Annotated in this window: 48 protein-coding genes and 2 pseudogenes; 26 read left to right on the plus strand and 24 right to left on the minus strand. The window is 70.7% G+C overall.

Annotation, left to right across the window (positions count from 1 at the left end; genetic code table 11):
• The first annotated feature begins 391 nt into the window (after positions 1-391).
• Positions 392-2,668: a 1,4-alpha-glucan branching enzyme gene (glgB, locus tag ABZ070_RS06730; RefSeq protein ID WP_356630766.1), complete on the plus strand. Its 2,277-nt coding sequence runs from the start codon at positions 392-394 to the stop codon at positions 2,666-2,668.
• A gap of 62 nt (positions 2,669-2,730) precedes the next feature.
• Here the strand turns inward: glgB and ABZ070_RS06735 are convergent, their stop codons facing one another.
• Positions 2,731-4,953 (minus strand): UvrD-helicase domain-containing protein, encoded by a 2,223-nt coding sequence (locus ABZ070_RS06735; RefSeq protein WP_356630679.1) that lies wholly within the window; start codon positions 4,951-4,953, stop codon positions 2,731-2,733.
• A gap of 184 nt (positions 4,954-5,137) precedes the next feature.
• Here ABZ070_RS06735 and ABZ070_RS06740 point away from each other — a divergent pair, with 184 nt between their 5' ends.
• On the plus strand, positions 5,138-6,178 hold the full coding sequence (locus ABZ070_RS06740; RefSeq protein WP_356630681.1) for a DUF6817 domain-containing protein: 1,041 nt from the start codon (positions 5,138-5,140) through the stop codon (positions 6,176-6,178).
• A 101-nt stretch (positions 6,179-6,279) separates the two neighbouring features.
• Here the strand turns inward: ABZ070_RS06740 and ABZ070_RS06745 are convergent.
• A pseudogene (locus tag ABZ070_RS06745) lies at positions 6,280-6,479 on the minus strand (thioredoxin domain-containing protein); the annotation flags it as partial.
• An 86-nt stretch (positions 6,480-6,565) separates the two neighbouring features.
• The gene (locus ABZ070_RS06750; protein ID WP_356630683.1) at positions 6,566-7,948 is read right to left on the minus strand and encodes a cation:dicarboxylase symporter family transporter; all 1,383 of its coding nucleotides are present in this window, start codon (positions 7,946-7,948) and stop codon (positions 6,566-6,568) included.
• Between the two features lie 125 nt (positions 7,949-8,073).
• Between ABZ070_RS06750 and ABZ070_RS06755 the strand changes: the two genes are divergently transcribed.
• The 4 genes and pseudogenes from ABZ070_RS06755 to ABZ070_RS06770 all read left to right on the plus strand — a co-directional run bounded on the left by ABZ070_RS06755 (position 8,074) and on the right by ABZ070_RS06770 (position 11,438).
• Complete coding sequence (locus tag ABZ070_RS06755; RefSeq protein WP_356630685.1) at positions 8,074-9,780, plus strand: ATP-binding protein; 1,707 nt, start codon at positions 8,074-8,076, stop codon at positions 9,778-9,780.
• The gene (locus ABZ070_RS06760) at positions 9,777-10,457 is read left to right on the plus strand and encodes a response regulator (protein WP_356630687.1); all 681 of its coding nucleotides are present in this window, start codon (positions 9,777-9,779) and stop codon (positions 10,455-10,457) included. The genes ABZ070_RS06755 and ABZ070_RS06760 overlap by 4 nt, the downstream gene beginning before the upstream one ends.
• A gap of 41 nt (positions 10,458-10,498) precedes the next feature.
• Positions 10,499-10,633, plus strand: a pseudogene (locus ABZ070_RS06765) (carbohydrate ABC transporter permease); the annotation flags it as partial.
• A gap of 193 nt (positions 10,634-10,826) precedes the next feature.
• On the plus strand, positions 10,827-11,438 hold the full coding sequence (locus ABZ070_RS06770; RefSeq protein ID WP_356630768.1) for a helix-turn-helix transcriptional regulator: 612 nt from the start codon (positions 10,827-10,829) through the stop codon (positions 11,436-11,438).
• On the opposite strand, the gene ABZ070_RS06775 is transcribed toward ABZ070_RS06770, so the two are convergent.
• Positions 11,411-12,526: a hypothetical protein gene (locus ABZ070_RS06775; protein WP_356630689.1), complete on the minus strand. Its 1,116-nt coding sequence runs from the start codon at positions 12,524-12,526 to the stop codon at positions 11,411-11,413. The two genes, ABZ070_RS06770 and ABZ070_RS06775, sit on opposite strands and share 28 nt — an antisense overlap.
• A gap of 213 nt (positions 12,527-12,739) precedes the next feature.
• A complete protein-coding gene (locus ABZ070_RS06780; RefSeq protein WP_356630691.1) occupies positions 12,740-13,765 on the minus strand; it encodes an ATP-dependent 6-phosphofructokinase in 1,026 nt (341 codons plus the stop codon).
• 307 nt (positions 13,766-14,072) lie between these two features.
• Between ABZ070_RS06780 and pta the strand changes: the two genes are divergently transcribed.
• The 5 genes from pta to ABZ070_RS06805 all read left to right on the plus strand — a co-directional run bounded on the left by pta (position 14,073) and on the right by ABZ070_RS06805 (position 20,248).
• Positions 14,073-16,184, plus strand: a complete 2,112-nt coding sequence (gene pta, locus ABZ070_RS06785; RefSeq protein WP_356630692.1) for a phosphate acetyltransferase — start codon at positions 14,073-14,075, stop codon at positions 16,182-16,184.
• Positions 16,181-17,398 carry an acetate kinase gene (locus ABZ070_RS06790; RefSeq protein WP_356630694.1) on the plus strand — a complete coding sequence of 406 codons (1,218 nt, stop codon included), beginning with the start codon at positions 16,181-16,183 and terminating at the stop codon, positions 17,396-17,398. The genes pta and ABZ070_RS06790 overlap by 4 nt, the downstream gene beginning before the upstream one ends.
• A 90-nt stretch (positions 17,399-17,488) precedes the next feature.
• Positions 17,489-18,919 carry a pyruvate kinase gene (gene pyk / locus ABZ070_RS06795; RefSeq protein WP_356630696.1) on the plus strand — a complete coding sequence of 477 codons (1,431 nt, stop codon included), beginning with the start codon at positions 17,489-17,491 and terminating at the stop codon, positions 18,917-18,919.
• 184 nt (positions 18,920-19,103) lie between these two features.
• Positions 19,104-19,862: a hypothetical protein gene (locus tag ABZ070_RS06800; protein ID WP_356630698.1), complete on the plus strand. Its 759-nt coding sequence runs from the start codon at positions 19,104-19,106 to the stop codon at positions 19,860-19,862.
• Complete coding sequence (locus ABZ070_RS06805) at positions 19,859-20,248, plus strand: GntR family transcriptional regulator (protein WP_356630700.1); 390 nt, start codon at positions 19,859-19,861, stop codon at positions 20,246-20,248. Before ABZ070_RS06800 ends, ABZ070_RS06805 begins: the two co-directional genes overlap by 4 nt.
• A gap of 335 nt (positions 20,249-20,583) precedes the next feature.
• On the opposite strand, the gene ABZ070_RS06810 is transcribed toward ABZ070_RS06805, so the two are convergent.
• The 7 genes from ABZ070_RS06810 to ABZ070_RS06840 form a co-directional block, all read right to left on the minus strand.
• The gene (locus ABZ070_RS06810) at positions 20,584-20,814 is read right to left on the minus strand and encodes a hypothetical protein (protein WP_356630702.1); all 231 of its coding nucleotides are present in this window, start codon (positions 20,812-20,814) and stop codon (positions 20,584-20,586) included.
• A 4-nt stretch (positions 20,815-20,818) separates the two neighbouring features.
• Positions 20,819-24,670, minus strand: a complete 3,852-nt coding sequence (locus ABZ070_RS06815) for a hypothetical protein (RefSeq protein WP_356630704.1) — start codon at positions 24,668-24,670, stop codon at positions 20,819-20,821.
• Positions 24,671-24,706: 36 nt separating this feature from the next.
• Positions 24,707-25,606 (minus strand): VCBS repeat-containing protein, encoded by a 900-nt coding sequence (locus ABZ070_RS06820; protein ID WP_356630706.1) that lies wholly within the window; start codon positions 25,604-25,606, stop codon positions 24,707-24,709.
• 316 nt (positions 25,607-25,922) lie between these two features.
• A complete protein-coding gene (locus ABZ070_RS06825) occupies positions 25,923-27,200 on the minus strand; it encodes a hypothetical protein (RefSeq protein WP_356630708.1) in 1,278 nt (425 codons plus the stop codon).
• Between the two features lies 1 nt (position 27,201).
• Positions 27,202-27,768: a DUF6114 domain-containing protein gene (locus tag ABZ070_RS06830; RefSeq protein ID WP_356630710.1), complete on the minus strand. Its 567-nt coding sequence runs from the start codon at positions 27,766-27,768 to the stop codon at positions 27,202-27,204.
• Between the two features lie 97 nt (positions 27,769-27,865).
• The gene (locus ABZ070_RS06835; RefSeq protein WP_356630712.1) at positions 27,866-28,519 is read right to left on the minus strand and encodes a DUF6230 family protein; all 654 of its coding nucleotides are present in this window, start codon (positions 28,517-28,519) and stop codon (positions 27,866-27,868) included.
• 716 nt (positions 28,520-29,235) lie between these two features.
• Positions 29,236-30,207: a tetratricopeptide repeat protein gene (locus ABZ070_RS06840; RefSeq protein ID WP_356630714.1), complete on the minus strand. Its 972-nt coding sequence runs from the start codon at positions 30,205-30,207 to the stop codon at positions 29,236-29,238.
• Between the two features lie 192 nt (positions 30,208-30,399).
• On the opposite strand from ABZ070_RS06840, the gene ABZ070_RS06845 reads away from it, so the two are divergent.
• Complete coding sequence (locus ABZ070_RS06845; RefSeq protein ID WP_356630716.1) at positions 30,400-31,056, plus strand: TetR/AcrR family transcriptional regulator; 657 nt, start codon at positions 30,400-30,402, stop codon at positions 31,054-31,056.
• A gap of 29 nt (positions 31,057-31,085) precedes the next feature.
• Here ABZ070_RS06845 and ABZ070_RS06850 read toward each other — a convergent pair whose 3' ends face one another.
• The 5 genes from ABZ070_RS06850 to ABZ070_RS06870 form a co-directional block, all read right to left on the minus strand.
• A complete protein-coding gene (locus tag ABZ070_RS06850) occupies positions 31,086-32,786 on the minus strand; it encodes a methylmalonyl-CoA mutase family protein (protein WP_356630718.1) in 1,701 nt (566 codons plus the stop codon).
• 112 nt (positions 32,787-32,898) lie between these two features.
• Positions 32,899-33,228 carry a DUF3817 domain-containing protein gene (locus ABZ070_RS06855; protein WP_356630720.1) on the minus strand — a complete coding sequence of 110 codons (330 nt, stop codon included), beginning with the start codon at positions 33,226-33,228 and terminating at the stop codon, positions 32,899-32,901.
• Between the two features lie 52 nt (positions 33,229-33,280).
• Positions 33,281-33,790, minus strand: a complete 510-nt coding sequence (locus ABZ070_RS06860; protein ID WP_356630722.1) for a MarR family transcriptional regulator — start codon at positions 33,788-33,790, stop codon at positions 33,281-33,283.
• A gap of 342 nt (positions 33,791-34,132) precedes the next feature.
• The gene (locus ABZ070_RS06865; RefSeq protein ID WP_356630724.1) at positions 34,133-34,426 is read right to left on the minus strand and encodes an MTH1187 family thiamine-binding protein; all 294 of its coding nucleotides are present in this window, start codon (positions 34,424-34,426) and stop codon (positions 34,133-34,135) included.
• Positions 34,423-34,767, minus strand: a complete 345-nt coding sequence (locus ABZ070_RS06870) for a DUF3817 domain-containing protein (RefSeq protein WP_159687063.1) — start codon at positions 34,765-34,767, stop codon at positions 34,423-34,425. Before ABZ070_RS06870 ends, ABZ070_RS06865 begins: the two co-directional genes overlap by 4 nt.
• 171 nt (positions 34,768-34,938) lie before the next feature.
• Between ABZ070_RS06870 and ABZ070_RS06875 the strand changes: the two genes are divergently transcribed.
• The 4 genes from ABZ070_RS06875 (at position 34,939) to ABZ070_RS06890 (ending at position 37,600) form a co-directional block, all read left to right on the plus strand.
• Positions 34,939-35,571 (plus strand): AIM24 family protein, encoded by a 633-nt coding sequence (locus ABZ070_RS06875; protein WP_356630770.1) that lies wholly within the window; start codon positions 34,939-34,941, stop codon positions 35,569-35,571.
• Complete coding sequence (locus tag ABZ070_RS06880) at positions 35,571-36,221, plus strand: AIM24 family protein (RefSeq protein WP_356630726.1); 651 nt, start codon at positions 35,571-35,573, stop codon at positions 36,219-36,221. The genes ABZ070_RS06875 and ABZ070_RS06880 overlap by 1 nt, the downstream gene beginning before the upstream one ends.
• Positions 36,218-37,000 carry an AIM24 family protein gene (locus ABZ070_RS06885; RefSeq protein ID WP_356630728.1) on the plus strand — a complete coding sequence of 261 codons (783 nt, stop codon included), beginning with the start codon at positions 36,218-36,220 and terminating at the stop codon, positions 36,998-37,000. Before ABZ070_RS06880 ends, ABZ070_RS06885 begins: the two co-directional genes overlap by 4 nt.
• Before the next feature lie 123 nt (positions 37,001-37,123).
• A complete protein-coding gene (locus tag ABZ070_RS06890; protein ID WP_356630730.1) occupies positions 37,124-37,600 on the plus strand; it encodes a MarR family transcriptional regulator in 477 nt (158 codons plus the stop codon).
• Positions 37,601-37,681: 81 nt separating this feature from the next.
• Here the strand turns inward: ABZ070_RS06890 and ABZ070_RS06895 are convergent, their stop codons facing one another.
• Genes ABZ070_RS06895 through ABZ070_RS06905 form a run of 3 tightly spaced genes read right to left on the minus strand, consistent with a single transcriptional unit; the run spans position 37,682 to position 39,918 of the window.
• Entirely contained in the window at positions 37,682-37,804 is a 123-nt protein-coding gene (locus ABZ070_RS06895) for a hypothetical protein (RefSeq protein WP_356630732.1), read from the minus strand.
• A gap of 30 nt (positions 37,805-37,834) precedes the next feature.
• The gene (locus ABZ070_RS06900; protein ID WP_356630734.1) at positions 37,835-39,256 is read right to left on the minus strand and encodes a HAMP domain-containing sensor histidine kinase; all 1,422 of its coding nucleotides are present in this window, start codon (positions 39,254-39,256) and stop codon (positions 37,835-37,837) included.
• A complete protein-coding gene (locus ABZ070_RS06905; RefSeq protein WP_356630736.1) occupies positions 39,253-39,918 on the minus strand; it encodes a response regulator transcription factor in 666 nt (221 codons plus the stop codon). The genes ABZ070_RS06900 and ABZ070_RS06905 overlap by 4 nt, the downstream gene beginning before the upstream one ends.
• A gap of 119 nt (positions 39,919-40,037) precedes the next feature.
• Here ABZ070_RS06905 and ABZ070_RS06910 point away from each other — a divergent pair, with 119 nt between their 5' ends.
• Complete coding sequence (locus tag ABZ070_RS06910; RefSeq protein WP_356630738.1) at positions 40,038-40,655, plus strand: PepSY domain-containing protein; 618 nt, start codon at positions 40,038-40,040, stop codon at positions 40,653-40,655.
• Positions 40,656-40,991: 336 nt separating this feature from the next.
• On the opposite strand, the gene meaB is transcribed toward ABZ070_RS06910, so the two are convergent.
• Positions 40,992-41,948: a methylmalonyl Co-A mutase-associated GTPase MeaB gene (gene meaB / locus ABZ070_RS06915; protein ID WP_356630740.1), complete on the minus strand. Its 957-nt coding sequence runs from the start codon at positions 41,946-41,948 to the stop codon at positions 40,992-40,994.
• A 25-nt stretch (positions 41,949-41,973) separates the two neighbouring features.
• Positions 41,974-43,176, minus strand: a complete 1,203-nt coding sequence (locus ABZ070_RS06920) for an acetyl-CoA C-acetyltransferase (protein ID WP_356630742.1) — start codon at positions 43,174-43,176, stop codon at positions 41,974-41,976.
• Positions 43,177-43,319: 143 nt separating this feature from the next.
• Between ABZ070_RS06920 and mce the strand changes: the two genes are divergently transcribed.
• From mce to ABZ070_RS06955, 7 genes are all read left to right on the plus strand, one after another.
• Positions 43,320-43,748, plus strand: a complete 429-nt coding sequence (mce, locus tag ABZ070_RS06925; RefSeq protein ID WP_356630744.1) for a methylmalonyl-CoA epimerase — start codon at positions 43,320-43,322, stop codon at positions 43,746-43,748.
• Positions 43,749-43,913: 165 nt separating this feature from the next.
• Positions 43,914-47,921, plus strand: coding sequence for a polarized growth protein Scy (gene scy, locus ABZ070_RS06930; RefSeq protein ID WP_356630746.1), 4,008 nt, complete (start codon positions 43,914-43,916; stop codon positions 47,919-47,921).
• Positions 47,922-48,034: 113 nt separating this feature from the next.
• Positions 48,035-48,973: a cellulose-binding protein gene (locus ABZ070_RS06935; protein WP_356630748.1), complete on the plus strand. Its 939-nt coding sequence runs from the start codon at positions 48,035-48,037 to the stop codon at positions 48,971-48,973.
• A gap of 164 nt (positions 48,974-49,137) precedes the next feature.
• On the plus strand, positions 49,138-50,163 hold the full coding sequence (locus tag ABZ070_RS06940) for an ATP-binding cassette domain-containing protein (RefSeq protein ID WP_356630750.1): 1,026 nt from the start codon (positions 49,138-49,140) through the stop codon (positions 50,161-50,163).
• A gap of 3 nt (positions 50,164-50,166) precedes the next feature.
• Complete coding sequence (locus ABZ070_RS06945; protein ID WP_356630752.1) at positions 50,167-50,946, plus strand: ABC transporter permease; 780 nt, start codon at positions 50,167-50,169, stop codon at positions 50,944-50,946.
• Positions 50,947-51,071: 125 nt separating this feature from the next.
• Entirely contained in the window at positions 51,072-52,226 is a 1,155-nt protein-coding gene (locus ABZ070_RS06950; RefSeq protein ID WP_356630754.1) for an ABC transporter ATP-binding protein, read from the plus strand.
• Positions 52,223-53,053 (plus strand): ABC transporter permease, encoded by an 831-nt coding sequence (locus ABZ070_RS06955; RefSeq protein ID WP_356630756.1) that lies wholly within the window; start codon positions 52,223-52,225, stop codon positions 53,051-53,053. The genes ABZ070_RS06950 and ABZ070_RS06955 overlap by 4 nt, the downstream gene beginning before the upstream one ends.
• A gap of 8 nt (positions 53,054-53,061) precedes the next feature.
• Here the strand turns inward: ABZ070_RS06955 and ABZ070_RS06960 are convergent, their stop codons facing one another.
• Positions 53,062-53,391, minus strand: coding sequence for an ATP/GTP-binding protein (locus tag ABZ070_RS06960; protein WP_356630758.1), 330 nt, complete (start codon positions 53,389-53,391; stop codon positions 53,062-53,064).
• Between the two features lie 214 nt (positions 53,392-53,605).
• Between ABZ070_RS06960 and ABZ070_RS06965 the strand changes: the two genes are divergently transcribed.
• Positions 53,606-54,637: an LLM class flavin-dependent oxidoreductase gene (locus ABZ070_RS06965; RefSeq protein ID WP_356630760.1), complete on the plus strand. Its 1,032-nt coding sequence runs from the start codon at positions 53,606-53,608 to the stop codon at positions 54,635-54,637.
• Positions 54,638-54,712: 75 nt separating this feature from the next.
• Here the strand turns inward: ABZ070_RS06965 and ABZ070_RS06970 are convergent, their stop codons facing one another.
• Positions 54,713-55,105 (minus strand): SCO5389 family protein, encoded by a 393-nt coding sequence (locus ABZ070_RS06970; protein ID WP_356630762.1) that lies wholly within the window; start codon positions 55,103-55,105, stop codon positions 54,713-54,715.
• A 243-nt stretch (positions 55,106-55,348) separates the two neighbouring features.
• Between ABZ070_RS06970 and nucS the strand changes: the two genes are divergently transcribed.
• Entirely contained in the window at positions 55,349-56,011 is a 663-nt protein-coding gene (gene nucS, locus ABZ070_RS06975) for an endonuclease NucS (protein WP_356630764.1), read from the plus strand.
• Positions 56,012-56,611: the final 600 nt, after the last annotated feature.

Below are 56,611 nucleotides of genomic sequence, written 5' to 3' on the forward strand. Positions count from 1 at the left end.
GACCATCTCGCGGGCCTTCGGCCCGATCTCACGCGGACTGTGCGAGATCGTCGACAAGCTCTCGTACGCCGTCTACAAGGCGACGAGCGAACCGGCCGTCGCCGACACGGCCGCGGCCGCCACCCCCACCGGCAGCGGGAAGCCGGCCACGACCGCCGCCCCCGCCGAAACACCCGTCCCGGCCCTCGTCGGGTCCGCGACACCCCGGGCGGACCTCGGTGCGAGCCGGCCCGCCACGACACCCGCCACGGCCGAGACGGCGGCGGAGCAGAAGACCCGGCCGGCCCGGTCCAGGGCCGGCGCCACCACCGGGCGACGGACGGGCGGCGCGGCGCGCACGGGCGGGACCGGCGGCACACCGGGCGGGACCGGCGAACCTGTGGCACCCGCGGTGCCCGGGGCCGACCCCGCCGGCGGCGACGCCGGCCCCGGCAAGGCCCCCCGCGCCAAGAGGGCCGCGGCGCCGCGGCCCCGCGACGGGCGAGGAGTCCGCACGGCGAAGCCCCTGGGCGACGACGACCGGGGCCGCCTCCTCAGCGGCAGCCACCATGACCCGCACGCCCTGCTCGGCGCCCACTCGGTGCGCGGCGGCATCCAGATGCGGGTGCTGCGCCCGCACGCCCTGTCCGTCACCGTCGTCGCCAAGGGCCTGCGCGCGGAGCTGAACAGCGACGGCGACGGCCTCTTCTCCGGTGTGCTCCCCCTGCGCACGACCCCCGACTACCGGCTTCTCGTCACCTACGAGGGCCACGAGGACGGGTTCGAGGTCGAGGACCCGTACCGCCTCCTGCCCGCTCTCGGCGAGCTCGACCTGCATCTGATCGGCGAGGGCAGGCACGAGGAGCTGTGGAAGGCGCTGGGCGCGCACCCGATGACGCACCAGGGCGTCACCGGCACGCGGTTCACGCTCTGGGCGCCGAACGCGCGCGGCGTCCGGGTCGTCGGCGACTTCAACTACTGGGACGGCCAGGGCTTCCCGATGCGCTCGCTCGGCGCGACGGGCGTGTGGGAGCTGTTCCTGCCGGGCGTCGGCGAGGGTTCGCTCTACAAGTTCGAGATCACCCGCCCGGACGGTTCGCACACCCAGCGCGCGGACCCGATGGCCCGGCGCACCGAGGTGCCGCCCGCCAACGCCTCGGTCGTGACCGAGTCCCACCACGAGTGGGGCGACCAGGAGTGGATGACGCACCGCGGCGACCGCCCCCTGCACGAGTCGCCGCTGTCGGTCTACGAGGTCCACCTTCCTTCCTGGCGCCCCGGTCTGACCTACCGCCAGCTGGCCGTGCAGCTGCCGAAGTACGTGAAGGACCTCGGCTTCACCCATGTGGAGTTCATGCCGGTCGCCGAGCATCCCTTCGGCGGTTCCTGGGGCTACCAGGTGACCGGCTTCTACGCGCCGACGTCCCGCATGGGCACGCCGGACGACTTCCGCCACTTGGTGGACAGCCTGCACCGGGCGGGCATCGGCGTGCTCGTGGACTGGGTGCCCGCGCACTTCCCGCGGGACGACTGGGCGCTGGCCGAGTTCGACGGCCGCCCGCTGTACGAGCACAGTGACCCGGCGCGGGCGGCGCATCCGGACTGGGGCACGCTCGAGTTCGACTACGGCCGCAAGGAGGTGCGGAACTTCCTGGTGGCGAACGCGACCTACTGGTGCGAGGAGTTCCACATCGACGGGCTGCGGGTCGACGCGGTCGCCTCGATGCTCTACCTCGACTACTCCCGCGAGGACGGCCAGTGGTCGCCGAACGAGCACGGCGGCCGGGAGAACCTGGACGCGGTCGGCTTCCTGCAGGAGATGAACGCCACCGTCTACCGGCGTAACCCGGGGGTCGTCACGATCGCCGAGGAGTCCACGGCGTGGAACGGCGTGACCCGCGCGACACACCACGGCGGCCTCGGCTTCGGCCTGAAGTGGAACATGGGCTGGATGCACGACTCGCTCCAGTACGTGTCGAAGGAGCCGGTGCACCGCAAGTACCACCACAACGAGATGACGTTCTCGATGATGTACGCGTACAGCGAGAACTACGTCCTGCCCATCTCGCACGACGAGGTCGTGCACGGCAAGCGGGCGCTGGTGAGCAAGATGCCGGGCGACTGGTGGCAGCAGCGCGCCAACCACCGCGCCTACCTGGGCTTCATGTGGGCCCACCCCGGCAAACAACTGCTCTTCATGGGCCAGGAGTTCGCGCAGGGAGCCGAGTGGTCGGAAGGCCACGGCCCCGACTGGTGGCTGCTCGACCCGTCGTACGCGGCGGAGCCGGACCATCGCGGGGTGCGCGACCTGGTGCGCGAACTGAACACCGTCTACGGCGACGCCCCCGCCCTGTGGCAGCGGGACACCGAGCCGGAGGGCTTCGACTGGGTGGACGGCGGGGCCTGGGAGGACAACGTCTTCGCCTTCCTGCGCTACGACAGGGACGGCGTCCCGCTGCTGGCCGTGAGCAACTTCTCGCCGGTGGTGCGGCACGACTTCCGCCTGGGCGTGCCGGAGTCGGTCGCGGCGTGGACGGAGGTCCTCAACACCGACGAGGAGCGCTTCGGCGGCTCCGGCGTGCTCAACGCCGATCCGCTGAAGGCGGAGCAGGTGGAGTCGCACGGCCGCCGTACATCGATCGCCCCGACCCTGCCGCCGCTGGCGACGATCTGGTTCCGGCCGGTCTGATCCGGCTGTCGGGAGCGGGCCGGACGCGTCTGCGCCGGCCCGCTCCCCTGTTCAGGCAGACATCAGGTGCACACCACACCGAGACGCTGCGTCGCCCTGGTGTACGCCACATAGAGGTCGTTGACGCCGTTGGCCGAGCCGGACCGGATCAGCTCCGGCTCGACCACGATCACCGTGTCGAACTCGAGCCCCTTGGCGGCCCTCGGGTCGAGCAGCACGACCGGCCGGGTCAGGTCCGGCTCGCCCGTGGCGGAGACCTCCGGCAGCACGTCCGCGAGCGGGGCGTGCAGTGCGTCCGGTGCGATCACCGCGATCCGGCCCTCCCGCGGGGCGTCGGCCACCCGTGCGGCGACCGTGGAGGCCAGCTCCGCCGGATCCACGGTCACCTCCCACGGCTCGACACCCGTCGACCGCACCGAGCGCGGCGGCTGGAACGCCGGGTCCTCGCTGCGCCGCACCTCGGCGGCCAGCTCCATGATCTCGGCGGGCGTACGGTAGTTGACCGCGAGACGGGTGTGCTCGAAGCGGTCACCGACGTAGGGCTCGAGGATCTCCTGCCATGAGGCGCAGCCCGCCGCGTCCCCGGTCTGTGCCGGGTCGCCGACCAGGGTCATCGACCGGGTCGGGCAGCGCCGCATCAGCAGTCGCCAGGCCATCGCGGAGAGTTCCTGCGCCTCGTCGACGATGATGTGTCCGAAGGCCCAGGTCCGGTCGGCTGCGGCGCGTTCCGCGGCACTGCGGTGGTCGGCCTCCTCGTGGCGTTCGGCCATCCGCTCCGCGTCGATGATGTCGTGCGCGGCGAGAACCTCCGACTCCTCGTCGTGCTTGTCCTCGAACTCGTACGTCCGGGAGGCGTACGAGACCTCGAGCACGCCCTGCGCGTAGGCGATCTGCCGGGCGCGCTCGGCCTCGGCGGCGGCGAGTGCCGCGGAGTCGTCCTCGCCCAGGAGTTCGGCCACCTCGTCGAGGAGGGCGACATCGGCGGGCGTCCACGGGCCGGCGGGGCGTCGGACGAGACCGGCTTCCTCCTCCGTCAGATGCGTCGGCTCCGCCAGGTAGTTCGCGAGGAACTCCTGCGGGGTGAGCGGCGGCCACAGCTCGGCGATCGCAGCGTGCACATCGGCGCTGGCGGCGACGGCCTTGCCCAGCTGTGCGATGTCGTCGGGGCCCAGGAAGTTGGGGCCGCCGTACGGGTCGGCGCCGATCCGGTCGGCGAGCTGGGTGGTCAGATCGTCGATGATCCGGAACACGAAGTACGGCCGGGCGAGATTGTGCGGCAGCCCGGTCTCACGGGCCTTGTGCCGTGCCTCGACGGCCATGCCCCAGTCGATGACGAGGTCTCCGTCGTCGTGCGGGACGACGAGCGGCGCGTCCTTGTCGGGCACCTGCTGACGGTCCCGCACGGCCCTGGCCAGTACCTCGGCCATCTCGGCGCGCCCCTTGAGGGCCGCCGCGGCGGGGCTGTCGGTGCCGGTGGCGTGCACTCCGGGGAACAGCTCGCCGACCGTCGACAGCAGCACGCCGGTCTCGCCGAGCGAGGGCAGCACCTCGCCGATGTAGCCGAGGAAGGCGGGGTTGGGCCCGACGATGAGCACGGCGCGCTTGGCGAGCTGCTCCCTGTGCGCGTACAGCAGATACGCGGCCCGGTGCAGCGCGACCGCGGTCTTGCCCGTACCGGGCCCGCCCTCCACGACGAGCACACCGCGTTGCGGGGCACGGATGATCCGGTCCTGCTCGGCCTGGATCGTCGACACGATGTCGCCCATGCGGCCGGTGCGCGCACTGTTGAGGGCGGCGAGCAGCACCTCGTCGGCGTCGTGCGACTCGTAGCCGGTGCGGGTCGTGTCGGCAAGGTCCATGATCTCGTCGTGCAGCGCCGTGACGTTCCGGCCCTGCGTGGTGATGTGGCGCCGCCGGCGCAGCCCCATCGGCTCGTAGCCGGTGGCGAGATAGAACGGCCGCGCGACGGGAGCACGCCAGTCGATGAGCAGCGGGGTGCGCTCGGCGTCGTCCCGGCGGATTCCCGTACGCCCGATGTGATGGGTCACTCCGTCGCGCCGGTCGATGCGTCCGAAACAGAGCCCGGTGTCCGCGGCATTCAGTGCGGCAAGCGATGCGGAGTGCTCCATCACCCCCACGTCCCGCTCGACGCGCGCCTGCCGACCGGTCCCGACCTGCGCGATCGTGGCGTTCAGGGCGGCTTCGGCCTCCGCCCTGAGCTGATCGAGCCGCTCATGGACGAGGGAGACGAATTGCTGTTCCCGCCGCAATTCCTCGGTTGACAATTCAGCTCCTGACGCGATAGGGTGTGCTTATTGAACTTCTCCGTGCGTGACAAATCCACGAATACGGAAACCACCAATATACGCAGAGAATTACCCCGGCCGTCAATTCGGATCGGGGTATTTTGTTTGCCCCCGGGTGCCGCCGGGACGCCCGGCCGCACCCGGGGGCGACGGCAGGGGGGACATGACCGACACCGCACACCGCGCCCTGGATCTGCTCCTCGCCCACGGCGCGGACAAACTGCCGCATCCCGGCGGCACCCTGCTCGCCCACCTGGAGCGCGTACGTGAACGGCTCGCCGGCTGGGGAGCGCGCCCCGCACTGCAACTGGCAGGGCTGTGCCACGCGTTCTACGGAACGGACGGCTTCGCGACATCCCTCCTGCCGCTGACGCGTCGCGACGAACTCGCCGCCGTCATCGGCACCGAGGCCGAGGAGCTCGTGCACTTCTACGCGAGCTGCGACCGCGGCGCCTCGTACCGCTCCATGGCCCGGGACGACGCCGCCTTCCGTGACCGTTTCACGGGCAGGACCTTCACGCCGTCGCTCCGGCAGCGGCAGGATTTCGCGGAGCTGACGGCCGCCAACGAACTCGACCTGACCGTCGTCAACGACGGCATCCGGGCCGAGCACGGCGGAGCGCTGCTCCGGCTGTTCACCGCGTGGCGGAAGATGCTGAGCGAGCCCGCGTGGGCCGAGGCCCGCGAGCTGCTCACGCTGCGCGGCGACGAGCGGCGGGCCTTCCTGGGGGGACTCGAACGCGGCGACGTGGTGACCGGCGTGGTCTGTGTCATCGCTGACTTCGGCGTCACCTTCGTCGAACTCGGCGGCGTGGAAGCCATGATGAACATCCCCGAGGTGTCCTGGAGCCGTATCGACTTCCCGACCGACGTGATCCACGAGGGTCAGGAACTCGCCTTCACGGTCCTCGGCGTCGACATGCCGGACCGTGACGGCCGGGAGCGGGTCTCACTGTCGCTCAAGGACCTCCACCCGGACCCGTTGCGCGAGCTGGCGCGCACCCGCATCGGCGAGAGCCTGCGCGGCACGGTCACCGAGGAGGTGCCGTTCGGGGTGTTCGTCCGCGTCGCGGACGGCGTCGAGGGGCTCCTGCACCACGACGACCTCGCCGGCCGCACCCTGCGGACCGGCGAGGTCGTCGTGGTCCGTATCGCCGCCGTCAACGTCCACCAGCGCCGGCTCCGCCTGACGCTCGAGCCGTGAACCGGTCGAGCCCGGACGCGCTCGAGCCCTGGCAGGCTCGAGTTGTGCCGTGCTCGAGTTGTGCCGTGCTGGAGTGGTGACCTGCTCGAGTGGTGACGTGCTCAGGCGGCGGGCCGCGTCCGGGAACCGTTGGTCCCCACGTCCTCCAGCTCCTGCAGCAGCCTGCGCTTGGGACGGGCACCCACCATCGACTTCACCGGCTCGCCCCCTCGAACACCAGCAACGTCGGCATGGACAGCACCGCGTAGCGCGAGACGGTCTCCGGGTTGGTGTCGGCGTCGATCCGGACGACCTTCATCCGCCCGTTCTTGCAGCACAGCAGCGTGTGCCGGACCCGGGGAAGTGGGTCCGGCACACGCGGCTCGGAGGAAGGTCTGCCGGGTAGCGTCAGACCTTCACGGGCTCGCGCTCGTCGTCACGCGGCTGCGGGACGCCGGCATCTTCGCCGCCGGCACCGCCGTCGAGCGGTGCGTGGTCGTCCACCAGTGTCTTCTCGTCGAACGGAACCTTGCCGGCGAGCACCTGCGTGACCCGCTCCTTGTCGATCTCCTTGGTCCAGGTGCCGACCAGTACCGTCGCGACGGCGTTGCCCGCGAAGTTCGTCAGGGCGCGCGCCTCGCTCATGAAGCGGTCGATGCCGACGATCAGGCCGACGCCGTCGACCAGCTCGGGACGGTGCGACTGCAGGCCGCCCGCGAGCGTCGCCAGACCCGCTCCGGTGACGCCCGCCGCGCCCTTCGAAGCGATGATCATGAAGATCAGGAGCGAGATCTGCTCGCCGGCGCTCAGCGGTGCGCCCGTCGCGTTGGCGATGAACAGCGAGGCCATCGTCAGGTAGATCGCGGTGCCGTCCAGGTTGAAGGAATAGCCCGTGGGGACGGTGATGCCCACCACCGGCTTGCTCACGCCCATGTGCTCCATCTTCGCGATCAGCCGCGGCAGCGCGGACTCCGACGAAGAGGTGGACAGAATCAGCAGGAACTCACGGCCCAGGTACTTCAGCAGCGAGAAGAGGTTCACGCCGGCGATCAGGCGCAGCAGCAGGCCCAGCACGACGAAGACGAACAGGGCACAGGTGACGTAGAAGCCGATCATGATGACGGCGAGCGACTTCAGGGCGTCCAGACCGGTCTCGCCGACCACCGCCGCGATGGCGCCGAACGCGCCGACCGGTGCGGCCCACATGATCATGGCGAGGATACGGAAGACGAGGCGCTGGATGTGCCCGATACCACGCAGCACCGGTTCGCCGGACGAGCCCATGGCCTGCAGCGCGAAGCCGGCCAGCAGAGCGACCAGCAGCGTCTGCAGGACCTCACCGCCGGTGAAGGCGGAGACCAGTGTCGTCGGAATGATCCCGAGCAGGAAGTCCGCGGTGCTCTCACCGCCGCCGGACGCCTGCTCGGCACCGGCCTCACGCGCCGCGTCGGTGAGGTGGAGGCCGGAACCCGGCTCCAGCAGGTTGCCGACGAGCAGACCGATGGCGAGGGCGACGGTCGACATCACCAGGAAGTAGCCGAGCGCCAGTCCGCCGACGGCGCCGACCTTGGCGGCCTTGCGCACGGAGCCGATGCCCAGCACGATCGTGCAGAAGATCACCGGCGAGATCATCATCTTGATGAGGTTCACGAAGCCCGTACCGATGGGCTTGAGCTCGACGGCGACACCCGGGGCGGCGAAGCCGACGATGACACCGAGCACCACCGCGCCGATGACTGCCAGATACAGATAGTGGGTCCGGTCCCGCTTGCCTGCGGCTGTAGTGGCCACGGGTGCCTCCTCGTTCGAATGCCGTCCACGTCCCGATGGATCTCAGCGACTATCCACCGGCACGTGACGCCGGTCACCCTTGCGTTCCTTTCGTTCACACAAATCCGGCCAGGCAGACTGGGCGCATGCGCATTCCCCGCCCCCGCAGTCTCGCGGGCCAGCTTTTCGCCATGCAGGTCGTGCTGGTCGCCGCGATCGTGGCGGGGTGCGCACTCTTCGCGTACCTCACGGACCGGTCGCAGGCCGAGGAGAGCGCGCGCCTGCAGTCACGGGCCACAGCGGCGGCCGCCGCGCGCTCGCCGTCGGTCGTCGAGGCGGTGAACTCCGCCGATCCGTCGGCAGCGCTCCAGCCGTACGCCGAGTCGCTGCGCAGGGACGCCGGCATGGACTTCGTCGTGATCATGGACCCGCAGGGCCGGCGCTGGACGCATCCGGAGCCGGACCGGATCGGACGGACGTATCTCGGCCATATCGAGCCCGCTCTGCGCGGCCGGATATACAGCGAGCAGTACGTCGGGACGCTCGGGCTGTCCGTGCGCACGGTGGCGCCGGTGTACGACGGCGGAAAGGTCGTCGCGATCGTCAGCGCCGGCATCACCGTCGACGAGATCACCCAGCAGGTACGCGAGCAGGTCACCGCGCTGATCGTCATGGCCGGTGCGGCGCTGGCGCTCGGCGGCGTCGGCACGTACATCATCAACGCGCGGCTGCGTCGCCACACGCACGGGATGAACGCGGCCGAGCTGGGGCGGATGCACGACTACCACGAGGCCGCGCTGCACGCGGTGCGCGAAGGACTCGTGATGCTCGACGGCGGCCGCCGGATCGCGCTCGCCAACGACGGCGCGCGTGAGCTGCTGGGGCTCGACGAGGACGCCGTGGGCCGCCACGTCGCCGACCTCGGCCTGCCGCGCCCGCTGACGGGGGCACTCCTGGCGTCGGAGCCCCGGGTCGACGAGGTGCATCTGAGCGCGGACCGCGTCGTCGTCGTGAACACCCAGCCCGTCGTGGGCGGCGAGCAGCGCGGCACGGTGGTGACGCTGCGCGACCATACGGAGCTCCAGGCGCTCTCGGGAGAGCTGGACTCGGAGCGGGGCTTCACCCAGGCCCTGCGTTCCCAGGCGCACGAGGCCGCCAACCGGCTCCACACCGTCGTCTCGCTCATCGAGCTGGGCCGCGCGGACGAGGCCATCGTCTTCGCCACGGCCGAGCTGGAGCTGGCCCAGGCCCTGACCGACCGTGTCGTCGACGCGGTGGGCGAGCCGGTACTGGCGGCCCTGCTCCTCGGCAAGGCGGCCCAGGCGAACGAACGCGGAGTGGAACTGGTCCTCGCGGCGGACAGCCGCATCGACGACGGCGTGATCCCCCGCTCGCTCCCCTCCCGCGACCTGGTGACGATCCTGGGCAATCTGATCGACAACGCGGTCGACGCGGCGTCCGAGGCGGTGGCGGGCGCACCTGCCCCGACCGCCCCGGCGGCCGATACGCAGGCACAGGAGGACGGCGCTCAGCGCGGCGACGCCGCGGCACCTGCCCCCGCCGCGCCGCACACCCGCGGCGGTCGCGGGCGCGTGACGGTGACCGCGCGGGTCGAGAACGGCGAGCTGTTGCTGCGTGTCGCGGACAGCGGGGCCGGTGTCGGGGCCGCCGACGCCGAGCAGATGTTCCACCGCGGCTGGTCCACGCACGGCGCCGGCCGCGGGCTCGGGCTCGCGCTGGTGCGGCAGGCCGTGCACCGCGGGCGTGGCTCCATCCTGCTCGACCACGGCCCGGACGGCGGCGCGGAGTTCACCGTACGGCTGCCGCTGCACCCCGCGGAGGTTTCGGCATGACGATCAGGGTGCTCGTCGTCGAGGACGATCCCGTCGCCGCGGACGCCCACGCCCTCTACGTCGGACGTGTCACCGGTTTCGCGGTCGCGGGCATCGCGCACTCCCGCGCGGAGGCCGTACGCGCCCTGGAACGCACCGACGTTGATCTGCTGCTGCTCGACCTGTACCTGCCGGACGGTCACGGCCTGTCGCTCGTACGGTCCCTGCGCGCGGCCGGTCACTCCGCCGACGTCATCGCCGTCACCTCCGCCCGCGATCTCGCGATCGTCCGCGAGGGCGTGTCCCTCGGGGTGGTGCAGTACGTCCTCAAGCCGTTCACGTTCGCCACGCTGCGCGACCGGCTCACCCGTTACGCCGAGTTCCGCGCCACGGCCGGTGAGGCGAGCGGCCAGGACGAGGTCGACCGGGCCCTCGCTACGCTGCGCACCCCTCGCACCACCACCTCGCTCCCCAAGGGCCTCAGCGGCCCGACGCTCGAGGCGGTCACGCGGACCCTGCGCGAGTCCGCGGAAGGTCTCACCGCGACGGAGGCCGCCGCGGCCGTCGGCATCTCACGCATCACGGCGCGCCGTTACCTGGAGCACCTCGTCACCGCAGGCCGCGCGGCACGCTCTCCTCAGTACGGCCAGATCGGCCGGCCCGAGCTCCAGTACCGCTGGATCAGCACCCTCCGCTGAGGCAACGGCCGCATTCACTGAGGCGGCATGCGGGCGACAGCAACTACGGCTCAGTGATCTACGGACGGCTCGCGGCGTTCTCAATCCTTACTCGGTACCCGGGGCTGGTGCTCTACATGCTGATCGCCCGCCGGCTCGGCGGCGGCTTCGCCCTGGGCGGGGCGGTCAAGGGCTGATGCCCCGAACTGTCCGGTAACCGGCCGGACGGCAGAAATGCACGATCAACTCGGATGATTCAACGAACCGTGGCTTTGGTTGTACGCACCGTAGTCAGCCGCGGAGGTCCACCCCTACGTTGTGCGGGTGCAGCACAACCCCGCCCCTCCCTTCAACGCCCCCGCCGCTCGCCGACTGCGCGAGGCACTGGGGATGGCACCCGGCCATGTGGCGTACGGGCTGCAGGCCCAGTACGGGCTGCACATCACGCCGGACACGGTCGCAGCCTGGGAGCGTGGGCTCGCCGTCCCCGACGCACGTGAACTGACCGCCCTGGCAGGCGTGTTGTGGTGCTCACCCGGTGAGCTGCTGTCCGCCGCGACGAGCCTGCGCGAGCACCGCATCGCGCGTGGCCTCGCGGGCGACGAGCTCGCCCGCCGCGTGGGAGTCGACATCTCCGCCTATCAGCGGATGGAGGATTCCGGCCGATGGCGGGGGAACGAGCGACAGACCGCCGCCCTCGCCGAGGTCCTCGGCCTCTCGCCCCGTGAACTTCTCGCGGCGACGGGCCGCGACGAGGAACTGGCCGAGCTGCTGCGCGACGCCGTGACCTCACGCTGGCAGGCGTATGTGCGACCGGTGGGGAAGATGGTCCCCATGCCGCGCCACCACCTCCAGGACGTGCTTGAGCAACTGCACACCGACTACCAGTCCCGCATGGTCGCCACGCTCAGCTGGGCCGCCGCCTCGAAGGACACGGGTGGCGCGGGTCGCGACTTCCTGGAGCGCATCGTGGATCACTTCTGGGAGCTCGCCCGCGGCTGACCTGCACCCTCCGACGGCCGCCGGTCGAACGAGAACAGCTGTCCCGCGCCGTCCTCGCTGCACGCCAGCTGCCGTATCTCGGCGCCCTTCCGCGAGGCGGCATCCTCCACACCCGCGCACAGGTCGCTGTGGACGGGGCGCAGCAGGAAGCCTCGTACCGGCGTGCCGAGCGGTTCGAGGCGGAAGGCCTCCGCCGGCCCGCGTTTGCCGCACTCCTGGTCCTCCACCGGGGCGCCGATCTCCACGGACTTCTCCTGGACGCCGGTGCAGCCCCATCCGTAGGTGGCATGGAAGGTCTCGAGGCGCCAGTCGGACCCGAGCCGTTTCAGGGAGAACCTCGGGATGGAGCTCTTCGAGCAGGGCTGCTGGTACAGCTGGCCGTTCCGTCCGCCCTGCTCGGCGAGGCAGAGCCCGGAGTGCACGACCCGTATCTGCACCGGTCCCGGGGCGGGCGCGGTCACCGGGCGAGGCGGGGCGTCGTCCTCGTTGCCACCCCCCTCTGCGGTGAGGGCCGCGGCTGACGCCACCGCACCGAGCACGGCGCCCGCCGCGACCACCGCCAGGAGGCGTGGCCGGAGCCGTCGGCGGGACGGGGCGGGCTCGGGAGCCTCGCCGGCCAGGGGCCCGGCGCCGGCCTCGGGACCCTGCGCGAGCTGGGGCCCGGTGTCGTTGGGCCCTGTGTGCTCCGACCCCATGTGCTCCGGCCCTGCGTGCTCAAGCTCCTTGTACTCAATCTCCTTGTGGCCAAACTCCATGCGCTCCGGCTCCGACGTGCCGGCCGTCGTCCCGGCCGGCCGGTCGCGCCGCGTCAGTTCTTTGCGTACCCGCAGCCAGGCGTCCAGCTCGCCCGGCCCGCACCCGCAGGCCCGCACGAACGCGGCGACCAGTTCTTCACGCGGCACGGTGGTGCGGCCGAGCATGTTGGCGACGGTCGAGCGCGGCAGTACCTCGCCGACCGCCTCCGCGCGGGACGTCAACTCCCGGTAGGTCAGGCCCGACCAGTCCTTGAGCTCCTGCATCGCGGCGACGAACTCGGCCGAGTCACGCACCCGCTCCGGATTCGGGGCACCGCTCCCGGCGAGGTCCATCCGCTGCTCTCCTTTAGTACCCACTGACCTGCTGGGACAAGGTTGGGACACGTCCCGGACGGAGAACAGCCTTGCGAGCCGCGACCAGGAACTCAAGAGTGGTCTGCGCCAACCAACGGCGGGGAAGAGCCGAGTGGCCTTGATCGTCCACGGGGGGACGATCAAGGCCACTGGGCAGAGCTTCGGTGCCGGACCGCCGGCCGGCCACTCAGGTCAGAAGACGGACTCCGCCTCGAACATCCGGTTGTCCGGGACGGTCTTCAGCCGGGTGACCGCCCCGGCCAGCGGCACCATCTCCACCTTCGTCCCGTGCAGGGCGGTCATCATGCCGAACTCCCCCCGGTGCGCCGCCTCCACCGCGTGCCACCCGAAGCGCGTCGCGAGCACCCGGTCGTACGCGGTCGGCGTGCCACCGCGCTGCACATGGCCGAGGATGACCGGCTTGGCCTCCTTGCCGAGCCGGCGCTCCAGCTCGGCGGCGAGCCGGTTGCCGATGCCCTGGAAGCGCTCGTGACCGAACTGGTCGATCTCCCCCTTGGCGTACTCCATGGAGCCCTCTGCCGGGTGCGCTCCCTCCGCGACGCAGATGACCGCGAACTTCTTGCCGCGGGAGAAGCGCTCCTCGACCATCTTGACCAGGTCGCCCACCTCGAACGGCCGCTCGGGCAGGCAGATGCCGTGCGCGCCGCCCGCCATGCCGGACTCCAGGGCGATCCAGCCGGCGTGCCGGCCCATCACCTCGACGACCATGACCCGCTGGTGGGACTCCGCGGTGGTCTTGAGGCGGTCGATGGCCTCGGTGGCGACCATGACGGCGGTGTCGAAGCCGAAGGTGCGGTCGGTGGAGGAGATGTCGTTGTCGATGGTCTTGGGGACTCCGACAACGGGCATTCCGGCGTCGGCGAGCATCCGGGACGCGGTGAGCGTGCCCTCGCCGCCGATCGGGATGAGCGCGTCGAGGCCGTACTGCTTCGCCAACTCCGTGGCGTTCTCGGCCGCTTCGCGCAGCCGGCCGCGCTCCAGACGCGCCGAGCCGAGAATTGTGCCGCCCCGGGCGAGGATGCCGCTGACCGCGTTCAGGTCGAGCGGGCGGTAGTGGCCGTCGAGGAGGCCCTTGAACCCGTCCTCGAAACCGATGACTTCGTCGCCGTGACCTGTCATGGCACGGTGCACGACCGAGCGGATCACTGCGTTCAGACCCGGGCAGTCGCCGCCTGCGGTGAGAACTCCGATGCGCATCGTGCTGTGTCTCCTGCTCGTCAGCGGAACGGGTGAGCTCAGGTCCGATTGTCCCACGGGCCCGGGAGCCGCCGCGCTCCCTGCTACTCCGCGCCCTGCAGCCGCCCCTGTTGCACCCCTGTCCTGCCCGGCGGGCGCCTTATCCACACCCGGAGGTATTGTCAAGAGGGCAGTGCCGCCCACGAGCGGTTTTTCCGCACGCCCCAGGGCCGGGGAGGCCCGGGTCCGCCGTCCCGTGCGGCGGAGCACTCGGCAGAGCAGTGGTACGCCACGGCATGGACCTCATGGACATGGACGGAGAGCACGCGTGACGCGCAGCGTGTACGTGACCGGGATCGACCGCGGAGACGGACGGCAGGTGGTCGAGCTCGGGGTCATGGAGCTCCTGACCCGCCAGGTGGACCGGGTGGGCGTCTTCCGCCCCCTCGTCCACGACGGCCCCGACCGCCTCTTCGAACTGCTGCGTGCGCGCTACCGGCTCTCCCAGGACCCGGCGACGGTCTACGGCATGGACTACCGCGAGGCAGCCGCGCTCCAGGCGGAGAAGGGCACCGACGAGCTGGTCTCGCATCTGGTGGAGCGGTTCCTGGCGGTGGCCAGGGAGTACGAGGTCGTCCTGGTCCTCGGCACCGACTACGCCGCCACCCAGCTTCCCGACGAGCTGTCGCTCAACGCCCGGCTGGCCAATGAGTTCGGCGCCTCCGTGATCGCGGTGGTCGGCGGCAAGGGCCAGACCCCGGAGTCGGTACGGGCGGAGACGCGCAACGCGTTCCGCGCCTACGAGGGCCTGGGCTGCGACGTCCTCGCCATGGTCGCCAACCGGGTCGCCCCCGACGAGCGCGCGGGCATAGCCGAGCGGCTCGCGGCCCGGCTGCCGGTCCCCTGCTACGTGCTTCCCGACGAGCCCGCGCTCGCCGCGCCCACGGTCGCCCAGATCACGCACGCCCTCGGCGGCACGGTGCTCCTCGGCGACGACTCCGGCCTCGCGCGCGACGCCCTGGACTTCGTCTTCGGCGGCGCGATGCTGCCGAACCTGCTGAACGCCCTGACCCCCGGCTGCCTCGTGGTCACCCCGGGCGACCGTGCGGACCTGGTCGTGGGCGCCCTCGCCGCCCACTCGGCCGGCACCCCGCCCATCGCCGGACTGGTCCTGACGCTGAACGAGCGCCCGTCCGAGGAGGTGCTCACCCTCGCCGCCCGGCTCGCGCCCGGCACCGCGGTGGTCTCCGTTCCCGGCCTCAGCTTCCCCACGGCGGCGGAACTGTTCACCCTCGAGGGGAAGTTGAACGCCTCCACGCCGCGCAAGGCGGAGACCGCGCTCGGCGTCTTCGAGCGCCATGTGGACACCGCCGACCTGCTGGCCCGCCTCGCGGTGGCCCGCAGCGGGCGGGTCACCCCGATGATGTTCGAGCACGCGCTGCTGGAGCAGGCCCGCGCCGAACGCCGCCGCGTGGTGCTGCCCGAAGGCACGGAGGAGCGCGTGCTGCGTGCCGCGGACGTGCTGATCCGCCGGAACGTGTGCGACCTGACCCTCCTCGGTGACACCGAGGTGATCCGCAAGAAGGCCGCCGACCTCGGCATCGACCTGTCGGCCGCGCAGTTGATCGACCCGGCCACCTCGGAGCTGCGCCAGCGGTTCGCCGAGCGGTACGCGGGACTGCGCGCCCACAAGGGCGTCACGGTCGAGCTGGCGTACGACGTGGTGTCGGACGTGAACTACTTCGGCACCCTGATGGTCGGCGAGGGTCTGGCCGACGGCATGGTGTCGGGCTCGGTGCACTCCACCGCGGCCACCATCCGCCCCGCATTCGAGATCATCAAGACGAAGCCGGAAGCGGCGATCGTCTCGTCCGTGTTCTTCATGTGCCTGGCCGACAGGGTGCTCGTCTACGGCGACTGCGCGGTCAACCCGGACCCGAACGCCGAGCAGCTCGCCGACATCGCCGTCCAGTCGGCGGCGACGGCCGCCCGCTTCGGCGTGGAGCCCCGGATCGCGATGCTGTCGTACTCGACTGGCACGTCCGGGTCGGGCGCGGACGTGGACAAGGTGCGGGAGGCCACCAAGCTGGTCCGCGGTTCCCGTCCGGATCTGCACATCGAGGGCCCGATCCAGTACGACGCGGCCGTCGAGCCGTCGGTGGCGGCCACGAAGTTGCCGGACTCCGAGGTGGCGGGCCGCGCGTCGGTCCTGATCTTCCCGGACCTGAACACCGGCAACAACACGTACAAGGCTGTGCAGCGCTCGGCGGGCGCGGTGGCGGTCGGACCGGTGCTGCAGGGTCTGCGCAAGCCCGTCAACGACCTGTCGCGCGGCGCGCTGGTCAGCGACATCGTGAACACGGTCGCCATCACCGCGATCCAGTCCCAGGCCCGGTCCCAGGACCAGGCCCGGCCCCAGGGTGAGGAGCTCCCCGCATGACCGCCCGCGTCACCCCCACCCGTGTCCTCGTCCTCAACTCCGGCTCGTCGTCGGTGAAGTACCAGCTGCTCGACATGCGGGACGCCACGCGGCTCGCGGTCGGCCTGGTCGAGCGGATCGGCGAGGCCACGTCACGGCTGGTGCACACTCCGCTGGAGGGCGGCGGCGCGCAGCAGCGCGAACGCACCGGCCCGATCGCCGACCACGACGCGGCGCTGAAGGCGGTCTCCGAGGAGCTGGCGCAGGACGGGCTCGGGCTGGATTCGCCGGAGCTGGCCGCGATCGGCCACCGGGTGGTGCACGGCGGTCTGAAGTTCAGCGCCCCGACCGTGATCACCGAGGAGGTGCTGGCGGAGGTCGAGCGGCTCGTACCGGTCGCACCGCTGCACAATCCGGCGAACATCACCGGCATTCGTACGGCCCGGGCGCTGCGGCCGGACCTGCCGCAGGTCGCTGTCTTCGACACGGCCTTCCACACGACGATGCCGGAGGCCGCGGCCCGGTACGCCATCGACGTCGAGACCGCCGACGCGCACCGTATCCGCCGCTACGGCTTCCACGGCACCTCGCACGCCTACGTCTCGCGGGCCACGGCGGCCCTGCTCGGCAAGGACCCGTCGGAGGTGAACGTCATCGTGCTCCACCTCGGCAACGGCGCGTCCGCCTCCGCGGTGGCCGGCGGCCGGTGTGTGGAGACCTCGATGGGGCTGACGCCCTTGGAGGGCCTGGTGATGGGTACGCGTTCCGGTGACATCGACCCGGCGGTGACGTTCCACCTCGAGCGGGTCGCCGGAATGAGCACGGACGAGATCGACGCCCTGCTCAACAAGAAGAGCGGGCTGGTGGGCCTGTGCGGGGACAACGACATGCGGGAGATCCGCCGGCGGATCGACGAAGGCGACGAGCGGGCGCGGCTGGCCTTCGACATTTACGTACACCGGTTGAAGAAGTACATCGGCGCCTATTACGCGGTGCTCGGCCGGGTCGACGCGCTCGCGTTCACGGCGGGCGTGGGCGAGAACGCGGCACCGGTGCGGGAGGCCGCCGTCACCGGTCTGGAGGAGCTGGGCCTGGCGGTGGACGCGGAGCTCAACGCCGTGCGGTCGGGCGAGGCGCGGCTGATTTCACCGGAGTACGCGCGGGTGGCCGTGGCCGTGGTGCCGACGGACGAGGAGCTTGAGATCGCGCGACAGACCTTCGAGCTGGTGAAGTGAATTGATGAACGCCTGAGCGGGCCGGCGCCCATTTGTACATTCCACCAGACGGAATATTCCGCAGGGAAACAAACCGATAGGATCCGCCTTATGCGCCGTTCCAAAATCGTCTGCACACTGGGCCCCGCCGTCGACTCCTATGAGCAGCTGAAAGCGCTCATCGAGGCCGGTATGAACGTGGCCCGCTTCAACTTCAGCCACGGGACCCATGCCGACCACGAGGAGCGGTACCACCGCGTCCGCAAGGCATCGGAGGACACCGGACGCGCCGTGGGCGTGCTCGCCGACCTCCAGGGGCCCAAGATCCGCCTGGAGACCTTCGCCGAGGGTCCGGTCGAGCTCGTCCGCGGTGACGAGTTCACCATCACCACCGAAGACGTCCCCGGCGACAAGTCGATCTGCGGGACCACGTACAAGGGCCTGCCCGGCGACGTCTCCAAGGGCGACCAGATCCTGATCAACGACGGCAACGTCGAACTGCGCGTCGTCGAGGTCGACGGCCCGCGGGTCAAGACGATCGTCGTCGAGGGCGGCGTCATCTCCGACCACAAGGGCATCAACCTGCCCGGCGCGGCCGTCAACGTCCCCGCCCTGTCCGAGAAGGACGTCGAGGACCTGCGCTTCGCACTGCGCATGGGCTGCGACATGGTCGCGCTCTCGTTCGTCCGTGACGCGGCCGACGTCAAGGACGTCCACAAGGTGATGGACGAGGAGGGCCGCCGGGTCCCCGTCATCGCCAAGGTGGAGAAGCCGCAGGCCGTCGAGAACATGGCGGACGTCGTCGCGGCGTTCGACGCGGTCATGGTGGCGCGCGGCGACCTGGCCGTCGAGTACCCGCTCGAGAAGGTCCCGATGGTGCAGAAGCGCCTCATCGAGATGTGCCGCCGCAACGCCAAGCCGGTGATCGTGGCGACCCAGATGATGGAGTCGATGATCACCAACTCGCGTCCGACGCGCGCCGAGGCGTCCGATGTCGCCAACGCGATCCTCGACGGGGCGGACGCGGTCATGCTGTCGGCGGAGTCGTCGGTCGGCGCGTACCCGATCGAGACGGTCAAGACGATGTCGAAGATCGTCGCAGCGGCCGAGGAGGAGCTCCTGTCCAAGGGGCTCCAGCCGCTGGTCCCCGGCAAGAAGCCGCGCACCCAGGGCGGCTCGGTCGCCCGCGCGGCCGCCGAGATCGCGGACTTCCTGGGCGGCAAGACCCTGATCGCCTTCACCCAGTCCGGCGACACGGCCCGCCGCCTCTCCCGCTACCGCGCCGAGCAGCAGATCCTGGCCTTCACCACCGACCAGTCCACCCGCAACCAGTTGACGCTGAGCTGGGGCGTGGAGTCCTTCCTGGTGCCGTTCGTCGAGACGACGGACGCGATGGTCGACCTGGTGGACGCGGAGCTGCTGAAGCTGCAGCGCTACAACGCGGGCGACATCATGATCATCACGGCCGGTTCGCCTCCGGGCGTGCCCGGCACGACGAACATGGTGCGGGTGCACCACCTGGGCGGGGAGTCGCGGAGCTGACGGCCCGCCTCCCCTGCCGTCGGACGGCCCCCTGACCCCTCCCGGGTCGGGGGGCCGCCTCTTTCTCTTCCGTTCGAACCGGGGCGGGCGTATCAACTCCTTGACACACCTTGCCTGTTGCGCAATTGTCTCAACACGTTGATACACCTAACGAACGGTGAACGGACCACGAAAGGGGGCCGGCATGTCCGCAGCCTCGACGGCGAAAGGCACCTGGCGCACCTGGATCGACACCCCCGTCCGATGGGCGGGCGCGGCCGCAGGCATCGCGGTCGGCGCACTCGTCGACTTCAGCCCGGAGCCCGACGTCCAACTCCTGTACGCCTTCCCCGCGTTCGGCCTGTGCGTGATGGCCGGCGTGCTGGCGGCCGATCTGCTCGCACGCCCGCGGCACAGCGTGGTACGGGTGGCGGACGTGACGCCGCGCCGCGTCCGCGACCACGCCCCCCGCGCCCTGGCCGCGTTCCTCGCCGCACAGGCGGCGATCCTCACGGTGCTCGTCGTCATCGCCGCGGGTACGGCGTCCGCGGACTCCGAAGGCCGCTCCGGACGAGCCCTGGCCGTCCACTGCCCGGCCGGATCCCAGCTCCTCGGCCCCTGGCCCGGCCTCCACTACGGCTGGCCCGCGCTGGGCGGAGTCGCCCTCGGCACCGTCGCCTGCGCACTGCTGCTGCGCCGCATCACCCTGCGCTCCCAGGCCGACGGCCAGCGCCGGATCCAGGCTCGCGCGGCGGTCGGGGCGTGGGGCGTACTGGTGACGGCCCCGCTCTTCGCCGTCTCGCTCACGATGGCAGTCGTCGTACTGAGCCTGTCCTGCGGGGGCACGGCGAAGCTCCTGACCCTTGCCGCGCTCGCCCTCACCGCCTTCACCTCCGCGTTGAGCTGCTGCCACTGCCTGGGCGTCCTCCTGCTCCCGCAGGCCTACACGGAGGCGAGGCCATGACCGCGAACAGCGTCCGCATCATCGTGAACCACGCGACCCCGGTCCCTCCCTACGAGCAGGTCCGGGCCCAGCTCGCCGACCTGATCTCGGTCGGCCGCCTCCGCCAGGGCGACCGCCTCCCCTCCGTGCGCCAGCTCGCCTCCGACCTCGGCCTGGCCAACAACACGGTCGTCCGCGCCTACCGCGAACTGGAATCGGCGGGCCTCGTCAGAACCCGCCGCGGCTCCGGCACCCAGGTCGTCGCACCCGCCTCGATCGCCGACTCGCAGACGAAACTCGCGGAACAGGCCCGCGTGTTCGCGACGACGGCGAGGCAGCTGAACGCCACGGACGAGGAGGCTCTCGCGGCGATCCGGCACGCCTTGGCGTCGACGGAGAGCGCGTGAGGTTCACGTGGCACGAAGCGGGTCGACCTGGCCCCACTGCGCCGGGTATTCCCGGGGGCCACGCCTTGGAGTGGTCGAACTGTGAGTCCCGGTTCGTGACAGCCGAGTGCTCCGCCTCGCGCCGGCTCGACCGACCGCCGACGACAAAACTGCCGGTGCCTCGCTCAAGCATCCAGGTCCAGGGGCTTTCCGTTGGATCAGGCCGGATCAGTGAGCGGGGTCTGGTGCCGCGCACGCAAGGCGGAGGATGGAGCCCACGCGGAACGTGGGCGACCGACGACAACGCAGGGGCGGCCGCCCGGTGCGCGTGCACCGGGCGGCCGCCCCTGCCGTGATCAGGTGGTGACCTCGACGCCCTCGGCGTTCCAGGCACGGGCATAGCCGCTGCCGCGCGCCGTGACGGTCACCATGCCGGGCCCGTGATCAATGTCCCCCGCAATCTCCCCGGGGGCCACGGGCGGCCACTCGACGTCCATGAACTCTCCCGGAGACAGGTCGTACTCCATCCCTGACGGTTCGAACTGAACGGTGAGCGGCTCGTCCACAGCCGATACTCGGAATCTCATCTGCCTACCAGTTCTTGAGTATGTACTCCATAAGGTCGGCTCGCGGGCCCGCACTGGGGTTCTGCGGCGTCACCTTGCGCACCTTGTCGTAGTACTTGAACACGGTTTCGACCTGGCTCTTGGTGAACCCGGCCTGCTTCACCTTGGCGACGTGCGCGGCGTTCATGTAGTTCAGGTTGTCGAGCTTGTTCGCCCACAGGATGCCCTTGCCCAGCCCCGCGGCGTTGGCGTACCCATGAGCCCGGGCCACAGCGTTCACCGCCTCGAGTTCCGAGGCGACGGCGGCAGCGGTCGACGCGGTGCGAACCGCTCCGGTGGTGGCCTCGGCGGTCAGGCCGGCATCCCTCGCCACCGCGGCGGCCTCGGCCGTGCCGGAACCGGCCAGGGCGGCGGTGCGGATGCCCTTGATCAGTTTGGCCGCCACCCCGATCACCGCAGGCGCCACTATGGCTGCAGCCCACAGGCATCCGGAGACCTTGCCGTCCCAGCAGTCCGTGAAGTCCTTGACCATGCCGCGGGCGAAGCCCTCGAGCATGGACATGGTCAACTCGTAGCCGTCGATGTGGACCGTGCGGGTCTCGCGGATGTCGATCGGCGCGGAATCGACGTACTGCAACTCCAGATCGCCGATGCAGTCCGCGAGCGCCGTGTCCGGGAAGCCGCACAGGACGACGAAGTACAGCATCGTGCCTGTGACGTGGTAGTCGACCTCGTAGTCGCAACCGTTCGTCCCGGTGCAGAAACCGTCGGACTCAGCCGTCGCCGAGACGCCGTAGGGCACGGCAAGGACCTCGGCGGCACCGGCCATACCTGTCGTACTGGCCTGCTCGACCTGCTTCTCGTCACGCTTGTCCGCCTCCGTGCGGGCGGCCGCGTCCTGCGCCTCCTCCGCCGCTTCCTCAGCGCGTGCGGCCGCCGCCTCCGCGGTAGTGGCGTCGCGCTCCGCCTGGTCGGCGACACCACGCGCGGTGCTCGCGTCGGTCTCGGCCGCGGTGGCCGCGTTGCGCGCCGACTCGGCGTCGCGCTCGGCGTCCGTGGCCGCGGCATCCGCCTGGCTCGCGTACGTGCCGGCCGAGTCGGCCGCGTTCTGCGCCGCGTCGGCGTCCGCGATCGCCTGCCGGTTGTACTCGACCGTGTTGGCTTCGGCCTTCTGCGCCGCCTTGGCCGAGGCGTCCGCCGCCTTGGCCGAAGCCTGCGCCTCCGCCGCCGACTTCACGGCCTTCGCCGCCCAGTCCGCGGCGTTCGCCGCTGCCACGGCCGCTGCCTTCGCGTCGGCGCTCGCCTTGTCCGCCAGCGCCTTTGCCTCGATCGCGGCCTTTGCCGCCTGCTGGGCCTTGGCCTGTGCCACGGCTGCCTGCTGCTCGGCGACGGTCTTGGCGGCCTGCCCGGTCAGCACGGCCAAACCTGCAGAGGAGTCGGTCTCCTTGTAAGGCGATCCCAGCTCGATGGCGTCGTTGGCCGGCTTGACCACCTGCGCCGCCGAGTCACGGGCGGCCGTCGCGGCCTGCGCGGTGGCGTACGCGAAACCGGCCGTGCGGACGGCGTCGACACCGGCCGCGGCGGCCTCCGTCCTCGCAACAGCGGCGTCCACCTTGGCCTTGGCCGCGTTCTGCTTGGCGGTGTCTGCCATCGCCTTGGCAGTGATGGCGTTCCATTTGGCGGCGTCGGCGGCGTCAATGGCGTCCGCGGCGGCAGCGTGTGCCTTCTTCACGGCAGCCTCGGTGATCGCCACGTCCGCCTTGGCACCGTCGGCCGCCGCCTGGGCGCGCTTGGCCGCGCCGTCGGCACGGGTGGCCGCCGCGCGGGCGTTGGACGCTGCCGTGGTGGCCTCGTCGGCCGCTGCACGTGCCGACGACGCCGCGGCTGTCGCGTTGTTCGCCGCGGTGCGGGCCTGGGTTGCGGCCGCACGGGAGGCAGCTGCGGCATCGGTGCCCTCGTCGGCGGCGGCCTTGGCCTCCAACGCGGACGCCTTGGCGTTGAGGGCGTCGCGGTTCCGCTCCGCCTCAAGGGCGTTGTCGCGTGCCTTGACGGCCTTGCCCTCGGCCGCCAGCGCCGCATCCTTCTTCTCGGCGGCGGTCTTGCCGGCCGTCTGGGCGTTGGCCAGCTCCTCCGCGGCGGTCTGCCGCTCCGACTGCGCCTTCGCCTCCGCGGTCGCGGCCTTGGCACGCTCCGCGTCCGCAAGCTCCTTCTGGGACTTGGCGTAGTCGCGCTCGGCCTCCGCGGTCCTGCGCTTGGCCGCTGCGTCGGCGGCCGCCTTCTTGGCCGTGGCCTCGGCGGCTTCGGCCTTCTCCTGCGCCGTCTTGGCCTTGGCGGCGTTCTCCGCGGCCTTCTTGGCCTGCAGCGCCGCTCCTTCGGCGGACGCCTTGGCCTGGGCCTCGGCCTCCTCGGCGGCCTTGCGGCGGAACTCGGCCTTGGACGCGTGCGCCTGGGTCTCGGCCAGGGCCATGAGCGTCTTGCTGTCGGCGGCCGAGGCGCGGGTGGCGTTCGACGCCGTCTCGGTGGCCTTGAACACCGCCTGCGCGGCGGCGGCCGACGCCTTGGCGACCTGCGCCGCCTGCTGCCCGTACATCAGGCCGCGGCCGCGGGGCTGACCGGCGGCGTCGGCGATCGCGTACGCCTCCTGCTTCGCCGTCTCGACCTTGGCGGCTTGTTCCTGCGCGGCGAGCGCGGCCCGCCCGGCCACGAAGACCCTGCCCTGGGCACGGGAGCGGGCGTGCTCGATGTCCTTCTTGACCTTCGCGAACTCCGCAGCGGTCGGATAGAACATCGTGCTGCTCGGGGACTGCTTGAGCCAGTACGCCTGCCAGTCGGTGAGCCGGCTCGCGATGATCGACTGCCCCAGAGCCTCGCCGAGGGCCTGCGTGGCGATCGTCAGCTGACGTGACGCTTTGGCCTCTGCCTCCATGATCGTGGCCCGCTGCGTGCTCTGCGCCGCCAGCTCCGACTGCCACTCGATCGACGCGACGGCGACTTCGGCACCGAGCACGTTGTGCGGGTCCGGGGGGTTCTGGGTCGCGCAGGAAGCGAATCGCGCCTTGAGTGCCTCGACGTCGACCCGGAACTCCATGCTTCCCGGCTCGGGAGCTTCGGTGGGGAATCCGCCGTGCTGGAGGAAGATCCGGGCGTCGTCCGCGTACATCGGATGCATGAACGTCATCCGTTCATACGCCTGGATCGGCTCGTAGTCCTCGTGCCGGTCCTCGGAGTACCGCTCGGCGGCGATCCTGTTGACCGCGTCCACCGACTCCTGGCTGGCGAGGGGCGTCTGGTCCTGGTGGTAGAGGTCGTACTCGGACTTCCAGAACTCGCCGTTGAGCCACGTCAGCAAGCCGGTGGTGTTGAACGGGTTGACCTCGCTGTAGACCCATTCGAAACCGGCGACGGTGTAGCCGGGCGGCGTGGTCTGAGGTGGTATGGCCAGCGACTCCTCCCAGACCGCGTCGCGGCCCCAGAGCTCGTCACCCTTGGCGTCCGCCCACGCCTTGTCCTTGGCGAAGGCTTTGGCGAGGGGGGTCTCGCCGTCGTACCAGTAGTCGCTCTCCGCTGCCGCGTGCAGCTCCGCCTCGGTCCCGTTGAGACCGCCGCGGGCGACCGACTTCAGCTCCTGACCGCCCTTGCGGAGCATCAGGTTGAGCAAACACTGCTCGGCACGGGTCGTCGCCGCGGCTTCGAGGTCGAAGGCCGACGGTTCGTCGGACGCGGCAGCGGTGTCCAGCTGCGGGGCGGGGGCCGGGGCGGGAAGTTGGTTGCCCGTGAGGGTGACCGCGAGGGCGGTCGTCAGGGCGGTGGAAGTGATCAGTCTCGACCAGCGGCCCACGGAGCCGGGCCGTCTGCCGGGGGGTGAATCAGTACGCATGCGTGCGTCACCGTTCCAGTTCAAGGGGCAGGAGTATCAGAAGAGCGGGTCGAACGGTGCCCAGCCCGAGGTGCCGATCTGTACCCTGGGCGCGAATGGGGCGCTCGCGTTGCCGGTCCCCTTGAAGAGCCACAGCAGGCCGGCCGTGTCGTTGGCGATCAGATCGGTCTTCCCGTCCCCGTTGTTGTCGCCGGTGGAGACGATCGACTTGTACGCACCCCACCCGGTGCCGACGGTGATCCGGCTGCCGAGCGCGGCGTCCTGAGCCGCGTTGCCGGTGCCGGGGTAGATGTAGAGCGTCCCGGTCGTGCTGCGGGCGATCAGGTCGGCCTTGCCGTCCCCGGTGTAGTCGCCACGGCCGGCGAGGGCGTTCATCCCGTTCCAGCCCCCGCTGCCGATGCGGATACGAGCGGCCAAGGTGCCGTCGGCCTTGCCCTGGTAGAGCCAGAGCGTGCCGTCGGTGTGGCGGCCGACGATGTCCGGGTGGGTGGTGCCGCCCATGTTGCCGACGGAGACCAGCAGGCTGTAGATGTTCCAGCCGCCTCCGACGACCTTGGTGTCGATGCCCCGCTCGGCCGTGTAGTACAGCGTGCCGTCGGGCATGCGGTGGTAGATGTCGTTGCCCTTGCCGTCTTCCGACACATTGGCCTGGACGAGCGCAGTCGCGTCTCCCCAACCGCCGCCCAGGGTGACGGCCGGCTGCACGCCGCCCGTGCCCTTGGGCTCGTAGTCGTACAGCAAGCCGGACTTACGGGCGAAGAGAGGGAACATCACTGGGCCCGGAGCGGATTGTGTGGCCGCAGTGGCCGCCTCGTCCGTTCGCCCGTCCCAGAACGACGGTGCCGCCCTCGACACCAGGACGGTGACGCCCGCGACGGCGACGACCACCGCGTAGATCACCGCCCGGCGCACGGAGCGGCTGAGTTGTCTGAACATCAAGTTGACGGTCCTCACAGGTGATTTGCCTGTGCGGACGCACGGAGGATCGTCACTGAACGGCCGCCCCCCGACGCCCGCGCGCCGGGCCGAACGGCCACAGCACCGTCACACTAGAATCATAAGTTGCCGAAGAGTAGGGGAATTTGGCACAGGCATTCGCACCACGATCACAATTTCGACACGTACGGCCAGGGAAGGGGCGCCGGGTCACAAGCCGGCTGCTGTCCTCGTCGACGCCACGAAACGACTGTGGGCCGCACCCCCCTGAACGGGTGCGGCCCACAGCCCTTTTCGCGGCTCCCGGTGGTCCAGGTCAGGCGTTGCCGCCGGTGAAGTAGTTGTGCAGGCCGGGGACCGTCAGCGTCCCGCCGAACTGGCCGGCCTGGGTGACCTTCACGTTGGTGAACATCGCGACCGGGACGTTCAGCGGTGGCGGGGTCTCCGGGCTGAACGTGATCGGGATGATGCCGAAGAGGTTGCCCTTCAGCTCCTCCGTGTACATCGTCACGGTGCCGTTGGTGATCTCCGACGTGGAGCCCTTGCGCGCCTCGACATGCGCGGTCGTACCGTTCGGGCCGACCACGATCTGGTGCAAGTCCTTGATCTTCACGCCCGTCGCGGTGAACTTCAGGACCTTCTTGATCTTGCCGCTGCCGGTCTTCACCTCGACGATGCCGTGGTAGTCCAGCCCTGTCAGGTCGAGCCTCGTGCTCTCGAGGATCCACGGGTCGTCCGGCAGCAGCGGGATGCCCGGCTCGAGTTCGGCGGCGGCCAGCGCCTCCGGGTCCGCCGTCGGGCACGGGAAGTGCGGCTTGGCGCCGTCCGGGATGTCCTCGTCCTTCTTGGGGTCGAGTCCCTTGACGTCCTCGTCCAGCTCTTCGACCTTGGCGCCGGCCTTGTCCGCCGCGTCCTTGATCGCTTCCTTGGTCTTGTCGACGGTCTCGTCGACCGTCTCGGCGGGCTTCTCGGCCGGCTTCTCGGCCGGCTTGTCCGCAGGCGCCTCGGAAGGCTGCTCCGACGGCTCCTCGGCCGGCTTCGTCGCCGTCTCGCTCGGTGACGGCGTTTCGGACGCCTCTCCCGTGAGCGCGTCGCCGACTCCGTCGACGAAGTCCTTGACCTTCTCGCCCACGCCCAGCGGGTCCAGCGGGTTCTTCGTCTCGCTCGCCGACGGCTCCGGCGCGGGTGCCTTCGGCGCCTCACCCGCCGCGGAGGCGGACGGGCTCTCGGCCGGCTTCGGCTCCTGCGACTCGTCGCCGGATCCTGACGTGGCGCTCGGCGTCGGCTCCGGCTTGGCCGATTCGGACGGCTTCGCCGACTCCGACGCGGACGGCGACTCGGACTCGGACGGCTCGTCCGAGCGGGTCACACACGGGCCCGGCGCGAACGGGATCTCCTTGTCGTCGGCCAGGGCGAGCTTGGGGGTGAGACCCATACCGACGAACACGGCGGTGGGCATCGCGGCCAGGGCTATCGCCTTGCTCGCAGGCAGCTGCATCTTGGCCAGCAGGGACTTCCTCGGGGCGGCGTGACGCGGCCCTTTTCTCTCCCGCGAGCCGCCGCCGCCCGCGTCCGCGGTCAGCGGTGGTGTCACGTCACCCGGCACTGTTCCTCCCGCCGTTGCCTTCGATGGATGTCTCGTGCGTGTCCGTGCCGTGGCCGTCCCACTGCTCCGGTACGGCGTGGGCATCCACGTCGCCCGCAGGATCCAGGTGCTCCGTCCGCTCGGCCGTGGCCGCCACGGGCTCCGGGGCCTTCTTGACGGGGACCCACGACAGCGCCAGCGCGCCGCCGACGAGCGAGAGCAGGAAGCCGACGATGAAGCCGCCCAGGTTGGCGATGGGAATGGAGACCAGTGCCAGAAGGATCGCGGCGATGCCCGCGAAAACCCTGGCAACTGCCTGGAACCACATCGTGAGCCCCAGAGTGACCAGCAGTACGCCGATGATCAGAGAGCCGGCTCCGGCCGTCGTCGCCATGGACAACGTCATATGGCCGAGTTGCAACGACGCGTACGGGAAATAGGCGATGGGGATTCCGCCCAGGAGGGTGAACAGGCCCGCCCAGAAGGGCCGCTGCCCCCGCCAGCTGCGGAAGTTCCGCCGGAGGACGCGAATGCCGTGCTCGTCCCGTCCCTGGGACACTGCGGTCTCGGCGCTCATGGAAAACAGCTCCCTGGTACTGGCGTTGCTGTGTGAAGAGAGAGACGGGCGGGCGAAGCTGCCAGAGTTTCACCCGCCCGCCCGGACGGGATGACCGTCAGTAGCACTCGACCTTGGGGCCGTCGCCCTGGTGCAGTTCCATCTTCAGACCGCCCAGCGTGAAGGTGCCGGCGGTGGTCGCCCACGCCTTCTGCTTGACGCCCGTGAGGACAGCCTTCTCGGCCTGCTGAGCGAAACTGTTCGGCAGGATCTTGTCCTTGACGGCCGGACCCTTGCCCCCACGCCGGGGGTCGGTGTCCTTGGCCGCCACGCCGATGTCGATGTTCGTGAACGTGGCGTCGCCCTCGAGGTCGGCCACGTCCAGGTAGAGGTTCTTGGCCTTGACCTCGGAGGCGCCCTCGCCGGCCCTCAGCTTCATCGTGATCTTGCCGAAGCCCGGCACGTTCGTGACGACCGACTGACACATGTCGTTGATCGTGGCGCGGTCGAACGCCGAGATGGCGACCGGGCGCTTGACCATCTTGTCACTGGTGGGGCTCTCGTAGCCCTCGTTCAGGCCGCCGTACTGCGCGAACCCGTAACCCTCGAGGTGACCGGCCTTGACCTTGAACTCCTGGCCCGACACAGCGAAGGACGCAGCGAGCGCCCCCTGTGCCAGACCGACGCCTATCGCGGCCGTCGCGGCCACGCTCGGCACCATGACCAGGGCGAACCGCTTCCATCTGGTTCCACCGCGAGCCATAGACTCCATGACTTTCCTCCTTCTCGGACGTACATCTCCGGTCCGGACCCTCGGGCCCGTCCTGGGATGGGAGAAGTGCTACGTCCTCGGGAAGGAGAGCGCCTGTACTTTCAGGCGCGCTGTGCGTCCGAAAAACACCGGCGATCACCCCCGAGCGACAACCACTGGTCGCGCCTGACTCATCACGCACAACCTGCCGGACAGGCCCTGCCGTTCTGTGGCAGGAACCCCCCTGTCCGCGACCGGCGCCACTGCCGCCGGTCGGCCCGGTGGGGACCCGATGGACCGCGGCGCGGCTGGAAGCCGGGCTGGTGCGGTATCGGACCGAGCGTCGCCGATCGTTGTCCATTCCTGGCCGAGACACAAGGGGGTTCGTTACTGGCTAGTAACGGCCTGATAACCGGGCCACGACGGCGCGATGTCGGGCGAGCACGCAGGGTGCCGCCGATCGCGGCTCCAGAAGGGGAGATAGGCGCCAATAAGCGGACACAACCTGCGCCTTGTTGTACTCCGAGTAACCCTCGCCGCGTTTACCAAGTTTTGGCAAAGACAGTCGGCATTTTGTCACTGTGTCGCCAAAACGGCGGTGACGCCGCGTCAGCGCCACCGCCGTATTCCGTCAGAAGGAGACTTTCAGGACACCCTTGTCAGAACCGCTGTCAATGAGGCGTCCGCGAGGGGTTCATGAGGCGTCGTGGAGGGCTCGGTGAGGTGCCGTCAAGGACTCAGAAGAGCACTCGCGCCAGCGCCTGGCGCGCCGCCGTCACCCTCGGGTCGTCCAGGCCGACGACCTCGAAGAGCTCCAGCAGCCGCACCCGCGCGGCGTCCCGCTCGTCGCCCGCCGTGCGCCGCACGGTCTCGACGAGCCGGCCGAAAGCGTCCTCGACATGGCCGCCCACCAGATCCAGGTCGGCGGCGGCCGTCTGCGCGGTGACGTCGGCGGGGTTCTCGGCCGCCTGCCGGCGGACCTTCTGCTGATCCATGTCCTGCACACGGCGCAGCAGTTCGGCCTGCGCGAGGCCGAGCTTCGCCTCCGTGTTGCCCGGGTCGTCGGAGAGGACGTTCCGGTACGCCTGGACGGCGCCGCCGAAGTCGCCCGCGTCCAGGGCCTGGACGGCCGCTTCGAGCAGTGCGTCGTACGGGCCGGCCGGCACGGGCTGGGCCTCTGCGGTCTCACCCGACGCGTCCGGGTCGACCGCGATGCCGGTCAGTCCGAAGCGCTCCTCGGCCACCTGCACCAGCTGATCCAGCGTCTGGCGGATCTGCGCCTCCGGGGCCGCGCCCTGGAAGAGGGGCAGCGCCTGCCCGGCCACCACCGCGAAGACCGCGGGGATGCCTTGGATCCCGAACTGCTGCATCAGCATCTGGTTGGCGTCGACGTCGACCTTGGCGAGGACGAAACGGCCGTTGTACTCCGTGGCGAGGCGCTCCAGCAGGGGGCCGAGCTGCTTGCACGGCTCGCACCACTCGGCCCAGAAGTCGATGACGACGGGCACCTCGGTGGAGCGCTGCAGTACGTCGCGCTCGAATCCGGCTTCGTCCGTGTCGATCACCAGGCCGGCGGGGGACACCGCACCGCCGCCGCCCTGTCGGGCGGCTTCGGCCCGCGCCTGCTCCGCCTTCGCCTTGGCCTCGTTGGCCGCCTTCACCGCGGCGAGGTCGACGACGCCGCTCATGGACATGTTCCTAGGCTGCATGCGTACATCCTCCCCCTTCCGCGCGCCCATGTGAAAAAGTCGGCGCCGGGTCCCCACCTCGGCGCCTTGTGGCTGTCGCGACGAGCCGGTCATGGCTTTCGCTACAGGTCGTAGCGTATCTGCGCAGGGCCGGTGGTGTGAGGGATTTTCCGGTGAGCTGCCTCACAGCCGCTTTTCTACTTACTGGCGGGTATGGTCGCGTCCATGCCCAGCAGCACCCACCCCAAAGCTCAGCATTCGGGGCGTACCGGACGCACCGGGCGCCCCCGCAGCGTCGAGGCCGACGCAGCGATCCTGGAGGCGACCCGCGCCTCCCTCGTGGAGCTGGGCTGGTCGAAGCTGACGATGGGGGACGTGGCCACGCGCGCGGGCGTGGCCAAGACCACGCTGTACCGGCGCTGGGCGAGCAAGAACGAACTTGTCGTCGACGCCGTCGCCGTCCTCTTCGACGCACTGGAGCTCCCCGACCGAGGGAGTCTCGCCGCCGATGTGGAGGGCGTGGTCCTGCAGTTCGCCGAGCTGCTGCAGCTCCCGGAGACCAAGACCGCACTGATGGGCGTCGTCGCGGAGTCCACCCGGGACGAGGCGCTGCGGGACCGGATCCGCTCGGCCATCGTCGACCGGCAGAAGCGGCTGGTCGTCCAGGGCCGGGAACGCGCTCAGGCCCGTGGCGAGCTGCCGTACGAGGACGACCCCGACGCGGCAGCCCGCAACACGGACCTGATCTTCGATGTGGTCGCGGGCGCCGTGGTCCACCGTGCGCTGGTCAGCGCGGAGCCGGTGGACGCCGAGTGGGCGCGCCGCTTCACCGTCCTGCTGGTGTCGGGGCTCGGCTCCCTGTCCACCTGACGGGAGGGGCACTCGGCCCTGTCCGGGCGCTAGAAGCCGGGCGGCTCCGTGTAGATGCCCCACTCGTCGCGCAGTGCGTCGCAGATCTCGCCCAAGGTGGCCTCCGCCCGTACGGCGTCGAGCATCGGGCCGATCATGTTGGAGCCGTCGCGCGCGGCGGCGAGCATCTTGTCCAGCGAGGACCGTACGAGCGCGTCGTCACGGCCCGCCTTGCGGTCGGCCAGCACGCGCACCTGCTCGCGCTCGACCTCGTGGCTGACCCGTAGGATCTCCAGGTCGCCGGTGACCGAGCCGGTGGCGACGTTGACGCCGACGACCTTCTTGTCGCCCTTCTCCAGGGACTGCTGGTAGCGGAAGGCCGACTCGGCGATCTCGCCGGTGAACCAGCCGTCCTCGATGCCGCGCAGGATGCCGGAGGTGATGGGGCCGATGGGGTGCGTGCCGTCCGGGTGGGCGCGGCGGCCGCGTTCCTTGATCTGCTCGAAGATCTTCTCGGCGTCGGCCTCGATGCGGTCGGTGAGTTGCTCGACGTACCACGAACCGCCCAGCGGGTCGGCCACGTTGGCGACGCCGGTCTCCTCCATCAGCACCTGCTGCGTGCGCAGCGCGATCTCGGCGGCCTGCTCGCTCGGCAGGGCGAGGGTCTCGTCGAGGGCGTTGGTGTGCAGGGAGTTGGTGCCGCCGAGGACCGCGGACAGCGCCTCGACCGCTGTGCGCACGACGTTGTTGTACGGCTGCTGGGCGGTCAGCGAGACGCCGGCGGTCTGGGTGTGGAAGCGCAGCCACTGGGCCTTGTCGGTCTTCGCCCCGTACACCTCCTTCATCCAGCGGGCCCAGATCCGGCGCGCGGCGCGGAACTTGGCGATCTCCTCGAAGAAGTCGAGGTGCGCGTCGAAGAAGAAGGACAGCCCGGGCGCGAAGGTGTCGACGTCGAGGCCGCGTGACAGGCCCAGCTCGACGTAGCCGAAGCCGTCGGCGAGGGTGTACGCGAGCTCCTGCGCGGCCGTCGCGCCCGCCTCACGGATGTGGTAGCCGGAGACCGACAGCGGCTTGTACGCGGGGATGCCGGCGGCGCAGTGCTCCATCAGGTCGCCGATGAGGCGCAGATGGGGCTCGGGCTGGAAGAGCCACTCCTTCTGCGCGATGTACTCCTTGAAGATGTCGGTCTGCAGCGTGCCGTTGAGCACGGCCGGGTCGACGCCCTGGCGCTCGGCGGCGACCAGGTACATGCAGAAGACCGGCACGGCCGGGCCGGAGATCGTCATCGAGGTCGTCACGTCGCCGAGGGGGATGTCCTTGAACAGGACCTCCATGTCGGCGGCGGAGTCGATGGCGACACCGCAGTGGCCGACCTCTCCGAGCGAACGGGGGTCGTCGGAGTCGCGGCCCATGAGGGTCGGCATGTCGAAGGCCACGGAGAGCCCGCCGCCACCGGCGGCCAGGATCATCTTGTAGCGCTCGTTGGTCTGCTCGGCGTTGCCGAAGCCGGCGAACTGGCGGATGGTCCAGGTGCGCCCCCGGTAGCCCGTCGGGTGCAGCCCGCGGGTGAAGGGGTACTCACCGGGCCATCCGATGCGCTCGAAGCCCTCGTAGTGGTCCCCGGGCCGCGGGCCGTAGACCGGCTCGACGGGGTCGCCCGAGAGCGTGGTGAAGTCTGCGTCCCGCTTGCGGGCCTTGTCGTACCGGGCCTGCCAGCGTCGGCGGCCTTCCTCGATCGCGTCAGCGTCCATACACTCGAATTTACTAGGACGTCCTAGTAAATGTCGATGGCAAAGCGCCGCGAGCCGCACTCGCGACGCTTTCGTGTCCTGCGCGCTCCCGCGCCCCGCGCGCTTTCGCGTCCTACGCGTCGGCCGTCGCCGGGGTCGCGCTGTCCGTGATCAGCGCCCGCGCCTCGCACGTGACCTTCGGCTCGACGAAGAACGAGGCGAACGGGATGCAGCCGGCGGCCAGCACCCACAGCAGCCTGCCGAACGGCCACTTCGCCTTGGAGCCCAGATCGAAGGCGAAGACGACGTAGACGATGAAGAGCACACCGTGGATCTGCGAGATCAGCATGGTGTCGCCGGTGTCGAATCCGTACTTGGCGATGATCGCCGCCGTGAAGACGAGCAGCCAGACGGCGGTGACGTACGCCATCACCCGGTAACGGATGAGCACATTCGCTTTCATGGCATCGAGCGTAACCGGGCGCCAGGGGCGATCTTCCTGCGGGGCGCGTGTCCTACTTCTCCTTGAAATCCGCCGCCGCGACCCGCAGCGGGCGCAGCATCGCGAAGATCTCCGCGCACTCCTCCGCGTCGTACGCACCGAGGCCGAAGTCCATCGCCATCAGGTCGTGCGTGGCCGCCTCCACGACTTCCCGGCCCTTCTCCGTGATGGAGGCGAGCGTGCCGCGGCCGTCGTTCGGATTGGGGCGCTTGGCAACGAGACCGGACTTCACGAGTCGGTCCACGGTGTTCGTCACCGAGGTCGGGTGCACCATCAGCCGTTCGCCGATCTTGGACATCGGCAGCTCACCCGCCTTGGAGAAGGTGAGCAGGACCAGCGCCTCGTAGCGGGCGAAGGTCAGTCCGTACGGCTTGACGACGGCGTCGACCTCGGCGAGCAGAATCTGGTGCGCGCGCATGATCGAGGTGATCGCTGCCATCGAGGGCACGGGTCCCCATCGCTGCTGCCAGAGGTCATCGGCACGGGCGATGGGGTCGAAGGGGAGGCTGAGCGGCTTCGGCACGGCATCGACCTTACCGACTGGTCACATGCTGGTCAGCCCTGTCTCGCACTTCGGTCCTTCAACCGTTTCATCGGACAGTCCGGCCGCCGCACGTACCGTGCCGGGCTCTGCCGTCATGCCCATGCAACCGGTCTTCGGCCTTATGGATCCGGCCGCGGCCGCCGGCGCGTCCTGCGCCTGCGGTCGCGGCCTCTTCTCCAGCCTTCCGGCCGTACGTAGCGCCACTCCCGACCGGTACGCGGGGGGAAGGCAGAGCTCACGCTCCTTCAGGATCTGGCTGGGCCCTACAGCCTCAAGCGCACCGACCCGGGGTTCACGGGCGAGCCCGCCGGGCTCAGGCGCTCAGGCGCTCAGGTGACGTTCGACCGTGTCGACCTTGGAGGTCAGGCCGTCCATGACCCCGGGCCTGATGTCCGCCTTGAGGACGAGGGACACACGCGGGGCGCGGGCCTCCACGGCGGCGACGGCGCGCCTGACCACGTCCATCACTTCCTCCCACTCACCTTCGACCGAGGTGAACATCGCGTCGGTGCGGTTGGGGAGTCCGGACTCGCGTACGACACGGACGGCGTCGGCGACGTACTCGCCCACGTCCTCGCCGACCCCGAGGGGCGTGACGGAGAAGGCGACGATCACGCGTCCACCACGTTCTCGCGGCGGGCGCGGGAGGCGATGACGGCGTCGTCGGCCTCGCGCTTGAGCTTGCGCTCGGCGAAGAAGCCACCGAAGGGGAGGACCGAGAGGACGAAGTACAGGGCCGCGGTCTTCAGGTCCCACTTGGTGCGGTTCCAGGCGTCCAGCCAGAAGAGCACGTACAGGACGAAGAGCAGACCGTGGATCGCACCCATGACCGGGACCGCGTTGAAGTCCGTGGTGCGCTTGAGCACCGAGCAGACGAGCAGCAGGAGGAAGGAAACTGCCTCCGGCGCGGAGACGAGGCGCAGGCGGTGCAGGGAGGAGGCGGTCTTGATGTCCACGGGTCACCTTCGGTGGTGAGGGGATGGGCAGGGGGCATGGATCTTGTGAACACATGCACAAGCTCGCGGACCATTGTGGCAGGCCACTTTGCGAACTCTTTGTCAGGGTCCGGATCCTCCCCGAGAACGCTGTTCGGAGCCGGAATCACCGGATAACGTCGGCCCGTGGCAATGTTCCGGCTCCAGGGGAGCAAAGTGCTCGCGGTCGACATGACCGGCGACGCCGTCAAAGCGAAGAACGGGTCGATGGTCGCGTACGACGGCCAGATGGCCTTCAAGAAGATGACCGGCGGCGGTGAGGGCATCCGCGGGATGGTCACCCGCAGGCTCACCGGCGAGCAGATGACCATGATGGAGGTGAAGGGGCAGGGCACCTGCTACTTCGCCGACCGTGCGAGCGAGATCAGCCTCGTGCAACTGCACGGTGACAAGCTCTACGTCGAGTCGAGCAACCTGCTGTGCACCGACGGCGGGCTGCGCACCGGCACCACCTTCACCGGGCTGCGCGGGGGCGCGACGGGCAACGGTCTGTTCACGACCACCGTCGAGGGCACCGGCCAGGCGGCGATCATGTCGCACGGGACGGCGGTGGCGCTGCGGGTGACGCCCCAGTACCCGCTCTCCGTCGACCCCGGCGCGTACATCGCCCACCAGGGCAGCCTGCGTCAGGACTTCCAGTCCGGGGTGACGTTCCGCACCTTCCTGGGTGAGGGCGGCGGCGAGGCGTTCCAGATCCGCTTCGAGGGCGACGGGCTGGTCTACGTGCAGCCGAGTGAGCGCAACACCGTCGGAGGGGACGTCTGATGCCTTTCCGCGAGATCAACTCCAAAATGGTCGAGGCGACCGTGGTCCCCGGCCAGAAGATGTTCAGCCAGCGCGGCGCCATGCTCGCGTACAAGGGCGAGGTCAGCTTCACGCCCAGCATCACCGGAGGCCAGGGCGGGCTGGCGTCGATGATCGGCCGCCGCGTGGCGAACGAGGCGACGCCACTGATGACCGTCGAGGGCAACGGCACGGTGATGTTCGGCCACGGCGGCCACCACATCCAGGTGGTCCAGCTCACCGGCGACACCCTCTACGTGGAGGCCGACCGACTGCTGGCCTTCGACGGGACCTTGCAGCAGGGCACGATGTTCATGGGGTCCCAGGGCGGGGTCATGGGCATGGTGCGCGGTCAGGTGACGGGCCAGGGCCTGTTCACCACGACCCTCAAGGGACACGGCGCGGTCGCGGTGATGGCACACGGCGGAGTGATCGAGCTGCCGATCACCCCCTCGCGGCCGGTCCATGTGGACCCGCAGGCGTACGTCGCCCACCACGGTGACGTACGGAACAAGCTGTCCACGGCGCTCGGCTGGCGCGACATGGTGGGGCGCGGCTCCGGCGAGGCGTTCCAGCTGGAGCTCAGCGGCAGCGGTGCGGTGTACGTCCAGGCGTCGGAGGAGAAGCTGTGAGCACGCCCACGATTTTCGACCCGACGACGCTGCCCAGCGACGACAACGTCAACGCGTACACCTTCTGCGTGGAACTCAAGGGCTCCCAGTGGTTCCTGCAGAAGGGCAAGATGATCGCCTACTACGGGCGCATCGACTTCAACGGAATCGGCCACGGCCGTCTCGACCGGCTGCTGCGGACCTCGTTCCACTCACCGCTGCACGCGAGCGACTGGGTGGTGGCGGAGGGCAGCGGCAAGATGCTGCTCGCGGACCGGGCCTTCGACGTGAACTCGTTCGACCTCGATGACGGGAATCTCACGATCCGGGCCGGCAATCTGCTGGCGTACCAGCCCACGCTGGCGCTCAAGCAGTCGATCGTGCCGGGCTTTCTGACCCTCATCGGAACGGGCAAGTTCGTCGCCGCGTCCAACGGCCCCGTGGTCTTCATGGAGCCGCCGATCCGGGTGGATCCGCAGGCCCTGGTGGGCTGGGCGGACTGCCCCTCACCCTGCCACCACTACGACCACGGGTATATGACGGGCGTCATGGGCGGGGTGCGGGCGCTGACCGGGATCGGCGGGGCGTCGGGCGAGGAGCACCAGTTCGAGTTCGTCGGCGCCGGCACGGTACTGCTGCAGTCGACCGAGGTGCTCATGCCGGAACAGTCCACCGGACTGGTCGGTGCGGAGCCGGGCGTTCCGGGCGGGCACGGGCCCGCCGGAGGCGCCGGCCAGCACGGATCCTCACCGCGCCTTCCCGGCCAGCTCGGGGACCTCCAGCGTCGCTTCGGGCTGTGAGCGGTAGTCTGCGGAGTGTGACGTCGAACGTCTGCGCCCCTGTGCACCCCCTGGTGCGCGGGGTGCCAGGCGTCACACCCCCCGACTTCGTCCGCTTTTCAACTTCTTAGGTAGAATCCATATATGGAGACCGAGACGGCCACTCGCTGGCTTACCGATGACGAGCAGTGCACCTGGCGCACGCATCTGGAAGTCAACAAGCTGCTGATGCACCAGCTCGAGAAGGACCTCCAGCCGTTCGGCCTGACCAACAACGACTACGAGATCCTGGTCAACCTCTCCGAGTCCGCGGACCGGCGGATGCGGATGAGCGACCTCGCTGCTGCCACGCTGCAGTCCAAGAGCCGCCTCTCGCACCAGGTCACCCGTATGGAGAGCGCCGGGCTCGTCCGGCGGGAGAACTGCGAGTCCGACCGGCGCGGACTGTACGCCGTGCTGACGGACGAGGGCGTCGCCACCATGCAGAAGGTCGCCCCACACCACGTCGCCTCCGTGCGCAAGCACTTCATCGACCTGCTGACCCCGGAGGCGCTCGCCGATCTGCGGGAGTCGCTGACTCCGGTCGCCGAGCATCTGCGCGGCCGCCGCGGCAAGCTCTGAGTCCGCTCCCGAGCTGCCCTTCGGCCCCAGCCGCCCGGCCCGATGCCACCAGGCCCATGGGGCCGCGGGGTACGGCCCCCGTCACACCACGGTGACGGGGTGCCGCACGACCGCGTCGAACAGGTAGCCCTGGCTGTTGTCCGTGCTGAGCTCCACCGTCCGGACCAGCGCCGACCCCGACCAGGAGCGCCCGGTGAGCAGCACCGGCCGGTGGGCGCGGAGAACGGCTCCTAGCTAGGCCCCTTCCGGCGGCGCCTCGGGCAGAGTCAGCTCGAACAGCGCCCCGCCGGAGGCCGAGCGGGCCACCGTGAGAGTGCCGCCGTGGCGGCGCGCCACGTCGCGGGCGATCGCCAGGCCCAGGCCGGCACCGCCCTCGTCGCGACTGCGGGCGTCGTCGAGTCGTACGAACCGTTCGAAGATCCGCTCGCGTTCCTGCTCCGGCACGCCAGAACCGTCGTCGGCGACGGCCAGCACGATCCGGCCGGCTTCCGACCGTACGGAGGCGGTGACCGAAGTGGCCGCGTGCCGCTGCGCGTTGTCGAGCAGGTTGCCCACCACCCGGGCCAACTGATTGCGTGAACCGGTCACTTCGAGCCCGTCCGCCGCCGTCACCTCGACCGGGATCCGGTCGCCCGCGCGCTGGGCCACCTCCTCGCGGAGCAGGCCCGCCGGATCCACCGGGGTCGCACCCGGTCGCTCCCCCGCGTCCAGACGGGCCAGCAGCAGCAGGTCGGCGGCCAGCTGCTGCAGCCGCACGGTGTCCTCCACCGCCCCCGGCACGTCCAGCAGGTCGGGGTGGGCCGCACCCACTTCGAGCTGTGTGCGGAGCGAGGCGATGGGGCTGCGCAGCTCGTGCGAGGCGTCCGCGACGAACCGCCGCTGGCGCTCCACGGAGGCCTCCAGTGCGGCCAGCGTCTCGTTGGTCGTCCGTGCGAGCCGTGCCACTTCGTCCCGCGACGCGGGCTCCGGGACCCGGCGGGAGAGGTCCTCGGAGCGGGTGATGGCCGCCATTTCGCTGCGGATGCCCTCGACGGGCCGCAGCGCGCGACGGGTCACCAGCCAGGTCACGCCGCCGACCACGGCGAGCAGCAACGGCAGGCCGACGAGCATGGCGTCGCGGACCGTTCCGACCGCGTCCTGCTCGGTGGCCAGCGGCGCACCGGCGTGGACGGTGTACGTACGCGCGGCGCCCGACGTCGCCTCGACGGTGGCGAACCTGTAGTCGGCGCTCTCACCGTCGACGGTGGCGCTGCCCGAACGGAATCGGGGGTCGTCGGACGAGACTTCGCCGCGGCCCGGGTCGTCCTCTTCATCGTCGTCGTCGCCGGTCGGGGCGGGTGCGGGCGACCGGGGGGCGACCTGGCCGCTCGACGTCCCGGAGATCGCCTCGAGGTTCTCGCTGACCGCGACGACCCGCCCGTCCTCCGCGACGACCTGCACGGGCCGTTCCTCGTCGTCCGGCAGGTCCAGCCGGTCGACCGGCACGTCGACGGCGATCTGTGCCGCCACCTCGCGCGCCACCACCTCGGCCTGCAGATCGGTCTGGTCGATGAGGTTCGCCCGCAGCGACAGCAGGACGGCGGCGCCGGCGGCGATCAGCGCGACCGCCACGACGAGAGTGGCTCCGATCGCGGCCCTCGCCCGCACGGACCTCATGACGCGGCCACCAGCCGGTACCCCGCTCCGCGCACGGTCTGGATGCGGCCCGCGCCGAGCTTGCGGCGCAGGACGCTGATGTAGACCTCGACGATGTTCGGGTCGCCCTCGTAGGCGAAGTCCCAGACGTGCTCCAGGATCTCGGGTTTGCCGACCACCTCGCCGGCGCGGGTCGCGAGCTGCTCCAGCACCGAGAACTCCTTTGACGTCAGCGTCACTTCGTCCTCCCCGCAGAAGACGCGCCGCGCCGCCGTGTCCACCCGCATGTCGCCGACCGCCAGCACCGGCGAGCCGCCGGACCGGCCCCGGCGACGCAGCAGGGCCTTGATCCGGGCGACGAGGACGACGTAGGAGAAGGGCTTGGTCAGGTAGTCGTCGGCACCGGTGTCGAGACCTTCTGCCTCGTCGTACTCCCCGTCCTTGGCGGTCAGCATCAGGATCGGCATGTCATGTCCGGCGGCGCGCAGGGCCGCGCAGACGCGGTAGCCGTTCATGCCGGGGAGCATGATGTCGAGCACGACGAGGTCGTGGACGCCTTCGGCGGCACGGTGCAGCCCTTCGAGCCCGTCGTGGACGACGTCCACCGCGTATCCCTCTGCGGTCAGTCCGGCGGCGAGGGACAGTGCGAGCCGCTTCTCGTCCTCCACGATCAACAACCTCATGGGGTCAGGGTCGCAAACCGCGGCTGAAGATCTCTTCAGGTGGCTTCAGGCTGGGTTCAGCATGGCGCGGCAAGAGTGGTCCCGTTGCTGTTGAAGCGAACACCTCGGGAGGAACCCCCATGAAGCGCAACCTTGTCATCGCGACCGTCGCGGCGGCGCTGCTGGTCGGCGGCGGAACGTACACGGCGGTGGCAGTGGCGGACGACGGCGCGTCCGCGACGCCGGTCTCGGTGCAGGACAGGGACCGGGACGACGACCGCGACGACGCCCCGGACGACGACCGGGCGGCTGCGCCCGCCGGCCCCGTCACGGCGGCCGAGGCGGTGGCCGCCGCGCTGAAGCACACGCCGGGCACCGTGGATTCCGTGGACCTCGACGACGACGAGAAGGGGCACTGGGAGGTGTCCGTGGTCGGCACGAACGACCGTGAGCACGAACTGAAGGTCGACGCGAAGACCGGCGCGGTGCGGGCTGCCGACGACGACGATGACGACGACCGGGACGAGGACGGTGCCGCGCTGCGGGCCGCGGAAGTGGACGCACGACAGGCGGCAGAGGCGGCGCTGAAGTCCCACCCGGGCGCGACGGTGACATCGGTCGACTTCGACGACGAGGGCGACGGCGCCGACCACTGGGAGGTCGAACTCCAGAGCCGCAAGGGCCACGACGAGACCGAGGTGAAGGTCGACGCGAAGACGGGCGACGTGTCGTCGGACACCGACGCCTCCGACGACTGAGGCGGAGCCCTCCCCGAACCGGGGCAAGCCCCGGCCCCCGCAGCGCGCTTCGCACCCGGGGCCGGGGGCACCTCCAGCCCCGGCCCCTGAGGCACGGGACAGAGCCCCGACCAGGCCGCCACGCCCCAGCCCCGGGCGATTGAGGCGCGGGCCTCGGGGCAGAGCCCCGACGCGGGCCACGGCTCGAAGCCACCAACGGGCCAACTCCATCCCGCCGGACGGCCGGGGGCACCTCCAGCCCCGCCGGCGATTGAGGCGCAGGCCTCGGGGCAGAGCCCCGACAAGACCGCCACACCCCAACCCCGTCGGCGCGAGAGGCGCGACGCCCCCGTCCGGCTACGACTCCGTCAGGCCCGTCACCAGTTCGTCCGCCGCCCGGTACGGATCCAGCTCGCCCGCCACGATGCGTTCCGCCAGCGAGCCCAGGCGCCGGTCTCCGTGAAGGTCCGCGATGCGTTCGCGCAGGGCCGTGACCGCGATCGTCTCGACCTCCGTCGCCGCCCGCCGCACCCGGCGTTCCGCGAGGACGCCGTGCTCCTCCATCCACGCCCGGTGCTTCTCGAGCGCCTCGACGACCTCGTCGACGCCCTCGCCCCGCGCCGCGACCGTCTTGACGATCGGCGGGCGCCAGTCGCCCGGCCCGCGGGACTCGCCGAGGCCCAGCATGTGGTTGAGCTCCCTGGCCGTCGCGTCGGCGCCGTCCCGGTCGGCCTTGTTCACGACGTACACGTCGCCGATCTCGAGGATGCCCGCCTTCGCCGCCTGGATGCCGTCGCCCATGCCGGGCGCCAGGAGCACCACGGAGGTGTCGGCCTGGGAAGCGATCTCCACCTCCGACTGGCCGACGCCCACGGTCTCGACCAGGACCACGTCGCAGCCGGCCGCGTCCAGGACGCGGATCGCCTGCGGCGCGGCCCAGGCCAGGCCGCCGAGGTGGCCGCGGGTGGCCATGGAGCGGATGTAGACGCCGGGGTCGGAGGCGTGCTCCGACATACGGACCCGGTCGCCGAGCAGCGCTCCGCCCGAGAAGGGCGAGGACGGGTCGACGGCCAGGACGCCGACCCGCTTGCCGGCCTTGCGGTAGGCGGAGACGAGCGCGGAGGTGGAGGTGGACTTGCCGACGCCCGGCGACCCGGTGAGGCCGACCACGTACGCCCCGCCGGTCAGCGGGGCGAGCGCCGCCATGACCTCCCGGAGCTGCGGGGACGCCCCCTCGACGAGTGAGATCAGCCGGGCCACGGCCCGTGGCTTGCCCTCACGTGCCTGGGCGACCAGTTGGGGGACGTCCACCATCGTGCTGCTCCGATTCTCTTCAGAACTACTTGCCCGGGACGCGGACGATCAGCGCGTCGCCCTGACCGCCGCCACCGCACAGCGCCGCCGCGCCCACGCCGCCGCCGCGGCGCTTGAGCTCCAGCGCCAAGTGCAGCACCACACGCGCGCCGGACATGCCGATCGGGTGGCCGAGCGCGATCGCGCCGCCGTTCACGTTCACCTTTTCCGGGGTAACGCCCAGGTCCTTCATTGACTGGTGGGCAACCGCCGCGAAGGCCTCGTTGATCTCGATGAGGTCCAGGTCCTCGACGCCGAGACCCTCCTTCTTCAGGGCGTGCTGTATGGCGTTGGACGGCTGCGACTGCAGCGAGTTGTCCGGTCCGGCCACATTGCCGTGGGCACCGATCTCGGCGATCCAGTCGAGGCCCAGCTCCTCCGCCTTGGCCTTGCTCATCACGACGACGGCGGCGGCGCCGTCGGAGATCTGGGAGGAGGTGCCGGCGGTGATCGTGCCGTCCTTGGAGAACGCGGGACGCAGCTTGCCGAGCGACTCGGCGGTCGTCTCGGCGCGGATGCCCTCGTCCTTGGAGAAGAGGATCGGGTCGCCCTTGCGCTGCGGGATCTCGACGGGCGTGATCTCCGCCTCGAAGAGGCCGTTCTTCTGCGCGGCCGCGGCCCGCTGGTGGGACAGCGCGGCGATCTCGTCCTGGACGTCGCGCGGGATGCCGAGGCGGGTGTTGTGCTTCTCCGTCGACTCGCCCATGGCGACGTTCTCGAAGGAGTCGGTCAGGCCGTCGTACGCCATGGCGTCGAGCATCTCGATCGCGCCGTACTTGTAGCCCTCGCGCGACTTCGGCAGCAGGTGCGGCGCGTTGGTCATGGACTCCTGGCCTCCGGCGACGACCACGTCGAACTCGCCGGCGCGGATCAGCTGGTCGGCGAGCGCGATGGCGTCGAGACCGGACAGACAGACCTTGTTGATGGTGAGCGCGGGGACGTTCATGGGGATGCCGCCCTTGACCGCGGCCTGGCGCGCCGGGATCTGCCCCGCCCCGGCCTGGAGCACCTGGCCCATGATCACGTACTGCACCTGATCGCCGCCGATCCCGGCCCGGTCGAGCGCGGCCTTGATGGCGAAACCGCCGAGGTCGGCGCCGGAGAAGGACTTGAGTGAGCCGAGCAGGCGGCCCATGGGCGTGCGGGCGCCCGCGACGATCACGGAGGTGTTACCGGTCGTTCCTGACATGAGGACGATCCCCTTTCAGCCGCAGCTGAGGAGTGAACGAGGGTTTACTCAAATGTACTGAGCGGTACGGCTCCGGGTCACCGGCCGACCGGTGTGATCGCGCGCACGTTGCGTAACCATCCTTCAGGCGCTGCACTGGTCGAATGCTGACGCGAATCGACCACATCGGAATCGCCTGCTTCGACCTCGACAAGACTGTCGAGTTCTACCGGGCCACGTACGGCTTCGAGGTGTTCCACTCCGAGGTCAACGAGGAGCAGGGCGTCCGGGAAGCCATGCTCAAGATCAATGAGACGTCCGACGGCGGCGCCTCCTACCTCCAGCTCCTCGAGCCCACCCGCGAGGACTCCGCGGTGGGAAAGTGGCTGGCCAAGAACGGTGAGGGCGTCCACCACATCGCCTTCGGCACCGCCGACGTGGACGCGGACGCGCAGGACATCCGCGACAAGGGCGTCCGCGTCCTGTACGACGAGCCGCGTATCGGTTCGATGGGCTCTCGTATCACCTTCCTGCACCCCAAGGACTGCCACGGCGTTCTCACCGAACTCGTCACCTCTGCAACGGACCACTGACCCGAGGATTCCCGGCCCGGTAGAGTGGGCCGTTCCGGGCCGGGGCCGGGTCGGGGCCGTGCCGCGTCTCCGTCGTTGATCTGTCACCATTCCCCGGGGGGCCGTTCGCCGGCGAACGGGCTCGTTTGGAGACAGTTGCGACCAGGGGACGGATGGGACCGCGCAGTGCGGGGCTACGAACGCCAGGAGAGCCACCGAGCTGACGACGACCACCTTTCGCGCTTCGAGGCCGAGATGGATCGGCTGAAGACAGCGCGGGAGAAGGCCGTCCAGCACGCCGAGGACCTCGGTTACCAGGTCGAGGTGTTGCGCGCCAAGCTGCACGAGGCACGCCGCAATCTCGCCTCCCGTCCTGCCTACGACAGCGCCGACATCGGCTACCAGGCCGAGCAGCTGCTCCGTAACGCCCAGATCCAGGCGGACCAGCTGCGCCAGGACGCCGAGCGCGAGCTGCGCGAGGCCCGGGCGCAGACGCAGCGCATCCTTCAGGAGCACGCGGAGCACCAGGCCAGGCTCCAGGCCGAGCTGCACGCGGAAGCCGTCCAGCGCAGGCAGCGCCTCGACCAGGAGCTCGCGGAGCGCCGCCAGACCGTCGAGTCGCACGTCAACGAGAACGTCGCCTGGGCCGAGCAGCTGCGTGCCCGTACCGAGTCGCAGGCCCAGCGGCTGCTGGACGAGTCCCGCGCCGAGGCCGAGCAGTCCCTTGGCGCCGCCCGCGCGGAGGCCGCCCGCATCGCCGAGGAGGCCCGCAGGCGGCTCGGCAGCGAGGCGGAGACCGCACGCGCCGAGGCCGAGGCGATCCTGCTGCGCGCCCGCAAGGACGCCGAGCGGCTGCTGAACGCCGCCTCCAACCAGGCGCAGGAGGCCACCACCCACGCGGAGCGGCTGCGTTCCTCCACCTCCGCCGAGTCCGACCAGGCCCGCCAGCAGGCCGCGGAGCTCAGCCGTGCCGCCCAGCAGCGGATGCAGGAGGCCGAGGAGAAGCTGCGCGAGGCCCGCTCGGAGTCGGAGAAGCTGCTCACCGAGGCGAAGGAGTCGGCCGCCAAGCAGCTGTCGTCGGCCGAGTCGGTCAACGAGCAGCGCACCCGTACGGCCAAGGCGGAGATCGCGCGGCTGGTCGCGGAGGCGACCAAGGAGTCCGAGACGCTCAAGACGGAGGCCGAGCAGGCGCTCGCGGACGCCCGCGCCGAGGCGGAGAAGCTCGTCGAGGCCGCCACGGAAAAGGCGCGGACGGCCGCCGCGGAGGACTCGGCGGCGGCGCTCGCGAAGGCCGCCCGTACCGCCGAGGAGGTGCTGACCAAGGCGTCGGAGGACGCCAAGGCCACCACACGGGCGGCGAGCGAGGAGGCCGAGCGGATCAGGCGCGAGGCCGAGGCCGAGGCGGACCGGCTGCGCGGCGAGGCCGCCGAGCAGGCCGACCAGCTCAAGGGCGCGGCCAAGGACGACACCAAGGAGTACCGCGCCAAGACGGTCGAACTGCAGGAGGAGGCGCGCCGGCTGCGCGGCGAAGCCGAGCAGTTGCGCGCGGAGGCGGTCGCCGAGGGCGAGCGGATCCGCGGCGAGGCGCGCCGCGAGGCCGTCCAGCAGATCGAGGAAGCGGCCCGCACCGCGGAGGAGCTGCTCACCAAGGCTCGCACCGACGCCGACGAGCTGCGGGCGAAGGCCACCGCCGACAGCGAGAAGGTCCGCACGGAGGCCATAGAGCGCGCCACGACCCTGCGCAAGCAGGCCGAGGAGACGCTGGAGCGCACCCGCGCGGAGGCCGACCGGCTGCGCGTGGAGGCCGAGGAGCAGGCCGAGAGTGTTCGGGCGGCTGCCGAGGCGGCCGCGGCCGAACTCCGTGAGGAGACCGAGCGCGGCATAGCGGCACGCCAGGCCGAGGCCGCGGACGAGCTGACCCGTCTTCACACCGAGGCGGAGACCCGCCTCACCACGGCGGAGGAGGGTCTGGCCGAGGCCCGTGCGGAGGGCGAGCGGATCCGTCGCGAGGCGGCGGAGGAGACCGAGCGGCTGCGCGGCGAGGCCGCCGAGCGGCTGCGCGCACTCCAGGAGCAGGCCGAGCAGGAAGCGGACCGGCTGCGTACCGAGGCCGCCTCCGACGCGTCGGTGACGCGCGCGGAGGCGGAGTCCCTCGCCGTACGGCTGCACAGCGACGCGGCCACGGAGGCCGAGCGGCTCAAGACCGAGGCCCAGGAGACCGCCGACCGGGTGCGGGCCGAGGCGACCGCCGCGGCGGAACGCGTGGGTGCGGAGGCGGCGGAGGCGCTGGCCGCCGCGCAGGAGGAGGCGGCCCGCCGTCGCCGGGAGGCGGAGGAGACCCTCGACTCCGCGCGCTCCGAGGCCGACCAGGAGCGCGAGCGGGCGCGTGAGCAGAGCGAGGAGCTCCTCGCGTCGGCCCGCAAGCGGGTCGGGGAGGCGCAGACGGAGGCGCAGCGGCTGGTCGAGGAGGCCGACCGCCGTGCGACCGAGATGGTTTCCACCGCCGAGCAGACCGCCCAGCAGGTCCGGGACTCCGTCGCGGGGCTGCAGGAGCTGGCCGAGCAGGAGATCGCCGGGCTGCGCAGCGCCGCTGAGCACTCGGCGGAGCGCACCAGGACCGAGGCGCAGGATGAGGCGGACCGGGTCCGCGCCGACGCGTACGCGGAACGGGAGCGGGCCGCGGAGGACGCCGGCCGGCTGCGGGCCAGGGCCCAGGAGGAGACGGAAGCCGCACAGACGCTCGCCGAGCGGACCGTCGCCGAGGCGATCGGCGAGGCGGACCGGCTGCGGACGGACACCGCCGAGTACGTGCAGCGGATGCGCACCGAGGCGTCGGACGCCGTCGCCTCCGCCGAGCAGGACGCCTCACGGACCCGCGCCGAGGCGCGCGACGACGCCAACCGCATCCGTTCCGAGGCAGCCGCGCAGGCAGACCTGCTGATCGGCGAGGCCACGAGCGAGAGCGAGCGGCTGCGCACCGAGGCGGCCGCGCTCCGCGCATCGGCCGACGCCGACGCGACGCGGCTGCTCACAGAGGCCGAGCAGATCAAGGTGGACGGCGAGGCCGAGATCGAGCAGATGCGGGCGGCCGTACGCGCCGACCGCGAGCAGGTGCTGGACGAGGCGCGCGAGGCCGCGGACAAGCGGCGTGCCGACGCGGCGGCCCAGGCCGACCAGTTGATCGGCGAGGCGACGAGCGAGGCCGAGCAGATCGCGGCGGAGGCGAACAGCGACGCCGAACGGCTGCGTGCCGAAGCCGCGGAGACGGTGGGCTCCGCCCAGCAGGCGGCCGAGCGCATCCGGGCGGAGGCCGAGCGGCACCGTGCGGAGACCGAGGCGGCGGCCGAGCAGATGCGGGCGGAGGCCCGTGCGGAGGCCGACCGGCTGCTCGACGAGGCGCGCGAGGCGGCCTCCAAGCGCCGCGCGGACGCCGCGGAGCAGGCCGACCAGCTCGTCGCCAAGGCCCAGGAGGAAGCCCTGCGCGCCGCCACCGAGGCCGAGGCACAGGCGGACACGATGGTGGGTGCCGCCCGCAAGGAGGCGGAGCGCCTCGTCACGGAGGCCACGGTCGAGGGCAACTCGCTGGTGGAGAAGGCGCGTACGGATGCCGACGAGCTGCTCGTCGGTGCGCGCCGGGACGCGACGGCCATAAGGGAGCGCGGCGAGGAGCTGCGGGCCCGGGTCGAGAGCGAGGTCGAGGAGCTCCACGAACGGGCGCGCCGGGAGACGGCTGAGCAGATGAAGACCGCCGGCGAGCGGGTCGACAACCTGGTCAAGGCGGCGGAGGAGCAGCAGGCGGAGGCAGCGGCGAAGGCCAAGGAACTGCTGTCCGAGGCCAATTCGGAGGCGAGCAAGGTCAGGATCGCCGCCGTGAAGAAGGCGGAGGGTCTCCTGAAGGAGGCCGAGCAGAAGAAGGCCGAGCTGATCCGCGAGGGGGAGCGCGCGAAGGCGGAGGCCGACCAGGAAGCCGGGCGCACGGTCGACGAGGGCAAGCGGGAGCTCGATGTGCTGGTGCGCAGGCGCGAGGACATCCAGGCGGAGATTTCCCGTGTCCAGGACGTACTCGAGGCGTTGGAGTCATTCGAGGCACCGTCCGGAGGGAAGAACGCCGGCAATAACGGCTCCACCGGGGGCGTCAAGGCCGGGGCGACAGCAGGTGTTACACGTTCGAGTGGCAAGTCCTCCGACGGCTAGCCACTCAAAAGGCTGGACATTCTCCAGATCAAACGGGCATCCGCTCGATGACACGCCGCTTCGGCCCCTAGGATTCCCTCTAACACCTCACCGGTCTCATTGACAGGAACCCCATGAGCGACACTTCCTCCCCCTTCGGCTTCGAGCTCGTGCGGCGTGGTTACGACCGCGGTCAGGTGGATGACCGCATTACCAAGCTCGTCGCCGACCGTGATAGTGCTCTGGCCCGAATCACTGCTCTGGAAAAGCGCATCGAGGAGCTCCACCTCGAGACGCAGAACGCCCAGGCCCAGGTCAACGACGCGGAGCCGTCGTACGCCGGTCTGGGTGCGCGTGTCGAGAAGATCCTCCGTCTCGCCGAGGAGGAGGCCAAGGACCTGCGCGAGGAGGCCCGTCGCGCGGCCGAGCAGCACCGTGAGCTCGCCGAGTCCGCCGCCCAGCAGGTCCGCAACGACGCCGAGTCGTTCGCCGCCGAGCGCAAGGCCAAGGCCGAGGACGAGGGCGTCCGTATCGTCGAGAAGGCCAAGGGCGACGCCCAGACGCTGCGCAGCGAGGCGCAGAAGGACGCGCAGTCCAAGCGCGAGGAGGCGGACGCCCTCTTCGAGGAGACCCGCGCCAAGGCCGCCCAGGCCGCCGCGGACTTCGAGACCAACCTGGCCAAGCGCCGCGAGCAGTCGGAGCGGGACCTGGCTTCCCGTCAGGCGAAGGCGGAGAAGCGCCTGGCGGAGATCGAGCACCGCGCCGAGCAGCTGCGCCTCGAGGCCGAGAAGCTGCGTACGGACGCGGAGCGCCGTGCCCGTCAGACGGTGGAGACCGCGCAGCGCCAGGCGGAGGACATCGTCGCCGACGCGAACGCGAAGGCCGACCGCATCCGCAGCGAATCGGAGCGCGAGCTGGCGGCGCTCACCAACCGCCGCGACTCGATCAATGCCCAGCTGACCAACGTCCGCGAGATGCTGGCGACGCTGACCGGTGCCGCCGTGGCCGCGGCGGGCACGCCCGCCGACGACGAGCCGATCTCCCGCGGAGTCCCGGCCCAGCAGTCCCGCTGACGCCTCCTCGGACAGCAGTCCACAGGTGCCCGGTGCCGTTCAGGCGCCGGGCACCGGTGCGTTGTCACCCTGCCGGCGCCCGGGTGCCGGCCCGATGCGGAACCGACACCTTTCCTTCGGCCAACCCGGTGGCGGACGCCTCCGGCCGCCCGTAGCGTGAACGCATGATCGAGCTCGAGGGTCTCACCAAACACTTCGGCAGCAAGGTCGCCGTCGACCATCTCTCCTTCAAGGTCCGCCCTGGTGTGGTGACCGGTTTCCTCGGCCCCAACGGGGCGGGCAAGTCGACGACGATGCGGATGATGCTCGATCTCGACAACCCCACCAGTGGCACGGTCAGAATCGACGGCAGGCACTACCGCGACCTGGACGAGCCGCTGAAGTACATCGGCGCGCTGCTGGACGCCAAGGCGATGCACGGGGGCCGCAGCGCGTACAACAACCTGCTCTGCCTCGCCCAGGCGAACCGCATCCCGGAGCGCCGCGTCGCCGAAGTCCTCGACGTGGTGGGGCTGACGGCGGTGGCGAGGAAGAAGTCCAAGGGTTTCTCGATGGGCATGGGTCAGCGACTGGGAATCGCATCGGCGCTGCTCGGTGATCCGGAGATCCTTATGTTCGACGAACCCGTCAATGGTCTGGACCCCGAGGGAATTCACTGGATCCGCAATCTGATGAAGTCCCTCGCCCAACAGGGCAGAACGATCTTCGTCTCCTCGCATCTGATGAGCGAAATGGCTCTGACCGCCGATCACCTGATCGTGATCGGCCAGGGGAAGCTGCTGGCCGACACCTCGATGGCCGATTTCATCCAGCAGAACTCCCGCAGTTACGTGCGGCTGCGTTCGCCCCAGCGGGAAGAGCTGCGTGACGTGCTGCACGGGGCGGGCATGACGGCCGTGGAGAGCGGCAACGGCACTCTGGAGGTCGACGGCGCGACCACGGAGCAGCTCGGCGAGCTGGCCGCGGAGCACCGGATCGTGCTGCACGAGCTCAGCTCCCAACGCGCCTCGCTCGAGGAGGCGTTCATGCAGATGACCGCGGGCGCCGTGGAGTACCACGCGCACTCCACGGACCAAGCCGCGCCGCCTTTGGACCAACCGTCCGGCGCCGGCGCCCCGCCGTCCGGCGTGGGCGCCCCGCAGTCCGGCCACGACGCCCCGCAGTGGGCCCCGCGCGACAAGGGAGCCTGACCGATGGCATCCGTACCCGCCGTCCTCCGGTCCGAGTGGACCAAGATCCGTACGGTCTCCTCGACGCGCTGGACCCTGATCAGCGCGCTCGCCGTGACGGTCGCGATGAGCGCCGGGCTGTGCGCGCTGATGAACGCGACGTTCGGCGATCTGCCCGACGCCGAGCGGCTGACCTTCGACCCGACGCTCATCAGCTTCTCCGGGATGGTGCTCGGGCAGCTGGCGATGGTGGTCTTCGGTGTGCTCGTCGTCGGCACCGAGTACAGCTCCGGCATGATCCGCACCTCCCTCGCCGCGGTGCCGCAGCGCGCGACCTTCCTCTTCAGCAAGATCGCGGTGGCGGGGCTGCTGGCGCTGCTGGTCGGGATGGCGACCAGCTTCCTCACCTTCTTCCTCGGCCAGGCGCTGCTCGGCGAGCACGGCACGACGATCGGCGAGGAGAACGTCCTGCGGGCCGTGGTCGGCGGCGGGCTCTACATGGGCCTCATCGGGATCTTCTCGATGGGCGTGGCCGCGATGCTGCGCAGTTCGATGCTGTCGCTCGGCATCCTGATGCCGTTCTTCTTCCTGGTCTCACAGATCCTCTCCGCGGTTCCGGGCGCGAAGGACGTCGCGCGCTACTTCCCGGACCAGGCCGGCGCGAAGATCATGCAGGTCGTTCCCAACGCCATGAACAGCGGCGAGTCCCCGTACGGGCCGTGGGGCGGTCTCGGCATCATGCTGCTGTGGGTGGTCGCGGCGCTCCTGGGCGGCTATCTGGTGCTGAAGAAGCGCGACGCCTGATTTCGGTCCCCGGTTGTCACCGCTTGGCCGGAACCATAAGGGCCCGGTTATCCTCCTAGCACTTACGGGGGCGTACGGCTGCACTGCCTGTGCCCCGACGACCCGAAAGTCGATGGGGCTGGAGAATGATCGAGGCAGTCGGCCTGACGAAGCGCTACGGCGCCAAGACGGCCGTGTACAACCTTTCCTTCCAGGTGCGGCCCGGAGCCGTCACCGGTTTCCTCGGCCCCAACGGCGCCGGCAAGTCCACCACCATGCGCATGATCCTCGGCCTGGACCGGCCGACGGCCGGCCAGGTCACGATCGGCGGGCGCCCGTTCCGGCAGCTGCCGAACGCGCCCCGCCAGGTCGGCGCGCTGCTGGACGCCAAGGCGGTGCACGGCGGCCGGACCGCCCGCAACCACCTGCTGTCCCTGGCGCAGCTCTCCGGCATCCCGGCCCGGCGGGTCGACGAGGTCCTCGGCGTCGTGGGTCTGCAGGACGTGGCGAGGAAGCGCTCGAAGGGCTTCTCGCTCGGTATGGGCCAGCGGCTCGGCATCGCCGCGGCGCTGCTCGGCGACCCTCAGGTGCTGCTCTTCGACGAGCCGGTCAACGGCCTCGACCCCGAGGGCATCCTCTGGGTCCGCAACCTGATGAAGCAGCTGGCTTCCGAGGGCCGCACGGTCTTCGTGTCCTCGCACCTGATGAGCGAGATGGCGCTCACCGCCGACCACCTGATCGTGATCGGCCGGGGCCAGCTCATGGCGGACATGAGCGTCAAGGACTTCATCTCGCACAACTCGGCCGACTTCGCACGGGTCCGCACTCCGCAGACCGAGCCCGAGCAGCGCGAGAAGCTCGTGTCCGCGCTGGCGGAGGCGGGCGGGCAGGTCCTGTCCGAGCCGGACGGGGCGCTGCGTGTGACCGGGCTGCCGCTGCCGCGCATCAGCGACGTCGCGCACGAGGCGGACGTGCGGCTGTGGGAGCTGTCGCCGCATCAGGCATCGCTGGAGGAGGCGTACATGCGCCTGACGCAGGGCGCCGTGGACTACCGCTCGACGGTGGACCAGAAGTCGGGTCTGATGCAGCAGCCGCCGATGGGGTACGTCCCGCCGCAGCCGCACATCCCCGAGGTGCCGCAGCAGGGCTTCTACGCCCCGCCGCCGCCCCAGCCGGGCCAGAACCCCTACGCGGCCCAGGCGCCCGGCACGCCCGCCCACCAGCCGGCCCCTGCCCCCGCCCCCGCAGCTCCCCCGGCCGCTGCCCCCGCCGACCTGACCAAGCCCGAGGACGCCCGATGAGCACCCCCTACCAGCACCCCGGCGCGCCGGCCGGCTCGTACGCCTCCCCGATCCCGGTGCGCGGCGCGCACCTCGGAGACGCGCTCGCCTCCGAGTGGACGAAGATCCGGTCCGTGCGCTCCACGATGTGGACGCTCGGCGTCATGATCGCGCTGATGGTCGGCGTCGGTCTGGGCCTGGCCGCGCTCACGGCGGCGGCCGACGTGGACATGGGCGAGGAGACGGCCCTGTCCGGTGGCTTCACCGGGACGATGCTCGGCTCGATCTGTGTGCTGACCCTGGGGGTCCTCACGATCACGTCCGAGTACGGCACGGGCATGATCCGTACGACGCTGACGGCCTGCCCCAGCCGCGGCCGGGTGCTCGCCGCCAAGTCGATCGTCTTCTTCCTCGTCGTCTTCGCCGTCACCACCCTGACGGCGGCCGTGGTCGCGGCAGTCCAGACCGCGATGATCGACGCGGCGGAGGCGACCGGCGGGGAGTGGTTCCGCGCGACGGTCGGCGTGGGCCTGTTCGTGGCGACGCTCGGACTGCTGTCCCTGGCCGTGGGGACGCTGATCCGTCACTCGGCCGGCGCGATCACTCTCATGGTCGGGCTCATGCTGTTCCCGCTCGTGGCGGCCATGTTCATGTTCTCGGAGTCGCTCGAGGACCTGCGGATGTTCCTTCTGGAGTACGGGATCCCGAGCCTGCTCCTGGCGTTCTACGGCACGACCGGGCTGACCGACACGGGCCCGTCGGGCTGGGAGCCGCTGTGGATCCTGCTCGGCATCACCGCCGCCGCGATGGGAGGCGCCTTCGCCTCCCTCTCCACCCGCGACGTCTGAGGCTGCTCTCAGTACCTGGGCGCGTTCCTGGACCGCTGCACCTTCGAGGTGCGGCGGTCCTTCGCGTTCCAGCACGCCTTGTGCCAGTGGCGCCGGTCCTCGACGCCGCCGTGCTCGGGCCAGGCCACGACGTGCGGCATGCCGGAGGGGATCTCCTGGTCGCAGCCGGGACAGCGGTACCTCTTGCCGGCGGCACTTGCACCGGCCACATGGCGCACCGACCACTCTTCGCCCTGCCAGGACTCGCTGCGTCCGAAGCCGCCGTACCGGTCGGCGGGGTCGCCTGCTCGCTCGGTCGGCTTCTCGCCGCCACGGGGGCGGTTGCGGCGCGGAGACACGTGACACCTCAGGGGGCGAGTGCGGACAGTTCCCTTCCAGCGTAAGGGCCGCGAGTCGGGGCACTCGTCCCTACTGGGCCCCGAACCAGGTCACGCATCAGGGCCAGTTACCGGACAATCGCAACAACTTCGCGCTCGGCCGTGCCTTTGGCACGTGTCAGGCGTTGTTGCCGGTAGGGGGAGTGACGCGTCGGCCGCAAGGAGGCAGAAGGCGATGCGCGTTGGAACTTTCGTACTGGCAGCCCAGTTCCCTGGCCAGGGGCCGGGGGAGGCACTGCACCGCGCGGTGCGCTCCGCCGAAGTCGCGGAGGCGTCGGGCCTCGACGCCGTCTGGCTGGCCGAGCACCACTTCGTGCCGTACGGGGTGTGCCCGTCCGCGGTGACGCTCGCGGCGCTGCTGCTGGGCCGCACCCGCCGGATCCGCGTCGGCACGGCGGTGAGCGTCCTGCCGAGCGCGCATCCCGTGGCGCTGGGCGAGCAGGCCGCGCTGCTGCATCTCACGTCCGGCGGGCGGTTCACCCTCGGCGTGGGCCGCGGCGGGCCCTGGGTGGACCTGGAGGTGTTCGGCGCGGGACTCGCCGCGTACGAACAGGGCTTCCCCGAATCCCTTGACCTCCTGCTGCGTTGGCTGCGCGAGCCCCGGGTCGGCGCGGACGGCGAGCGGTTCTCCTTCCGCGAGGTGCCGGTCGTCCCACGGCCCGACGAGCTGCTCGACGGGCCGCCGGGAGGCCCGGAGGTCGTCGTCGCGTGCACGTCCCCGAAGAGCGTCCGTCTCGCGGCGGAGCGCGGGCTGCCGATGCTGCTGGGAATGCACTGCGGCGACGACGAGAAGGCCGACATGGTCGCCCTGTGGCGTACGCACGCGATCGCCGCGGGTCACTGTCCCGACCGCGTCGCCGGCGCCGGACACGTGTCCGCCGGCGTCGCCCAGATCGCCGACCGCTCCGACGAGGCCACGGAGACCCTCGTGAAGGCGATGCCGGGCTGGCTCAAGCAGGGGCTGGACGCCCATGTGACGGTCGACGGGCGGCACCGCGCCATGCGCGACCCCGTCGCGTACACGGAGCTGCTCTGCTCCCTGCACCCGGTGGGGCCGCCGCAACTGGCCGCGGACAGGCTGGCGGCGACCGCCGAGCGCACCGGCATCACGCGTTTCGCGCTGCTCGCGGAGGGCTCGGGCGATCTGGCCGCCACCGAGGAGAACGTACGGCGGCTGGGCACCGAAGTGCTGCCGCTGCTCGGCTGAATCCATGATCCCTGCAGATGCCGCCGCTCCGACATCAGTTGCACCTCCCACGATGCGGAGCGGCAGCAGAAGGCTTCAGCAGTCGCGCAGTTCGGGCGACTGATTGAGCAACTGGCCCCGGATCGAGGTGAAGCGGGCGAGCCGCTCGTCGACCGAGGAGTCCAGCGGGAACACCGCGACGCGGTGGCAGTTCTGGAATGCCAGACGCACTCCGAAGTGCCGCTGAAGCGCCCCGCGAATCGCGTCACTCGCGAGCGCGCGCAGCAGCTGACCACGTGCCTGCTCGTCCGGCGGAGGCGTCTGGTTGTCGGCGAAGTCGCCGCCGTCCACCTTCAGCTGAGCCACCAGAGAGCTGATCATCTCCCATGCGTAGGGCAGGGAGGTCCGGACGCAGTCGACGAAAGCTGCTTCGTCGACCTCGCCTCGCTCGGCCTGTTCCAACAGCGCCGGTGAGACGTCGAGCGACATGGGTTCTCCTCTCGCGGCCCCGCAAAAGGGGGCCTTACGGGCAGGGAAGGAGGAAGGGGACCGAACGACGGCGTACCAGTGCTGTACGGCGACGCAGAGTGCACGGCCGACAACCTCCTGCTTCCACGGTAAGTGCGTCGACTTGAGCGCACCAGGAGATTGGGAGCACAACCGGCCAAATAACGAAGGGCGCTTCCGGGGCGAATCGCGCAGCGCGGCGTCCGTCGAGTAGCGTTGCCGACCATGCGTCTCGTCATCGCCCGCTGCTCCGTGGACTACGCCGGCCGGCTCACCGCCCACCTGCCCTCCGCCCCCCGTTTGATCCTGGTCAAGGCGGACGGCAGCGTGTCGATCCACGCCGACGACAGGGCGTACAAACCGCTGAACTGGATGTCCCCTCCCTGCACGTTGAAGGAAGGCCACGACAGCGTCTGGACCGTCGTGAACAAAGCGGGCGAGAAACTGATCATTACGATGGAGGAAATCCTCCACGACTCGTCCCACGAGCTCGGCGTGGACCCCGGCCTCATCAAGGACGGCGTGGAAGCGCACCTCCAGGAGCTGCTCGCCGACCGGATCGAGACACTTGGCGAGGGATACAGCCTGATCCGCCGCGAGTACCCCACGGCCATCGGCCCGGTGGACATCCTCTGCCGGGACGCCGACGGCTCGACGGTGGCGGTGGAGATCAAGCGCCGCGGCGAGATCGACGGCGTGGAGCAGCTCACCCGCTACCTGGACCTCCTCAACCGCGACCCGCACCTGGCCCCGGTGAAGGGCGTCTTCGCGGCCCAGGAGATCAAGCCCCAGGCCCGCGTCCTCGCGACGGACCGCGGCATCGGCTGCGTGGTCCTCGACTACGACGCGATGCGCGGCATCGAGGACGACAAACTCCGCCTGTTCTGACCCGACGCGCCCCCTCCCGGGCCGCGCCCCGCCCACGGGGCCATGACACCCCGCTCGGACCAGGCACGTCCCCGCGCAACGCGAGCTACCGCGTGGGGCCGCCGTCGGCCCGGCCCCAGCACGTGCTGTGGGACGCCAGGGCGACGTGCCGCCCACCGGCTCCGGGGGGGGGCGGCGGCCCCACCGCCGGAGCCCGTCCCGATGCGCTCACAGCACCGCCGCCCCCGCACAGCGAAAACCGAGTCGGGGCCGGGATACGCGACGCGAAACTACCGCGTGAGGCCGTCCGCCGCCCCGGCCCCAGCACGTACCGCGGGACACGACGCCGCAGCCCCGCCCAGCGGCGGCCACCCGGGACGCGGACGCGCGGCGCGAAGCGGCCGCGTGAGGCCGCCCGCCGCCCCGGCCCCAGCACGTGCTGTGGCTCCGCTAGAACGACGTGCCGCCCACCGGCCCCGGGCAGGACGGCCCGCACTGCCGGAAAGCCCGTCCCGATGCGCTCACAGCACCGCCACCCCCGCAGAGCGAACACCCAGTCGGGGCCGGGATGCGCGACGCGGAGCTACCGCGTGAGGCCGTCCGCCGACCCGGCCCCAGCAC

The organism is Streptomyces sp. NPDC006283, from assembly GCF_040613325.1.
GTDB lineage: Bacteria > Actinomycetota > Actinomycetes > Streptomycetales > Streptomycetaceae > Streptomyces.

What these genes read in the sequence shown, in the direction of transcription:
- ABZ070_RS06740 (WP_356630681.1), top strand. Translation starts at nt 5,138, where the DNA reads ATGACCGACACCGCACACCGCGCCCTGGATCTGCTCCTCGCCCACGGC.
- ABZ070_RS06755 (WP_356630685.1), top strand. Translation starts at nt 8,074, where the DNA reads ATGCGCATTCCCCGCCCCCGCAGTCTCGCGGGCCAGCTTTTCGCCATG.
- ABZ070_RS06760 (WP_356630687.1), top strand. Translation starts at nt 9,777, where the DNA reads ATGACGATCAGGGTGCTCGTCGTCGAGGACGATCCCGTCGCCGCGGAC.
- ABZ070_RS06770 (WP_356630768.1), top strand. Translation starts at nt 10,827, where the DNA reads ATGGCACCCGGCCATGTGGCGTACGGGCTGCAGGCCCAGTACGGGCTG.
- ABZ070_RS06775 (WP_356630689.1), bottom strand. Translation starts at nt 12,526, where the DNA reads ATGGACCTCGCCGGGAGCGGTGCCCCGAATCCGGAGCGGGTGCGTGAC.
- ABZ070_RS06780 (WP_356630691.1), bottom strand. Translation starts at nt 13,765, where the DNA reads ATGCGCATCGGAGTTCTCACCGCAGGCGGCGACTGCCCGGGTCTGAAC.
- ABZ070_RS06790 (WP_356630694.1), top strand. Translation starts at nt 16,181, where the DNA reads ATGACCGCCCGCGTCACCCCCACCCGTGTCCTCGTCCTCAACTCCGGC.
- pyk (WP_356630696.1), top strand. Translation starts at nt 17,489, where the DNA reads ATGCGCCGTTCCAAAATCGTCTGCACACTGGGCCCCGCCGTCGACTCC.
- ABZ070_RS06800 (WP_356630698.1), top strand. Translation starts at nt 19,104, where the DNA reads ATGTCCGCAGCCTCGACGGCGAAAGGCACCTGGCGCACCTGGATCGAC.
- ABZ070_RS06805 (WP_356630700.1), top strand. Translation starts at nt 19,859, where the DNA reads ATGACCGCGAACAGCGTCCGCATCATCGTGAACCACGCGACCCCGGTC.
- ABZ070_RS06810 (WP_356630702.1), bottom strand. Translation starts at nt 20,814, where the DNA reads ATGAGATTCCGAGTATCGGCTGTGGACGAGCCGCTCACCGTTCAGTTC.
- ABZ070_RS06815 (WP_356630704.1), bottom strand. Translation starts at nt 24,670, where the DNA reads ATGCGTACTGATTCACCCCCCGGCAGACGGCCCGGCTCCGTGGGCCGC.
- ABZ070_RS06820 (WP_356630706.1), bottom strand. Translation starts at nt 25,606, where the DNA reads ATGTTCAGACAACTCAGCCGCTCCGTGCGCCGGGCGGTGATCTACGCG.
- ABZ070_RS06830 (WP_356630710.1), bottom strand. Translation starts at nt 27,768, where the DNA reads ATGAGCGCCGAGACCGCAGTGTCCCAGGGACGGGACGAGCACGGCATT.
- ABZ070_RS06835 (WP_356630712.1), bottom strand. Translation starts at nt 28,519, where the DNA reads ATGGAGTCTATGGCTCGCGGTGGAACCAGATGGAAGCGGTTCGCCCTG.
- ABZ070_RS06840 (WP_356630714.1), bottom strand. Translation starts at nt 30,207, where the DNA reads ATGCAGCCTAGGAACATGTCCATGAGCGGCGTCGTCGACCTCGCCGCG.
- ABZ070_RS06845 (WP_356630716.1), top strand. Translation starts at nt 30,400, where the DNA reads ATGGTCGCGTCCATGCCCAGCAGCACCCACCCCAAAGCTCAGCATTCG.
- ABZ070_RS06850 (WP_356630718.1), bottom strand. Translation starts at nt 32,786, where the DNA reads ATGGACGCTGACGCGATCGAGGAAGGCCGCCGACGCTGGCAGGCCCGG.
- ABZ070_RS06855 (WP_356630720.1), bottom strand. Translation starts at nt 33,228, where the DNA reads ATGAAAGCGAATGTGCTCATCCGTTACCGGGTGATGGCGTACGTCACC.
- ABZ070_RS06875 (WP_356630770.1), top strand. Translation starts at nt 34,939, where the DNA reads ATGTTCCGGCTCCAGGGGAGCAAAGTGCTCGCGGTCGACATGACCGGC.
- ABZ070_RS06880 (WP_356630726.1), top strand. Translation starts at nt 35,571, where the DNA reads ATGCCTTTCCGCGAGATCAACTCCAAAATGGTCGAGGCGACCGTGGTC.
- ABZ070_RS06890 (WP_356630730.1), top strand. Translation starts at nt 37,124, where the DNA reads ATGGAGACCGAGACGGCCACTCGCTGGCTTACCGATGACGAGCAGTGC.
- ABZ070_RS06900 (WP_356630734.1), bottom strand. Translation starts at nt 39,256, where the DNA reads ATGAGGTCCGTGCGGGCGAGGGCCGCGATCGGAGCCACTCTCGTCGTG.
- ABZ070_RS06905 (WP_356630736.1), bottom strand. Translation starts at nt 39,918, where the DNA reads ATGAGGTTGTTGATCGTGGAGGACGAGAAGCGGCTCGCACTGTCCCTC.
- ABZ070_RS06910 (WP_356630738.1), top strand. Translation starts at nt 40,038, where the DNA reads ATGAAGCGCAACCTTGTCATCGCGACCGTCGCGGCGGCGCTGCTGGTC.
- meaB (WP_356630740.1), bottom strand. Translation starts at nt 41,948, where the DNA reads ATGGTGGACGTCCCCCAACTGGTCGCCCAGGCACGTGAGGGCAAGCCA.
- ABZ070_RS06920 (WP_356630742.1), bottom strand. Translation starts at nt 43,176, where the DNA reads ATGTCAGGAACGACCGGTAACACCTCCGTGATCGTCGCGGGCGCCCGC.
- mce (WP_356630744.1), top strand. Translation starts at nt 43,320, where the DNA reads ATGCTGACGCGAATCGACCACATCGGAATCGCCTGCTTCGACCTCGAC.
- ABZ070_RS06935 (WP_356630748.1), top strand. Translation starts at nt 48,035, where the DNA reads ATGAGCGACACTTCCTCCCCCTTCGGCTTCGAGCTCGTGCGGCGTGGT.
- ABZ070_RS06940 (WP_356630750.1), top strand. Translation starts at nt 49,138, where the DNA reads ATGATCGAGCTCGAGGGTCTCACCAAACACTTCGGCAGCAAGGTCGCC.
- ABZ070_RS06945 (WP_356630752.1), top strand. Translation starts at nt 50,167, where the DNA reads ATGGCATCCGTACCCGCCGTCCTCCGGTCCGAGTGGACCAAGATCCGT.
- ABZ070_RS06950 (WP_356630754.1), top strand. Translation starts at nt 51,072, where the DNA reads ATGATCGAGGCAGTCGGCCTGACGAAGCGCTACGGCGCCAAGACGGCC.
- ABZ070_RS06955 (WP_356630756.1), top strand. Translation starts at nt 52,223, where the DNA reads ATGAGCACCCCCTACCAGCACCCCGGCGCGCCGGCCGGCTCGTACGCC.
- ABZ070_RS06965 (WP_356630760.1), top strand. Translation starts at nt 53,606, where the DNA reads ATGCGCGTTGGAACTTTCGTACTGGCAGCCCAGTTCCCTGGCCAGGGG.
- ABZ070_RS06970 (WP_356630762.1), bottom strand. Translation starts at nt 55,105, where the DNA reads ATGTCGCTCGACGTCTCACCGGCGCTGTTGGAACAGGCCGAGCGAGGC.
- nucS (WP_356630764.1), top strand. Translation starts at nt 55,349, where the DNA reads ATGCGTCTCGTCATCGCCCGCTGCTCCGTGGACTACGCCGGCCGGCTC.